Origin of the sequence: Shewanella sp. SM87 (assembly GCF_025653705.1) — a bacterium.
Lineage (GTDB): Bacteria > Pseudomonadota > Gammaproteobacteria > Enterobacterales > Shewanellaceae > Shewanella > Shewanella oncorhynchi.
This window is the reverse complement of sequence record NZ_JAKKSC010000005.1, coordinates 1-57671: the sequence shown is the minus strand read 5'-3', so window position 1 is coordinate 57671 and position 57671 is coordinate 1. Positions and strand designations below refer to the sequence as shown.

The window sequence follows — 57671 nt, the reverse complement described above, 5'->3', positions numbered from 1 at the left end:
CGATTTCGCGACCTATGGCAAAATCAATTACCAAGAAAATGCCGCGATTTGGGGTGGAACACCGACCAAATTTTCGGTACAACTTTTTGCTCCAGGCTTTCTCTATAAAAACCTTGTCGATATCGACGTGGTCGAAAACAGCAAAGCTATTCCAATTGAGCTAACAGAAGCTTCGTTCGATGTCCCTAACGACACCATTGAAAAACTCATCACTCAAGTGGGCCAATACGCGGGTGTGCGTTTACATTACCCTATCAATGATGATGAAATAAAAGATGAATTCATCATGTTTCAAGGTGCAAGCTATTTTCGCGTGCTCTCTAAAGGGCAAACCTATGGCTTATCTAATCGTGGTTTAGCGATTGATGTCGCCCAGCCAAAAGGTGAAGAATATCCCCTGTTTAAGCGTTTCTGGGTTGAGCGCCCATCTAAATATCAGACGGCAATCGTGGTTCATGCTCTGCTAGATAGCCAAAGTGTCACTGGCGCCTATCGTTTTGGTATTTATCCCGGTTCACCATCACGTGTCGAAGTGGATGTAACCTTATTCCCACGCAAAGATATCCAGCATGTGGGTCTTGCACCGCTGACCTCTATGTTCCTCTTTGGCGGACTCGATAACTCAGATAAACCCGATTACCGCCCACAAGTACATAACTCCGATGGCCTACAAATCGATCGCGGTAATGGCGAACGCCTATGGCGCCCATTAAATAATCCTAACAAACTGCAGATCAGTGCTTTTGGCGATGAAGATATAAAAGGGTTTGGTCTTATCCAGCGCCATCGTAAATTTGAAGACTATCAAGATCTGAGTGCAAACTATCAACTTCGACCTTCTGCATGGATTGAACCCCTCAATGATTGGGGCAAAGGCCAACTAGTGTTGCTTGAAATTCCCTCTAATGCTGAAACCAACGACAACATAGTTGCCTATTGGGAGCCGCAAGGCGGACTAAAAAAGGATCAGCCCTATAAATACTCCTATCGCATAACAGCCTCAAACGACAGCCCTTCTACGGCGTCAAAAGCACGTGTTGTCCGCAGTACTAAGGGGCAAGTATTAGCAAAAGGCAAAGAATTACTTATCGATTTCAGTAACATCAAGCCGCAAGACATTGATAAAATTATCATCGATGCCAGCATCAGCAAAGGTAAAATCCTGTCGTCTCGGATTGTCGCCCACCCAGACATCAATGGCGCTCGAGTATTTATCAGCTTCGAACCAGAAAGTACCAATGTAGCCGAACTGAGAATACAGCTTAAGAAAGACGATAAACCACTTGCAGCGACTTGGCTGTACCGCTGGAATAGCGATGATTGGCAGTAAACTGATATTCACCAGTATCACTGTCTAACAAACATAAACTGACCGAGTAAGTGAATAAAAAGCGCCAGTATTTACTGGCGCTTTTTTATGCCTAGGGTTTTATTTATAGGCTTACTATTTATAGGTTTTATCTCTAGCATAAATAGAACAAGCCAAGGCTAAAAACTCATGACCTGCTTTTCAGCAAACATAATCCCATACCTTATCGCTCGACTTCTCTGCCAGCATAACTACTGGCTTACTTCAAAATGACACTATCAGCTTAAAACGTAGCACTATTATGTGAGTTTAGGGTTATTAGCCTCTCCTGATGTGCGTCGCCGCAAGGACCTCTGCGAACTAAAGTAAGCAGTACGTTAAGTGCGTCAGTCAAGTTTGACCTTAAACCCCTCACAAAGAATGCCGACTAAAAGTAGAAATCTAAATGCAAAAAAGCCTCGATATAAATATCGAGGCTTTTTCTTTTTTGGTACCCGAGGCCAGACTTGAACTGGCACGCTGTTACCAGCGAGGGATTTTAAATCCCTTGTGTCTACCGATTCCACCACTCGGGCAAACTCTGAATATTCATGACGGGAATCATGTCAAAAATATTATTAACTCTATGTAGCTAACGCTTAGTACAACAATCAAATCTTTAATAAAAGCCGATTTAAAATTCTGACTTTATTTTTACCATCACTATCAAAATAATGGTACCCGAGGCCAGACTTGAACTGGCACGCTGTTACCAGCGAGGGATTTTAAATCCCTTGTGTCTACCGATTCCACCACTCGGGCAAACTCATTATATTAACGACGGGAATCGTGTCATTAATACTTTAATCTATGGAGGCGCGACCCGGAGTCGAACCGAGATCGACGGATTTGCAATCCGCAGCATAGCCATTCTGCCATCGCGCCATAGTTGCTAACTCATGTTGAGTAGAATTAGACTTTAAAAATATTGGAGCGACATATCGGGTTCGAACCGATGACCTATACCTTGGCAAGGTATCGCTCTACCAACTGAGCTAATGTCGCATCTTGTTTTACTAGTCACTCAGATAAACAAAGCATTTCACTTTATTACCTAGCTAATATCAAACATCAATATTTGGTAACGTTAAGACTTTGTTTGCACATTGCCTCTTGTCTACGGGGTGGCATTCTACCGATTTACCACCCAGTGTCAACCGCTGTTTTATCGATAACTTACTGCTTGCACACTAAATAATCTCTTTGATTTTTTATTGCACTATTCAGCGGTAAGATCTTTCCAAGCGGCTAAAATGTAACTCATCATTGACCAAAACGTTAATACAGCGGCGATATATAACAGTACAAATGCGGCATTCGTCATTAAAGGATTGTATTGCCAAATCAGCCCAATAATTGCCACCATTTGCGCAGCCGTCTTATATTTACCAATCCAAGACACGGCGACAGTACCACGTTTACCAATTTCAGCCATCCATTCCCTCAACGCTGAAATGACAATCTCACGACCTATCATAAACAGGGCGGGTAATGTCAGCCAGATATTCGCGTATTGATCGACCAACAAAACTAAAGCTGTAATCACCATCAACTTATCAGCGACTGGGTCAAGAAAAGCGCCAAAACGAGTTAATTGTTTCAATTTACGGGCAGCATAACCATCTAATGCATCCGTTAACGCCGCGAGCCAAAAGGTAAATGCGGCAACAAAAGGGGTCCAGTCATAGGGTAAATAAAACAGCACCACAAAAATGGGCAGTAAAAAAAGCCTGAAAAGAGTTAATGCTATAGGTAAGTTAAACGGCATGATCAAACCAGTTAGTCAAAAGCAGCGCCAATCTTGCCTTAATTTTATCACCCTCGCAATGCATCATGAATGGTTTGTGCCATTTCTATGCTGATCCCTGGTACTTTGACTAATTCCGCCACACTTGCACCTTTCACTTCCTGCAAGCCTCCTAAATGCTGTAACAAAGCTTTACGGCGTTTAGGACCAATACCTGGAATCGATTCCAGTGTTGAAGTATTACGGGTTTTCTGGCGACGGTTACGGTGGCCAGTGATTGCAAATCGATGGGATTCATCACGAATATGTTGGATAAGGTGCAGTGCTGGCGAATCCCCTTCGAGGGAAAAGCTGGTTTCGGTATCCCCTAAGATCAAGGTTTCAAGCCCAGGTTTACGGCCCTCACCTTTTGCCACCCCAATAAGCTGCGGTGCTTTATCCAAATGAACAAACTTTTCATCCACTATCTTTTGAGCAATACGCAACTGCCCTAGCCCACCATCAATAAACAAAATGTCAGGGATTTTACCGCCTACCTCAATCTTATCGAAACGGCGGCTTACCGCTTGCTTCATTGCCGCGTAATCATCGCCCGGCGTAATACCCTCGATATTATAACGACGATATTCGCCTTTATGCGGCCCTTCGCGATTAAACACCACACAGGAGGCAACGGTGCTTTCCCCCATGGTATGACTGATATCGAAACATTCCATCCGCTGGATAGGCCCACTCAACTCTAAGATTTCTTCGAGTAACACAAAACGCTGTTCGACGGTGTTCTTATGGGATAGGCGCGTAACCACTGCATTCGTCGCATTGGTCACGGCTAAACGTAAGAAGCTCGCCCTGTCGGCGCGAACATTGGTCTTAATCGAAAACTTTTTATCTAGCGCCTCTGAAATTGCCGCTTCAAGTTCATGTAATTCTTCAAAATTATGGCTAATCACCACTTCTTTTGGAATAGTGCGTTGAATATCTGCATTTAAATAAAACTGTAGGATAAAGGAGCGTAGCACCTCATCCATATCAGTTTGGGCTGGCACTGAAGGATAATAACTACGACTGCCAAAAATTTTACCTTCGCGGATAAATAGCAGGTGGAAACAGGCGATGCCTGACGCATAATGCACCCCAATAACATCCATATCGCCTTTATTATTAGAGACTTCCTGTTGCTCGGCAACTTTACGCAGCGCCATGATCTGATCGCGAAATCGTGCAGCCTGTTCATAGGCTTGCTGCTCAGCCGCAAGTTCCATTTTATCAACCAAGGCGCTGATCACTTGCTGATCTTTCCCCTTTAAAAACAGGCTGGCTAATTTCACTTGCTCATCATAATCAGCGTTACTGACTTTGCCCACGCAGGGCGCGCTACAGCGAGACAGTTGATATTGCAAACAAGGGCGTGAGCGCGATTTGTAGTAAAGATCGTCACATTGACGAATAGGAAACAGCTTCTGCATCAAATGCAGGCTTTCACGCACAGCACCGCCATTGGGATAAGGACCAAAATAGTGGCCTTTTTCCCGCTGCGGACCACGATGATAGGCAAGCCTTGGGTGCTCATGCTGGCTTAATAAGATGTAAGGGTAAGATTTGTCATCACGCAACAACACATTGTATTTTGGCATGTATTGCTTGATGTAATCATTCTCAAGCAACAGAGCATCCGTTTCACTGTGGGTCAGCGTCACATCAATATGGTGAATATGTGAAACTAAGGCTTGGGTCTTAACATTACCGAGGTTTTTACGAAAATACGAGGTGAGCCGTTTTTTAAGATCTTTGGCTTTACCCACATAAATGACGTCATTTTTGACGTCATACATGCGATAAACCCCAGCGGAGGATGAAACAGTACGTAAGAAACTTTGGGCGTTAAATTCATTAGACATCATTCACACCCACAGTTTTGGAGACTTAACACAAACAACATAGGAACATATAACCCAAGAACTCGCTAGATTAAAGTCATCGACCAACGCAATCCACTTCCCATTAAAAATGGCCAGCATCCAACATCTTATAGCGAATAGCTAACCGCGTTAGTTCGACATCACCACTGATCCCCAGCTTAGCAAATAAACGATAACGGTAACTGTTAACGGTTTTAGGACTTAAGTTCAGTTGCTCAGAAATATCGTTAACCTTCTCGCCATTGGTGATCATCAACATGATCTGTAACTCGCGCTCGGACAAAGACTTAAACGGGTTTTCATCGGCAGGATTAAACTGACTCAGCGCCATCTGTTGGGCAATTTCTGGGGACAAATAACGTTGTCCGCGAGAGACCTGACGTATCGCTTGCAATACTTCCGGCGGCGTCGCTCCTTTTGTTAAATAGCCCGAAGCACCAGCCTGCATCACCTTACTTGGGAACGGATCTTCCGTGTGTACAGTTAATACAATAATTTTTGCATGGGGTTGATATCGTAAAATTTTTCGAGTGGCTTCCAATCCGCCCATCCCAGGCATATTCATATCCATTAAGATCACATCCGCTTCATTTTGGCGAGCCCACTGCACAGCAGTCTCACCATCAGGGGCTTCGCCCACGACTTTGATCCCACGTTCATCTTCCAAGATGCGGCGGATCCCAGTTCTCACAAGCTCATGATCGTCAACCAAATATATCGAAATCAACTTAACCCACCTTTTACAATTTACAGCTCGATCCGTGTGTTAGAAAAAGCAACATGGCAAACGGATAACGAGTTCATAGGGCTAATTTAGCCCAACAACCCCATTTCGCAAAGCATAAATTCAACATTGTTAACTAGATGATATTTAAAGGAAGGATTCCAGAATAGCATACCAATAAAAAGCGTTTAAAAACGAAGCAATAACCCCAGAATGACCAGCCTAAAATCCCTGTTAAATCGATATCAAAATATCCAGCAAATATAGACAATTTTTCAGTTCAAGAAAAACAAAAGGCCATCATTACTGATAGCCTTTCACGTGAAAATAGCAGAAGAGATACGCTTAGAATGGAGAACCCTAGTTCAAATTTCACATACAAAAAAGGCCATGAATAAACATGGCCTTTTTTGTAAAAATATGGCGGAGGAGCAGGGATTTGAACCCTGGGTGGGCTATAAACCCACGCCGGTTTTCAAGACCGGTGCATTAAACCACTCTGCCACCCCTCCGAACGAGCGAGATAATAGCTATCTCTGTCGCCACTGTAAACTTAAATTTATGGTTAATAGTGTTGATTGACTATTTCATATTCACTTAAATCGAAAGCCGTGAACAACAAAGGGCTTAGGATGAGAAAACTGAAATGAAAATTGCACAAACAAGAAAGGCCATCATTACTGATGGCCTTTCCCGTGAATATGGCACAGAAGCTGCGCTTCAAATCAGGAACCCAAGGGTTCAAACGGTATGAATACAAAATATGTCGCAGGAGCTGAACTTAGAATGAGGAACCTTGGTTCAAATTGCACGAACAAAAAAGGCCATCATTACTGATGACCTTTCCCGTGAATATGGCGGAGGAGCTGCGCTTCAAATCAAGAACCCAAGAGTTCAAACATATTTAGTCAAAATGCCGCTAATTGCTTAGCGGCATTTTGACTAAATATGTCGCAGGAGCTGAACTTAGAATGAGGAACCTTAGTTCAAATTAAACAAACAAAAAAGGCCATCATTACTGATGACCTTTCCCGTGAATATAGCGGAGGAGCTGCGCTTCAAATCAAGAACCCAAGGGTTCAAACGGTATGAATGCAAAATGCCGCTAATTGCTTAGCAACATTTTGACTAAATATGCCGCAGGAGCTGAACTTAGAATGAGGAACCTTGGTTCAAATTGCACAAACAAAAAAGGCCATCATTACTGATGGCCTTTCTCGTAAATATGGCGGAGGAGCAGGGATTTGAACCCTGGGTGGGCTATAAACCCACGCCGGTTTTCAAGACCGGTGCATTAAACCACTCTGCCACCCCTCCGAACGAGCGAGATAATAGCTATCTACTACTCTGCTGTAAACCCTTAATTTAAAGAAACAATCTACATGGTCAATCTACATCCAATCCGCTTAAAAATATCGCGTTATTCAACTTATCTTTGAATCCCTTATCAGTTGAAGCGCCATTTTAAGGTGGCACACTTCACACTATATTAAGACTAAGCTCGATTGATATTGATTAAACGGTCAGATAGTTTCTGCATCTCAAGGCTTAACACATCAAGCGCCGTTGCATCGAGGGAGTTATCTTCACTAATGCTATTTATTCGCACTGCCAACTCATTAATCTCTTGAGTGACTTGGCTTTGCTGCTGAGCAGCTAACGCGATTTGTTGGGCACGCTGTGAAATATCATCGAAACTTTGTACGGTACTCGATAGAGAATTGGCAGCGCCCTCGGCCTCCGCAACCGCATGGACAGTGCGGGACTCCCCAGCTTGCATTGCTTGCACAGCGAGGCGCGAAGCCGATTGCAAAGCGTTAATCATGGTACTAATTTCATTGGCGGAATCTTGAGTTCGCCCCGCAAGGGTTCGAACTTCATCAGCAACGACTGCAAAACCACGACCCTGATCGCCCGCTCTAGCTGCCTCAATTGCCGCATTGAGAGCGAGCAAATTAGTCTGCTCAGAAATCGCCTTAATCACATCTAATACAGCACCCACCTTTTGACTGTCTTGGGCCAATTGGGATATAACCTTAGTTGCGTTGGCAATTTCTCCTGATAATGCCTCAATAGAAGTATTGCTGGCTGCAACACGGGTTTGCCCTTCTCGCACTACAATCAAAGACGATTGCGCAGTTGCAGCACAATCATTGGTATTATTCGCGACTTCCATGGCGCTTGAAGACATTTGCGTTATCGCAGCGGCTAATTGTGCACTCTCCAGCCGCTGTTGCTCTGCGCGCTGAGCTAACTTACGGCTAAGTCCGCTTAATTGCGTTGCCTCAAATTGAATTTTCTTCGCTTCTTGAGTGATCAGATCTAACATTGCCCTTAACGTCCCTGCATAGGTGTTTACGGCTCGGCGCAAAGCGCCAATCTCATCATCCCGCTGAATTTGCAGCTCAACATTCGCCCCCAAACTACCGCTCCCAAGGGAAGCAATTTGATCTGTGGTTTCCTCAAGTTGCGCCAACAGTTTTTTACCCGATAACCAAGCCAGAGAAAGTAAAATGGTGAGCAATGGTAATAAAAACAATAAAATATCAAAGGTTAGCTCACGGGCAAGCCCTGTAACTCGCGTTTTAGGCGTCACAAGGCCAATCACCCATCCGGTATCAGGCATCACAAAAAGGCTCACTTCACTCGCCTGATTAAGTCTTCCATCCTTATTTAAGCTTACAGACACCACTTTGTTGATTGAGGTTTGCTTAAGTGCAGTTTCAACGGGGGCAAGCCAAGGTAACTGCGCGACGATATCCGTAAAACGTAACATAGTGTCGGACTTATTCGTTTCAGGAAAATGTAAGATATTACCCGCTTGGTCTAAAGCGAAAGCATAACCGTCAGTTACATTGCCATGTTCTGTTAAAAATTTGGCTAAATCATCAAGTTTTAAATCTATCGTTGCGACCCCAGCAAATGTCCCCGTGAGACGATATGGCACACTGCATGTCACCATAGCCACCTTTGTAACCGGATCTTGATAAGCCTCTGACCATAAACATTGAGATACTGAGCTAGTCCGCGCGCCCGTATACCAAGGATCATTATGATACCCAGGGCCAGATGGCGCATTATAGTCATCCGAATAAGCCAGTAGATTATCGCTACCACGGGCCCAGAAAAAACTGTGGCGGACACTCCCAGCGACGAATTTATCTGGCTCAGGCCAGATCCCACCCCCAGCAATAGTGAGATCGCCATTGTTATCAATTAGATTAGGTAAAGAATTAAGATAAAGAGCTTGCTCGTGGGGCAACACTTCGGCGAGGTGTGCAAGGCTTAAAGTAATCCCCTCAATGCTTGCCAACTTAAGGGCGAGTTGCCTTACGATACTGCTACCCGTTTGCTCAATTAACTCTTGACTCGCCGCCACCACTCGAGGCTGCCCTCGAAGTGACATAACACCAAAAACCGCGAGCCCGGTCAGTAGAAGCAGCACTACACTGCCCATTGTGAGCCGCTGCGAAATACGTGTAGGTAACAACATAGCTTTCTCTACTTAAAATAAGTCACCCAGATGGGAGAATTGCTCGGCCGTATGATCCAAGACTGTCGAGAATCATACGTCGCACCATCCTAGTGCAAATTTTAAAGGCCATAAAAACCATTAACTTGGCCACAAACTTAGTGTAGACCATAAATGAGAAGCGCGGATAAAAAAGCCCATCATTACTGATGGCCTTTCTCGTGAATATGGCGGAGGAGCTCCGCTTCAAATCAGGAACCCAAGGGTTCAAATTGCACAAACAAAAAGGCCATCATTACTGATGGCCTTTCTAGTGAATATGGCGCAGGAGCTGCACTTCAAATCAGGAACCCAAGGGTTCAAACTGTATAAATGCAAAAAGCCGCTAATTGCTTAGCGGCTTTTTGACTAAATATGGCGGAGGAGCAGGGATTTGAACCCTGGGTGGGCTATAAACCCACGCCGGTTTTCAAGACCGGTGCATTAAACCACTCTGCCACCCCTCCGAACGCCGAAAATAGTATAAGTATACCGCTAACTTGTAAACCTCAATTTTTAAATATCGAGTCAAATGCTCAACTTATGTTCACCCCGATGTTTTTTACAACAAATACATGACCAGTTTCAACGAATAATCGAGTAAACAGACGTAAAAACACCTATACAGTGAGAGACTTGTCGTCTTGGTATGGTAAAATCACTGCAACTTTTCACGGTAAATGCTTATATGAATTCACTCTTGATACCCACGTCTTCACTCGCACCTGAATTTAGCCTGCCAACCCTTCCCGAAACGGCTGACAATCTAAGCGCATTACTCTTAGGACAAGAGCGTGCTGTGGATGCGTTTAAACTCCACCAAGCTATTGTCGATCAGCACTTGTATCTAGCTGATTTCCCGAGCATTGACCGCCAATTAATGATCCAAGCCTGTATTGATAGCCTAGCGCCGTTATCTCCAGCTTATTTAGTGGCAACACGCCCGACTGATAAAGCGGTAACATTTCAGTGGCAATCAGAGAAACCACTAGAAAATCAGGTCAGTATTGCCGAAAAAACGACTCGCTATCGCTACCTCAGTGGTAATATTCGCCGTGTAGACCTCATTGGCCGTATGGCACAAACAGGAACAACAAGCCAGTATCAAGCTGGTGCTCTGGCCGAATGTCATTATGTATTTATTTGCGCCGAGTCACTTTGGAAACGTGAAGGTTTATGGGAATTAGTGATGCAAATCCTAACCCATAAAGCGTATCAGATTAGCAATAACTTAAGTCCTATCCCGCTCAATTGTAAAATTGTCCTTATCGGTGCAGGAATGATTTATAGCCAAGTCAGAACTGAGGATTGGCAATTTCAACGTCACTTTACCCTACTAGCAGAACTCGCTAGCGAAATCGACTTGGTCCGCTATACAGAGTCACAATACGTCGCATGGTTGCAAGCGGTTGCACAAAGTGTCGAGGTCACTCTAGAACAATCAAGCCTAGCGCCACTTTTTCGTTATAGTGCACGGTTAACCGAACATCAGCGCCGCCTCAGTTTGTCTATGCTCGAGTTTGCCCAACTGATGGTACAAGCTAAAGCCTATTGTGGTAAACCGAGTATCAATGCGAGCAGTATTGAGCTCGCGTTAGCCCAAGCCAACTATCGTCATAACAGCTCGGAAGAGTATTCAGGTCAAAGCTTCGATGACAACTTCATAAATCTGCCAACTTCGGGTGCTATGGTAGGTCAGATCAATGGCTTAACTGTCATTGATGCCATCGATTACAGTTATGGTGAGCCTGCGCGGATCACGGCATCTGTTCACTATGGTGATGGTGAAGTCGCCGATATCGAAAGAAAATCTGAACTTGGTGGCAATATACATGCCAAAGGAATGATGATCCTTTCTGCCTGCTTGTACCGTATCTTTGGGCGAGATGCACCATTACACCTAAATGCCAATATCGTTTTCGAGCAATCCTATCAAGAAATTGATGGTGATAGCGCATCACTCGCCGAATACTGCTGTTTGATGTCAGCGATTGCCGAACAACCCATTATTCAGTCACTGGCAATAACTGGTGCATTGGATCAATTTGGTAATGTGCAAGCGATTGGTGGCATCAACGAGAAAATTGAAGGCTTTTTTAATCTGTGTGAACGTCGTGGTCTCACGGGAGAACAAGGCGTCATCATGCCCAAATCGAACGTGTTACAGCTTAACCTCAATCCCAAAGTGATTACAGCTGTAGGCAAAGGCTTATTTCACCTCTATGCAATCGAGCATATGGACCAAGCTGTTGAGCTATTAATGCAAATGCCTGCGGGTGTAGCCGATGAAGATAATGATTTTCCACATGATTCATTATACGGCCTTGTGCAGGAACGATTAGACAAGCTCGCAGGAAATGGCGAGGAGGAAATCGGCATAATCACGAGATTACTCGCAAAATTGGGATTTTTTCGCCGCTAATTAGCTGATCGGAGTTGTTTAGCTTACACGTGTTCGCTAATCTTGGCGACTCTTATTGCTGGAGTAGTAAAACAATGAACAAAGCAAACAGTTTCAATAAAGAAGAACTCATCGCCTGTGGCCATGGGAAATTATTTGGTCCAAACTCACCTCGTCTGCCTGTCGATAACATGCTGATGATAGATAGAATCGTTACTATCAATGATAATGGCGGTGAGTTTGGCAAAGGTGAAATTGTCGCTGAACTCGATATTAATCCAGACTTATGGTTTTTTGACTGCCACTTTATTACCGACCCGGTAATGCCTGGCTGTTTAGGGCTTGATGCCATGTGGCAACTCGTTGGCTTCTATTTAGGCTGGGAAGGCGCAGAAGGCAAAGGACGTGCTCTGGGTGTAGGTGAAGTAAAGTTTACTGGTCAAGTATTACCAGGCGCTAAGAAAGTCACTTATAAACTCAATATCAAGCGTACTATTCACCGTAAACTGGTGATGGGTATTGCCGATGCAATCCTTGAAGTTGATGGCCGTCAAATCTACAGTGCAACCGATCTTAAAGTCGGTGTCTTTAGCGATACGTCTACATTCTGATCAGTCTTACTCCAATACACTGAAGATATCAGTACTGCAGATATAAAAATGCCCTCATCTGAGGGCAATATGCTGCATTACTTTGCTTGTTCTGGGCTATTTAATTAATGAGTAAAACTCAATTATTTATTAAATAACCCATTAACTCGGCCATCCACACCTTCACGCCAACCGCCTAACCACTGCGATCGCGAATCAAGATTTGCATATGGACAGAGCTCCTTAGAGCGTCCACCAACCCCAGCTTGGAATCCTTTTGAAAAAGCTCTGTCTAAACGATCTCGTTTTTGTCTTTTCATGCAAGCGTCCTCTGTTCTACATAAAATAGAAGCAAAAGCTTCACCCATAGAAATAGTGCTTTTTGACGCCAAGATCAATCAAAAAATCGGCTATTATACTGACTATTTATTAAACTATTGAGATCTTAGCTAAAAAAAATCGAGGCATTTCGCCTCAATTTTTCTAGTCTGAATTGAAGCTTAAAACTTAACGAATTCGACGACGGAACCACACCAATGGCAAGGCAAATAACCAAGCTAACGTTGCCGCACCAGAACGCTCAAAATTACCGGTATCGGTGCTATCTTCAACAGTACAAGCTTCACCACTGGTAGCCGGTTTAAGTACAACCATACGTGGAACATAAGCCGTTACAGGCTCGCCACTACCACTCAGCTCAAATAGCGGTAAGCCATTTTCACCAATAACTATGTTGCCATCTTTATCAAATTGATAAGAAGGTTTACGAATAAAAGCCGTACCTACGATAGTGCCATCTTCGTTGATACTCGTACCTTCAACCACTAAAATATCAGCGTTATATTGAAGAATTTTACCCGAGCCATCTTGAACTTCGACCTGATGACGTGCCCAGCTACCGTCGTTTGATTTTTCATAACCCTTAGACTCGCAGGTCAGCAATTTATTGATATTGCTAAACTCACCCGTCGACTTCTCATACAGGAAACCCGCTTTGGGGCGTGGCTTCTCTTTATCGTAAGTCGTTTCAACGTAACCAACTACTTGACCTTTATTATTAATATCCTTGGGTTTACTCGAAAGATCCGTTGCCGTTGAGGCAAAATCATTAGGGGTTACATAGCCAACATCGGGTGTATTAGTATCAAAATAGAAAAACTTGTCGCGCAAATAACCTTGAATATAGCTACGATAACTACCAACAAGAATACCACTATCATTGATGTCATAGGCAATGGAACTTGAAATCGATTCGCCCATTGGGATCCAGTGGTATTTATAATTACCTTCGGCATCCTTAGCCCAATAAGCCGCATCTTGGTGCAACTTATCTGTATTGTTATTACGATAAACGTGCGAACGACCAACAACCACGCCGTTATCATTCACGCCGAGCGCCTGAGCAGTAAAGGTTAAAGTGTTATCAGCTTTAGGCGTTAACCCTAAAGGCAACTCAATTCCCGTAGCGATATTATTGTCGATTTGCCATACATAGGCACGGGTCTGGTACTGAATGTTACGCGTACCCGTTGTATTCGGATATTGCTCACGTTGTACACAAATATCCAACGGCAAAGTATTATCCGAGCCTAAACAATAATTAACACGATCACTACCATATTTACTGATAGCAGTACTGGCATAACCAGCCACTAAGTTATTATTATTAATAGCTGTAGCAGCAGACCATCCACCTAACTCTGCGGTTTTAGTCTTATCAGCATTAACAAATTGCGTGTAAGGAGGAACTAATGGAATTTCAGTGCTACCCACTTTTACAACACCGCGGAACTCATAGTCGCGGTAATACCAATAATCATCGGTAACATCAGTAGTGGCAGTGTTCTGTGTTTTCTTTTCAGGCGCAGTCATGCTGCCCACTTTAATACCGGCATCATTAATACCGTAATAAAAGGTATCAACAGAGTTAATCACAGCAGTATCATTTGGCGGTGTAGTACCATTAATGCTGTCGAATGTCGGTAACCAAGCCCCAGCTGCACCATTTTCTGCAGCAATAAAAGCAAAGTTATTTGCAACAATAGCAGCGGTAATAGAATAAGTAATGGTTTCTTCTGGTGCGATACCGTCGGCAACATCAATCACACCGCCTTCGACATCTGAACTGCTGAGTTTTTTCTTACCCTTTGAAATACCGACTAATTCACCACTAGCATTTACACCTAAAGCATAACCGTTACGAGTGCCTTCAAGCGTGCCCTGCAGGTCATAATTATCGATATTAACGATTTCATAGACAGGTGCAGCATGGGCACTGTTTAATACACCAAGGACACCTAAGGCAACCAAGGAAAGGGCTTTATCCAACTTTGACTTCATTAATTCTATTCCCATTTTTATTATTGGTTTACTTCAGTGACTCAAGCTCTTCCCAACGCTCGAAGCAAACTTCCAATTGCTTTTCTTTATCAGCCAACTGACTCAATACCTGATTGACTTTATCCTGCGCCTGACTATAAAAGTCTGAATGTCCAATAGTGGTCTGCAATGCGAGAATTTCTGCCTCCAATTGCTCCATCACATTAGGTAGCGACTCTAACTCACGCTGTAGCTTATACGACAGTTTTTTTACCGCTTTCACAGGTTCTGCAGTTTTAACTTCAACGGGTTTAGTTTCAACCGCAGGAGCTTCGACCGCCTTTTGTGAACTAGGTTCCTCAGAATAAAACTTTGCCCCTTGGTTCACGGCATCTTGATAACCACCTACATACTCGCTCCAATGGCCATTACCCGCATACCACCAGCTACTGGTCACAGTATTGTCGATAAATGCCCTATCATGGCTCACTAGCAACAACGTACCTTGGTATTCAGTGAGCAACGACTCTAGCAATTCTAAGGTCTCAATATCAAGATCGTTAGTTGGCTCATCGAGAATGATTAAGTTTGCAGGGCGAATTAATAACTTAGCCAATAACAAACGGTTCTTCTCACCACCCGACAGCGCTTTCACTGGCGTTCTGGCACGCATAGGCGAGAACAAGAAGTCCTGCAAATAACTTAAAATGTGGCGGTCTTGACCATTGATCGTGATGGTCTTTTTACCTTCACCAACGTTATCTTCAACGGTTTGCTCAGGATCTAACGCTTCACGATATTGGTCGAAATAAGCGATTTCTAACTTAGTACCGACTTTAATTTCGCCCGATTGCGGTTGCAGCTTCTCGATTAACAGCTTGATCAAGGTTGATTTACCACAACCGTTTGGCCCAATCAGCGCAATACGGTCACCGCGGATAACCGTCGTATTAAAGTTTTTAACCAGATTTTTATCGGGCAGATTGAAGTTAAGATCGGTCACATCAAAGACTAACTTACCAGAACGTTCAGTATCCGATACTGCCATTTTAGCATTGCCTTGACGATTCAGACGTTCACTTCGCTCTTCACGTAACGCCTTAAGTGCGCGAACTCGACCTTCGTTACGGGTACGTCTGGCTTTCACGCCTTGACGGATCCACACTTCTTCATCGGCGAGACGCTTGTCAAACAAGGCATTTTTCTCGGCTTCGACGCGCAGCCATTCTTGCTTACCATCAAGATACATTTGATAGTTGCCCGGCCATGAGGTCACCACACCACGGTCTAAATCGACAATCCGCGTCGCCATACGGGCAATAAAGCCCCTATCGTGGCTGATAAAGACGATAGCGCCTTGATAATCGAGTAAAAACTTTTCAAGCCACTCGATAGTGTCTATGTCTAAGTGGTTGGTCGGTTCATCAAGTAACAACAGATCTGGCTCGCTCACCAGTGCTCTGGCTAACGCCACTTTACGCTGCCAACCACCCGATAACTCGCTCAAGGATTTGTCAGGATCGAGTCCTAATAATTCGCAGTTTTGTTGGATACGAGAATCTAGCTGCCATCCATTATAGTGGTCTAAGGTTTCTTGCAGACCTTGCATTTCATTCAGCATACGATCCATTTGCTCGGGATCGGCATGGGCCACATCGTGGGACAATTGATGATAACGCTCAAGCGCCTCGCCCACTTCCTTTAATCCCGCAGCAATATAAGCGTATACCGTGCCTTGCTCAGCCTTTGGCGGATCTTGTTGTAGACGGCTAACGGTCACATTACCAGCGATGTTGAATTCGCCTTCATCCAGCAGTACATCACCAGATAACACTTTTAATAAACTCGACTTGCCAGCACCATTACGGCCAACAATACACACGCGCTCGCCGCGTTGAATAGTAAAATCCGCTTTTTGTAACAACGGAGTGTAACCATAGGCTAAAGAGCCACTATTGATACGAACCAGACTCAAACTAAGCTCCTGTAAACTCTTGTAATTGCGTTGCGTTAAATGGCCAATGTAATTCTCTACCATCCCAAGCTTTAAGCACAGGGATCGATACGCCATAACGCTGCGCGAGGTATTCATCGTCACAAATATCTATGGCCCGATAGCCAATGTCGGCCGCAGCCAATAAGGCTGCGGCCAGTTCACACAGATGACATCCCTCGGTGTGATATAGCAGATAATGCCTGTTATCTAATTCTGCTTGAGTCAACTCAGGCATGGGTGATAAGCCAAGTATTATGAATATGTGGATTACGTTTGTAGTCCATAGGCAAAGTCACGTCATCAATGTTCTTCACATTAATGTTCATCTTTGTCAGTGCCTCTATGTCCATCTTAAACTTACGTTTATTGTTAGAGAACACTAGCTCGCCTGTTGGGCTGAGCAGTTTCACTAAGGATGCCAGTAAGTTCACATGGTCTCTCTGCACATCGAATGAATCTTCCATACGCTTAGAATTTGAGAAGGTCGGCGGATCGATAAAAATCAGATCGTACTGTTCACGGCAATCCCGGATCCACTGCATGCAGTCAGATTGAACAAACTCATACTGCTTACCTTGCAGTCCATTGAGTGCAAAGTTGTCCTTCGCCCAAGCAATATAGGTATTTGACATATCCACCGTCGTCACCGATTTAGCCCCACCAAGCGCCGCATGCACAGAAGCAGAACCTGTGTAAGAGAACAGGTTAAGTACACGGCGTCCCTTAGATTTTTGACCGACTAAACGGCGTGTCAATCTGTGATCGAGGAATAAACCTGTATCCAAATAACCGGTTAAGTTCAGTTTGAACTTAGCGCCATATTCGGTAGTGATAAGCTCTAACTTACGCTCATCCAGCTTTTGATACTGACTCGTGCCCTTTTGACGCTCACGGGTCTTCATGATCATCTTGTTCGGATTGATACCAATGGCCGACGGCAGTGCTAACAAAACATCGCTTAAACGACGCTTGGTTACGGCTTCAGGTATAGTTGCTGGCGCCATATATTCTTGAATAATCACGTAATCTAAGTATTTATCTACTGCGACGTTATATTCAGGAATGTCGGCATCATAAATACGATAGCTGTCGATGCCTTCTTTCTTCGCCCATTTCTCTAATAACTTGGCATTTTTCTTAATGCGGTTAGCAAATGCAGGGGCGATATCGGCAATGTCGACGCCGTCTGGCAGCACTGGTGTATCACGACGCGTACTGGTCGCATGCAAGGTATAAATGTTAAAGGCACATTCTAGGGCACCGTTGAACATCTTCATCTGTTTGTCGGCTTTAAGCTTAAGTGATGATACAAGCTCGATATCACTACACAGCATGGCCACTTTCCAGCCGCCAAACTCTTTCTTAAACTTGTCACCTAGCTGATAGTAAAGCTGCAATAACTCAGACACATTGCCTAAACGTTCACCATAAGGTGGGTTAGTGATCAAATATCCACTTTCTGCAGGCGGCGTTATCGTCAACGCATCTGCAACTTGAAACTCGATTAACTCGAGTACACCGGCATTTTCGGCGTTACGTTTGGCTAACGCGACTAAGCGCGAATCGATATCTGAGCCGTAAAATTTAATCTCACAACGTTTCACGCCTAGTGAGGCACGCGCTTTTGCTTCTTCAACAATTTCTTGCCACACAGCTTTATCATGACGACGCCAATGTTCAAACCCAAAACGGCTACGCTGTAAGCCTGGTGCAATATCGGCCGCCATTAAAGCCGCTTCAATCAGCACAGTTCCACTACCACAGAAAGGATCGAGCAAGGTCGAAGGCGCTGCTTGCCAGCCACTGCGTACTAACATGTTGGCGGCTAAGTTTTCCTTCAGAGGCGCTTCACCAGTAGTAGAACGATAGCCACGTTGATGCAATGATGGACCAGAGAAGTTCATCGCAATCGTGATTACGCCATTACGAAAATGGGCATCAACTTTAAAGTCAGCATCGACGCGTGACACATTTGGGCGCTCAACGTCATCGTCCCGAAATCTATCCACAACCGCGTCTTTAATCTTGAGTGCGCCGAACTGTGTGTTATTAATAAAACCACCCGTACCATGAAAATCGATACTAAAAGTGCTTTTATTGGAAAAATGCGCCGGCCAATCGACGCAATAGGCGGCATTATAAAGTTGCTCTGCCGACTCGCAGCTGCCTTTATAGATAACCAACACGATACGGCTGGCTAAACGTGTCCATAAAGTAATCCGATACGCTAAAGCTAAGGGGGCAGTGAAATACACACCAGCAACACTCTCTTTTACTTCAGTCGCACCAAATTCTGTCAGCTCTTGGGCTAAGCTATATTCAAAGCCCTTAGGGGCGGCGGCAAAAAAATTAAGCATGGGATAATCAGTACGCAGTCAAAATCAAAGCGACATTATACCTGCTCGAATACATAAAAGATAAACAGTTATTAGCCGAAACCTCATTTAGTCTCATCCTCGACCTAAGATAATCAACGAAAAATCCCTAACTTATGTTTAAATTGTATGAAAGCCCCCCACTCCGCTTTATATTTAAGCGTTCACCACCTTTTTCGATCTTCGTCCTTGCAATGCCAAGGCGCTGCCGTTATAGTCTGCCCCGCTTTGAAGACGGACGCGGGATGGAGCAGCATGGTAGCTCGTCGGGCTCATAACCCGAAGGTCGTAGGTTCAAATCCTGCTCCCGCAACCATTTAAAAGCAAAATAGTAAAGTAATACAGATAGATATCGGACGCGGGATGGAGCAGCATGGTAGCTCGTCGGGCTCATAACCCGAAGGTCGTCGGTTCAAATCCGGCTCCCGCAACCACTTTCTATATGTGTTTATAACGAGAAACAGCTTATCGGGCTCAACTCCTTATAAACAACAGGCGAAGGTAGTCAGTTAAAATACGACTCCAGCAACCAATTCTTAGATGACAGAATTAAAATAGTTATTAACAGCAACAATCGGACGCGGGATGGAGCAGCATGGTAGCTCGTCGGGCTCATAACCCGAAGGTCGTCGGTTCAAATCCGGCTCCCGCAACCACTTTATATATGTGCTTATAACGAGAAACAGCTTATCGGGCTCAACTCCTTATAAACAACAGGCGAAGGTAGCCAGTTCAAATCAGGCTACTGCAACCAATTCTTAGATGACAGAATTAAAACAGTTATTAACAGCAATAATCGGACGCGGGATGGAGCAGCATGGTAGCTCGTCGGGCTCATAACCCGAAGGTCGTCGGTTCAAATCCGGCTCCCGCAACCAATTTCTATATGTGTTTATAATGAGAAACAGCTTATCGGGCTCAACTCCTTATAAACAACAGGCGAAGGTAGTCAGTTCAAATCCGGCTCACGCAACCAATTCTTAGATGACAGAATTAAAACAGTTATTAACAGCAACAATCGGACGCGGGATGGAGCAGCATGGTAGCTCGTCGGGCTCATAACCCGAAGGTCGTCGGTTCAAATCCGGCTCCCGCAACCAATTCTCTTTAATAAAAGAGAAAAACAACCAGCACAAGCTGGTTTTTTGTATCTAAAATTCGTAATAACTCTCTGTAAAATCCTAACCAGATCACCATGGTAGCTCATCGGATTCAACGACCTATAAACAACCGATGAAAGCCATCAATTCAAATCATCTTCAACAACAGCGTCCAAAATAAGATTTAAACTGATCAGCTGACATCAATGCATTTTTTGGATGTCAAATTTCGCCATAAAAGTGTCGGACAATATGACTCCTGCCATAGCACCAAAGGAAACGGTGAAAATCATTATGAAAGGTAGAGGTTTCAAATAAGCAGAAATGAGAACACCTTGACCGAACCAGTGCAGTATTAGACCAAGCATCATGATGCCAAAAGCAAACTTATTCGCAGCAAAAAACATCGATATTTCGAATGCCCACAACTCTTTATTTTCCTTAAATTGAGCGAAACCGAAATAGAGATAAAGCAGTAATGCCACTAAGGCGAGAGTGCAAACATTGAGTGCATAGCTTAATTGAGAAGCCCCAGCCAATACTTGATAGCCGATACGTATGGCATAAATACCAACACCCAACCAAAGTATCAGCAGCGGCAATAAAATGAGTCCCATTTTTATCCTTAAAAGTTAGGATAGACATACACTTAGCACCTAAAGCGAGCTCTGAAAATGAGCGCTTAATGCTATTCCAATACCTCGGTTCGTAAAGTGACCTCTTGATGTAAGTTCTTAAATTGAGCGCTTAGAGCAAATTCTTAAAGTTAGTGCTTAGAGTGAGAGCCTTAAGTAACAGCTAAAATAGCATAGATATCAGCACATTAATTTAACCGCGCCATATGATACACACTAACAAACTCACCATTTCTAAAAGCAAAATCCTTCTACTCACCTTCCATTACAAAGCCAAACTTTTTATATAGACCAATGGCGGCATAATTATCGGTATAAACCGTTAATTCAATTCGTTTTATATTCATCCATTTATCGGTAAGCTCAAGCATCGCGTTAATCAAGGCACAGCCTATACCGCGGCCTTGCCAACTGTCTTTTACACCCATACCAAAGGAGGCAACATGCCTACGGCGAGGTTGCTCATACACTTCAAAACCCAACTCACCGACAATTTCACCTTCAATCTCTGCAACATAACGATGAACATGATTCGATGTTGCAGCAAGACGCGCCTCCCATTTATCGGTCGATGGCAAAGGTAATTGCAAGGTACCGGCATAGGCATTTGGGCAGGCATATACTGCTTGAATGGCTGCAGCGTCACACTTCTCTGCATGCCTAATCGTAATATTTCCCAATGAGTCCCCTCCCTAGTTTTCAAATAAAAAAGACGTGGCCAATTCAACGTACACAGAACTAAGCACACAGATCTAAGCCCAACGAATTGACTAGACATACTGTGGATCACTGTGATTAAGCAACTCAACCCGATTATTATCAAACCTACTTTACGGATGAAGCTCGCATAAGACAAGTATGAAATTTAAAAAACTATTGATAAACATGGATTTTATATAGATAGATATCAATCAATATAGGAATTGAATCAACCACCGCCCTGTCTCCATAACCCAGCCTCAACACCTAGGTTGAAACTCTGGGTAAATAAAAACCCGCTCAAGATAGGATCTTGGCGGGTTTATAAGATTCAGGCACTAAAGTGATAATTGAGTTGAATACTTCAATCTTAAATTAATCCAATACAATCAATAGCATGGACCAATAGAAACTGTTTAATTAAAGTGGTAAACGACCATTAAAGGACAGCGCTAACGTAGTGCTATCCACGTATTCCAACTCGCCACCTACGGGTACGCCATGGGCAATGCGACTTATCATCACTTTGTGACGTCTGGCCATATCGGCAATAAAATGTGCTGTAGCCTCACCTTCTACTGTTGGATTTGTCGCTAAAATCAGTTCGTTGACATCACCCGATGCCAAATGGCGCTCGAGTAACGCTAAGCCTAACTCTTCTGGCCCCACACCATCGAGGGGCGATAAATGGCCTAAAAGTACAAAGTAACGGCCAGTGAAATGTCCACCCGCTTCAATGGCTAACACATCAGCCGGCGTTTCCACCACACAAATGGTGGAGGAGGTTCCGCGTTTATGGCTAGCACAGATCGGACAGAGGGTTTCTTCAGTGTAGGTTCGGCAAGACTGACAATGACCGACGTCACTCATCGCACTGGACAGCGCACTGGCTAACTTAAGCCCTGCTTTTCGGTCGCGTTCAAGTAACTGAAACGCCATACGTTGCGCCGATTTAGGCCCAACCCCAGGTAAACAACGCAGGGACTGAATTAACTCATCTAACAATGGACTAAATTTCATCGGCTATCTCAATTAAAATGGCATTTTCATGCCTGGTGGTAATTGCATGCCACCAGTAACTTCAGCCATTTTAGTTTTTTGGTTTTCTTCGATTCGACGGGCTGCGTCATTACAAGCCGCAGCAATCAAATCTTCCAGCATTTCTTTGTCGTCTTCCATCAGGCTTGGGTCGATTTCGACTTTACGCACTGTGTGCGCGCCAGTCATGGTGACTTTCACCAAACCTGCACCAGATTCCCCCACCATTTCCATACGGGCGATTTCTTCCTGCATTTTGGCCATTTTTTCTTGCATCATCTGGGCCTGTTTCATCAAATTGCCCATACCGCCTTTTCCAAACATAGTCATTTCTCTTCTATTAGGGTTAGTCGCAAGCATTAACGCGGCTAATCTTACTTAAATAAATGGGATTGGCAATCAATGCCGTTATCTTGTTAATAAACTTATGATCTCGATGCAGAGTTTCTCAGCAGCATCACTATAGATATGCACTCGAAGCCTAAATTTAAACCACAGCGTTACAAATTAACGATGAAAATTTTACCCAAAGACTCGCCAATAATGGCTAACTCGCAGCCTCAGTTAACTCAGGTAACGCTTGTATTTGCTGACTGCGTAAATTCAACAACTCTGGCGGATATACTAGACTATCGGCATCGAGTTCGGCGCCCATACGTTGGATCAACCATTGCACATTGTCATCATGAATCAATGATTGATGCGCTTGTTGCAGCAACTCTTGGTGGAAACGCTTACGTAACTCTAAGGGCGTTTCCCGCTGTTCATCGATTCCTATGACCACTTGTACCCGTCTTGGGTTCCCGAGCGCGGTAGTTAAGGCTTGCTCAAGCTGCACTATGGCAACATCGGCCGCTAAATGCTTCTGGTTTGGTTTAAGCAGCAACGGCAAAGGATCGCTCAAGGTTTGGCAGACAGAATTAACCGCCAGTTGCCGCACTCGCCCGCCGATCTCTAAGCTCGCCATCAACTTGTACCAATGTAAATCTAATGGATGACCGCTAATAGGTTGAGTCGAACTGAGCGCGACTTGTGTCTCCTGCGTGTGTTCCACTGTATTTGACGCATTTGTCAGTGCTGTTGTGCTAGCCAAAGCAAACTCTGAGGCGGGTATTTCTTCTTGACGTACAGCCTGATTTTGAAGTATTTCCGACTTCAAACTTGATGCTGCGACCTGCCCGTCACTCAGGGATAGAGTGTCATCTTGTGCATGATTAGGTGTGTAACTCTCGCCTAAAAGCTCTTGAGCATGACTGGTTTGAACATTATTTATATCAGTAGCTTGCGCGCTCACAGGCTGAACACTGTCAGTCTTATTGCTATCGACTTGCGTCACTTCGATAGATTCAGCTTCAGGCGCTGCCTCCCAAGGCGGACGATCATCTGCAGTTGACGGTTTGACAGGCTTCTCAGAGACAATTCCAGTTGAAATGACGACTGAAGATACTGCTTGGTGCAGATCGATAGGCTCAAGATCTAAGTCGAAGTCATCATCAAAATCTATCGCTAAATCAGGGTCTAAATCAGATGCTGGATCAACAGAAAATGCCACACTTGGCTGACTCGCTTCAATTTTAGTAACCGATTTAGGTAAGGTTACACCATGTGATTTAGTGTTTGGCGTCTTAAGTTTTGAGTCCAATGACGACTTTTTTTCATCACCGTCCTTAGCACTTAAGGCGTCAAGATCCGATAGCAGTGAATCCCGAGCCGCCAACACCGCCGAGAGAATATCATCATCGGCTAAGGATACAGAAGCGGCTTGTTGTAGCGCTTGCTCTTGTATTGAATCTGATACTGAGGTCTGTGATTGAGTGAAGACTTGAGCCACAGGTGCTAACTGACGATCAGCAGAAGCTTGCATGCCTGCAGCGTTTGAAACACCTACAGAACTTTGAACATCAACAGAATTTATAGCCTCTTGCGAATCAAAGCCATGGTTAAAGTTATCATCATTATAAGCGCCAGAGGAGAAATCAGCATAAACGTCTTGATAGGAATCAAGCGGAGCTGACTCTAGGGCATAATCCCCTATCGCTGGATATGAATGCTCAGCTTCATTTCCATCAAGACTATTGGCATCATGCCCTAGCTCAAAAGTGTTGTTATCGAAGATGTTCTCTGCAGCAGGGTCTTTATCAGAAAGAGCTTTATCTACACTGTCACCACACTCAACAGCTGTTGAATTGACAGCAGTTTCAGGCTCTGCCGTATTCACTAGACTCAGCTCGGAAGCTGTTGTGACTAATTCAATTCCTTGAATATTATGAGTATCAATACTAACAACCGATGCCTCGATACCAGTAACGGATTCTGAAGTGTGTATAAGAGACGCTTGAACGGTTGATACTGTTTGAGTTTGTGGCTCGACCTCAGCATTCACTATCTCAACGTTTAAGCTGCCAGCGTTAAATCCCTGACTCTGCGCCTGACTTAGAATCACCGCCTGTTCGGCAATTAATGCCGCATCCGCTTGGAGCTCAGCATCAAGTGCCTGCTCTGCGGTATCGGCAGGCTCAATTAATGCTGTTTTTTTTTCAGCAGGCAGTTGTTCCGCAGTATGTGGCTCAGCAAACTGTTGTTCTTTTACATCATGAGCTTGCGCTGTCGCAACTGGCGTTTGCCCTTCGGATAAACTGATCTCAGCGACCGCATCAGGCTGCCAGCGCTTTACTGGCTTTTCCGGCACAAACGCCACAGCGCGTAATAGCGCCATCTCAAGACCCGATTTAGGATCCGGTGCATGGGGTAAGTCTTTGCGGCCTGTTAATAAAATCTGATAATAAAGCTGCACCTGTTCCGGCTTAAGCTGTTCGGCAAAGGCGCGAATCTGTGCGCTATACAAGGATTGCTGCGCGCACGCGGGGGCAAATTGGGTCAAGGTAATTTGATGTAACAACTCAAGTAAACTGCGTAGCACTTCTTGGGCATCTGCGCCGTACGCAAGCACTTGGGCACAGGTATGCATTAACACACCAATATCGGCATCGGTTAAGGCATTAAGCAAGGCAACTACATGCTGCTCATCAATACTGCCAAGCATGGTTTGCACTTGGCCAAGCATCACATTACCGCCACCAAAGGCGATGGCTTGATCTGTCAAACTCAAGGCATCACGCATACTGCCATTGGCAGCTTTAGCCAGCAATTTTAGGGCTTCTACATCAAAGGGAAACTGCTCTTGGGTCAAGATATGATTGAGCTGAGTGCCAATTTCAGCTTGGGTCAGGCTTTTTAAATTGAACTGCAAACAACGAGATAACACAGTCACTGGCAGTTTCTGCGGATCGGTGGTCGCCAGAAGAAATTTAACGTGCTCGGGGGGTTCTTCTAAGGTTTTTAGCAGTGCGTTAAAACTGCTGCGCGACAGCATATGCACTTCGTCGATGAGATAAACCTTAAAGCGGCCACGGGTTGGACGATACTGCACATTGTCTAACAGCTCACGGGTATCATCGACCTTAGTGCGAGATGCGGCATCGACTTCAATCAAATCGACAAAACGGCCTTGGGCGATTTCCACACAACTGCCGCAAACACCACAGGGAGTGGCTGTCACGCCTTGTTCGCAATTTAAGCCTTTGGCAAAGAGTCGCGCCAAGCTGGTTTTACCGACACCGCGCGTTCCCGTAAACAGGTAAGCATGGTGTAAGCGCTGCTGGCTTAACGCATTGGTCAAGGCATGCAAAACATGGCTTTGGCCAACCATTTGATCAAATGTGGCAGGGCGCCATTTTCTGGCTAACACCTGATATGACATGGAACTCCCCAGAGTATGTGATACAAAAGCGGGAGCATGCGCCCCGAGAACTTTGAAAGATAACATGCCATGATTTGACATGCCATCAAACTATCCCAAGGCGCCTTTAGCTGCAGATTTATTCGCCTTCAAACTCACAAAGTTTAACCAACTCAAGCCCTAATGCGGTTAAACGGGCTTCACCGCCTAAATCAGGTAATGAGATCACAAAGGCCGCATGTTTAACTTCACCGCCGAGTTGGCGAATGAGTTTAACGGTTGCTTCGATAGTACCGCCAGTGGCGAGTAAATCGTCAACAACGAGCACTTTGTCATTTGCGCTAATCGCATCAGTATGAATTTCTAGGCTATCGTGACCGTATTCCAGTTCATAGCTTTGGCTGATGGTTGCACGCGGCAATTTGCCGGGTTTACGCACAGGTACAAAACCGATACCCAATTCTAAAGCCAACGGTGCACCAAATAAGAAACCACGGGCTTCAGTACCCACAATTTTGGTAAAGCCTTGACCACGATAATGTTCAACTAACAAGTCGATGGTCGCTTTATAGGCTGCTGCATTCTCAAGCAAACTGGTGACATCTCGAAATAAAATCCCTTCCTTAGGATAATTAGGAATCGTTTTAATGCTTTGCTTTATCAAGGATAAGGTTTCTGTATTCATAGCCATCATATTTGCTTAATAAGTTACTTAATCAATTCACCAACCTAGCGGTGGCGGTATAAAACAAAACGTCCACACTGGGTGGACGCATTGTCGAAAGTCGAACAAAGCTTATGCCGCTTTAGTTTTAGTTGCAACAATCACAATGCACAAGTGATGGAAAGGTTATCAATTTGTGCCTTAGATCAAACCCTGTCGGCACTGTGTTAAATATCCTCAACAAGAACACGACTAAACTTTCAGTCACAGCGCCTGAGCCCATTCAATCACTCAATCATCCCTCTATTTCAGGTATACCTTTAAGATACCCAAGTAAGACCAACGCCATGACAAACAGCAGACCTTTTACCCAAAGGATAGGGACCACAATAATGCTGACACTAAAACTGAGTGCGCTAACTATCATGGCTTTGCGTTTCAATCCCTTACGCATTGCTCGCTGCTCTTGCCACTGGGTTAAGGCGTCGGCAAACCAGGGATGTGTCATCAACCAATGGTGTAAACGTTCACTCGAGCGGGCAAAGCAGAAGGCAGCAAGCAAGATAAAAGGCACGGTCGGCAATATCGGTAGCACGATACCGACTAAACCTAAGACTAAAGCGGTTAAGCCTAACAGTAAAAATAATCCGCGCTTTAATACCATAGGTTTAAATGCCCTTTATCGGAAAAACAAAAGCCACTCGAAGAGTGGCCAATAGGCTACGCGCTAGAGATTAACGCTCGCTTAAATTAAACCTAAATGCTTTAACCAAGACAGACTTGCTGGCAGAGTCGGCAACAGTAAAACTAAAATAAAACCAATAAAATACAAAAAATTAAATGGGTCTTTGAACGGCTGACTACTCATTACAGCTCCTCTAGTATGTGCAAGTATAAGTGCGCAGGAATCGTACAGTGATTGAGATCACAAAACGGCCGACATTGTAGCGGTTTGTCAAATTAATAAAAACCCTCTAAATGTAGGGTTATTGCATTTATTTCGGCAATAATCCCAACCTTAAGACTGACGTCCGCGCACTATCCCTTTGGCCGCTAATTGCTCGAGTAACTGCATACAACCTTGCTCAATAATCTCTGGCGCCATTTGAGGATATGTAATTGTTAACCAATCAACTATCTCTTTAAAACCCGCTTGGCCTTGGGCTTGAAGAAATGCCAGCACCTGTGCGCTTAAGGGATTTAACTGTAAGAAGCACACTTCACAATCGGCATCTTGATAGAGACAAAAAAACACTGGCGTATCGAGTCGTTGCTGCGGACGATAATCCTGACGAATGTGCTGCACTTCAAAGTGATACTGCGCTACCCTCGCCGTCTGCGACAAACATAAAGCCTGCGTCGACATTTGCGCTGGGCTAAGTTGAGATTCATCCTCACTCGCCTGTGCGACCGCAACGGCCAACTCTAGCCATTCATAGTGCGCTAATTCGAGCATAAAAACAGGATCATTTGCCGTGGGCTGATATTCCTGCTGTAAAAAATCTAAAAACTCACCCGCGATATCGATAAAGATGGGCGATTGACAATCATGTTGACTGAAAAAACGCTGCACCAAAGTCAGCCAATCCTCCTCAGAATACAAACTTTTCAGCACGGGGAAGCCGTTCGACACAAATCCCAGCACATTATTAAAAAATAACTCGCGGTAAACCTGCATACGCCGGAAATCAGTATCCACGGGCAATGGCGAAGAGGGATCGCGGATATAATCGATAAAGGATTGCTGCACTTGCTTAAAATCCATTAGGCGCTCCTCTTTACGGCATGAGCGCTATTTTGGATGTGAGAGCTGGGCGCCGCCGCTTGATAAGCGTGGATTTGATTTAGCTCGAGCAACAATTCAGCAGTTGTCGGCACATTAAAGTCACGCTCCAGCAAAGTCGGCTTTACCCCATGCAAGGCATAACAGCGCTGCAATAATGTCCAGACGGGATCGTTAATGGCTGCGCCATGGGTATCAATGAGCAGATCTTCAGCTTGTTTGTAGTGCCCAGCAATATGCAGATAAGCGATGCGCTGCGTCGGCATGGCATGTAAAAAGGCATCGGCATCGTATTGATGGTTTATCGAGTTCACATAGATGTTGTTCACATCCAGTAGCAGTTTACAATCGGCTTCTTGCAGCACGGCATTAACGAATTCAAGTTCTGTCATTTGCGCACCTGGAGCGGCATAAAAAGACACATTTTCTAAAATAAGCGGCCGCTCTAGAATATCTTCTACTTGCTTGACCCGCGCCGCCACATGCTTCACCGCAGCGTAGGTAAAAGGGATAGGCATTAAATCATATAAGTGACCTTGCCCTGAGCAATAACTTAAATGTTCGGAATAGACTTGGATTTGATGTAAATCCATAAAGGTTTTGATATTTTTTACAAACGCGAGATCTAAAGGTTCAGGGCTACCAATAGATAAACTCAAACCGTGGCAGTAGAAAGTATGTTGCTCAGTCAACTCACGAAATTGGCGGCCAAATTTACCACCTAAGGTCATCCAATTCTCAGGCGCCACTTCAAAAAAATTAATAGCATCAGGCACCTGTAAACAAAATTCACTGAGCATTTCTCGTCTTAATCCCAGCCCTACCTGTGCCGTATTTTTTTGATCATTCATAGAACCTCACGAACGCTAACCTGTAATCGCTTAAGAATAAAACACAAGAGACCAGCGCTGGCTGGCCTCTTTAGGCTCAATTATCCCAATAACTGCAGGGATAAAACTAACCCACTTTACTTCACTTCTTTTTTAACGGCTTCGACTTTAGCATCCACTTTTTCGGCGGTTTTCTTCATGTCAGCACCGCATTTCGCTTCGCCACATTTCCCCTCATGAGCTTTATCTGCAGCCGCTTTTTTCATCTCAGCACCGCATTTAGCCTCACCACACTTGCCTTCTTTGGCTTTTTCAGCGGCGGCTTTCTTCATGTCTGCGCCGCATTTGGCTTCACCACATTTGCCTTCTGAACCGACAATTTGATAGCCCGCATCCATAGCTTCAAAACCAAATGGGTTAGTTTGTGCATTGACAGCAAAAGCTGAACTCATCACAACTGAACCTAACGCTACTGCAACTGCTGTTTTTTTAACTGAATTCATAAATAATCCCTTCTTGTTTATTGAGTAATAATGACCAACAACAGTTTAAGTAGCTGGCTTATAACAAAAGACCTGCCTTATTTCGATTCTATTGCAAAAAATATCACTAAGTCACAGAAATGGTCAAAATATCCTGCTAGGACAATCAGTTTAGCTTGGATTTTATTTATTGGCGTACCTATTCATCCTCCTTCACTAGGCCACTTTGTAACTTAGGGCTGATAAGGTAGAATGCTCGCCCTTTGCAACAGATATGGGTTTACTGCAGTGCGTGTGATTTTGGCTCCAATGGAAGGTGTAGTAGACGCTTTGATGCGTGACATCCTATCGACCATCAATCCCTACGATTTGCTCGTCACCGAATTTGTGCGAGTGGTAGACCAACTGCTGCCTGAAAAGGTCTTTCTCAAACTGTGTCCTGAACTGCTCAACAACGGCAACACCCCTTCAGGTACGCCAGTACGAGTACAATTGCTTGGTCAAGAACCCCAATGTATGGGCGAAAATGCCCTGCGTGCCATTGAGCTAGGCTCACACGGTGTTGATGCAAACTTTGGCTGTCCAGCAAAAATTGTTAACCGCAGTAAAGGTGGCGCCGTATTATTGCAATATCCTGAGAGTGTGCACGATATTGTCAAAGCCATGCGTCAAGCAGTACCAAAAGAGCATGCCGTAACGGCCAAAATACGTTTGGGCTATGAAGATAAGTCACTGTTTATGGAAAACGCCATTGCTGTGTATGAAGCCGGTGCAACTGAACTTGCCATCCATGCGCGCAGCAAAGTCGACGGTTACAGACCGCCAGCCTACTGGGAATACATCACCGAAGTGCGCAAACGTTTGCCGATCCCAGTGATCGCCAACGGTGAAATTTGGAACAGTGACGATGCTAAGCGTTGTATCGAGGTCACGGGCTGCGACAGTATCATGATCGGCCGCGGGGCAATTTCATTGCCGAACTTGGCAGATACTATCAAGACAGGAGCTACTCCTTATACTTGGGCGCAAACCTTAGGGCTCATGCTCAGTTATACCCAAAGGGAACTCAATGGCCGTAAGAGTGACTATTATCCAGCCCGGATCAAACAGTGGTTCACCTATCTCAGCCGTCAATATCCCGAAGCCGATACCTTGTTTAGGGAACTGCGAGTCTTTAAAACAACGGAAGAAATTGTCCGCGTATTAGAAACGGCGCAACGGAACTTATGCGACGAATAATCGCGACGATATTTATGATAAAAGGGCTTTTGCCGTAGCACATATAATGCGATAAGAATGAAGTACTTTTTCGATTTTTAACGGCTAAAAAACCGAAAATGTGGCAGATACTTGATCTTTATCATAGTCGTTGATAGTGGAACTATTAGACTGGACGCCTAGAGTCAAATGAAATAGGCGATTTTACGTGAGCACCACCCATATCAGACATGAATTGTCAGAGCTTGAAGCTAATCTAAGGAAAGAAATAGGCGCGCTCCCTCTGTTCCTCGAAGCCATAGGGGAGCATTACGCTAGCCTGAGTCTGGCAGAATTAATTGATAAATTGGCTCAGACACCACTGGCTGAACACCCACTATTTTGCCGATTAAATAAACTTGATGCCGCCTTTTGCCAGCTCGACTTAGGTCTCTACGGTCTTTGCTCGGATTGTGAGGCAGAAATTGAAACCGAACGCTTAAGCCAAGATCCCACCGAACAACGCTGCACCTCCTGCGCCGAGCATTATCAGCATGAACACCGCCACGAACTGCGCCTCACGCATTGATAGCGCTCATTCGACATCCAGTAAACTGCCTTATAAGCAAAAAAACCTCCGCAAGCGGAGGTTTGAGTTATCCAGGGAGGGCGGACAACCTAAAACTTCTGGTTTATTCTCAGGTAATACGTTCTACCTAACACATCATATAAACCCACATTCACATCGCGATAATCGGCATAGGTGTAATAGTTTGGTGTTTCAGCATCAAACACATTATTCACCCCTACTGTGATAGAGCCGTTATAAGCATGGGTATAACCAAACTGAATGTTATGTTTAAAGTAATTATCGTAATCAACATAACGGTCGGTTTCTTCTAACTCGTTGAAATAACTTGCTGATTGATTACCAATATAAACAACTGTCCATGCGGCAGAGAAATCATCGTATTTCCAACTGGTCGCAAAGTTACCGCGCCAATCGGGCGAGTCAGTCGACCCTGCGTAGTCGATCATGTCTGCTTCAGCGTTATCCTGCTTTTTAAAATCAAGCACATGAGTTAAATCCAGTTTGAAATTGAAATCCCCAAAGCCTGTTTCTAAGTTATAAGCCGTAACAAAATCGATACCTGAGGTCTCAACTGTAGCTAAGTTACGAACTCCGGCTTCAATATATTCAATCTTGCCATCAGGACCGCGCGTCACATAGGGAGAAGAACCATTCTTGATTTCATCACGCAGGATATCATCCACATCAATTGACTCAATTTTGTTGTCATAGGTGATTGAGTAATAAGATAACTCCAAGTTCCATGCGTCAGTGACATTCCAAACGCCGCCAAAGGTTAACGAGTTACCCTCTTCAGCCTCTAGATCAGGATTCCCTCCATACCAGGTTTTATGTTGATTATTAGTCGCGCAATATATGGCATCCACGTTACCAGGTTCATTACACCATAAAGAATCAACACCCTTCTCAAAACTCAAGGATTGAGACGAGAACATTTCGCTCATATTCGGCGCACGGAATGAGTCACCATAGCTAGCACGCAGTAATAACGTGTCTATAGGACGCCAGCTTAAACCAAACTTAGGCACCACGGCATCGAAGGTCGATGAATTAACAACTTCCCCCTGAGGCCCTGTGAGAGTTCCTTCCTGCTCATAGCGCTCATAACGTACTGCGGCAGAAAACTCAACATTGGCAGGTAAGCCAACTTGGAGTTCCAAATAAGCGGCACTACGGTCACGCGTGGCATCCACATCATCACCACCCGAACCGCCGGAGATAATACCCGCGGCCGATTCTGGATCACTGGTTTGCTTAAACTTGATCATTTCATATTCAAGACCGCCGACCATAGCGACCGAAAGATCACCGTCATCGAGCAGTAAGGTCGAAGCAAGACCATCCAATTGAGTACTTTCAAATTTGCCCTGATAAACCCCAGTATGCGCAGCTTTACGATACAGATCTGTCATCTGTTGATCCCACTGCTCATAACTCATGCCAGAGGTATTGAAAATATCATATTGCTCTGAATCAATTTCTTGCTGAATAATATCGTCGTTCAGTAAATTATAATTAAAACTATTTGTCGTCGATGTTGCGTGCTGGGCATTTAATTCCCAGTCGATACCATTCCCTGAATCTATTGTACCAACAAAGCCACCTAGAATATCAAAGTTGTTGGTTTCAGTTAATGTATCTCGCTCGCCAAGTTGCGCGCCTCGCATAGAAATCACTAATTCTTCGCCAACTGGATTATACTTATTATCGGCACTCATCACAGGGGTATTCGTTGATACTGGCGTACCCGCATAACGGGTTTCAGTTTCTGCTAATGAAGCAGAAGCACGACCTCGGAATTTTATATTCTCAGAAATCTCATAGGAGAAATTAGATAACAGCGAATTACGAGTTTGATCGCCAAATAACTTAGTGACATTACCATGATTATATAAACAACGACCATCACCTGAGTCTATGGTATTTTCCGTTTTTTCACATATATCTGAATTACTATACCAGCTACCGTTGCCAGGTCCATATTTACCGTTTGGTACTGAGCTATATCCACTATATGCGTTATAACTTGAATCGTCCATTCGCCAAATATCACGATCCATTACCGCTTTAGTATCATAATATTCATAGGTTAGCGTGATATTGCCTTTATCAGTATTAAAGCCCGTTGCAAGTGATAAACGGTTGGCATCGCCTCCTTCTACGCTTGGTTGCTCAGTACTGTAATCAAGCTGAAACCCTTCAAACTCTTTCTTAGTGATAATGTTTATCACACCCGCAACCGCATCGGAACCATATACTGCCGAGGCGCCATCACGCAGGATTTCAATACGCTCCACGATAGCCATAGGGATAGAAGATGTATCGGCCACAGAGCCAGAGCTTGAACTCGTGCCAGGCATACGGCGTCCATCTAATAACACTAATGTCGCAGACGATCCTAAACCGCGTAAATTGACATCACTGGTTGAGCTTGCTCCTGATCCATAGCCAGAAATACCACGCCAAGAACCAAAGCTGTTTATCGCGGAGTTATTCAATACGTCAGCAACGGTTTTTTCACCCGTCATGGCAATATCCGCAGCATTAATGACAGTCACGGGTGAAACAGTTTCCATATCAACTTGTTTAATACGAGAACCCGTCACTTCAATGCGTTCAACTTTCGCATTTTCTTCTGCTGCATTTACCGCCGCAGAAAAGCCTATTCCAGAAAAAACCACACTGCTTGTCGCCACTGTAATTAAACTAGTACGAACGGCTTTGGCCGTTAAACTTAAATAGCGCATTAATCTCTCCTTGAGGTAAATAAAACCCTATGTTTGTTATTTTTATATTTGGCATGCGAACTCTATTTCGCTGTAGGGATAATGTTAATGCGCAACATCTAAGTCAACCATTAAAAACAATTAATCTCAAATTAAAACAAATTGACACAAAATAAATCAACTTGAATATAAGATATCCGGATATACATCATGGGGTTAAGCAATACAGACCTGTTGAATATATTAAATATTTAATTTGATACAATAAATCTTAATTGTTAACTAAAAGAATACCGAGAAACTCACACCACAAATGAATCAAAGTGTATCTAAAATAAAACGCTGAATATTAATTTACACTTAGTTCAATATTAATTAACCATAAAAAATGCCACTCATTTGAGTGGCATTAATATTGAAACACTGAGTAATGATTGATTACTTAAAGTTGGCAACCTTCAACACTTTTTGAGTTCTCATAAACAATATCGCCTACAGGATTGTAGTCAGCAGCTTTAATCACTTGTTTCTCTTTCAAGAAAGAATAGAGTAAATCAGCATCAACAAAACCCGTTTGAATTGGGCTGGTTAGTTTAGGATAACCGTCACCACCCGCAGCATTAAAGCTAGGTACAGTGAACTTATAAGTGGCTGTTGGGCTAAAATCCTTGCCACCGATGTCGCTGATGTTGGCTGTTTTAGCCACACAGTCAATGGTCATTTTAACACCAGTGATTTGTGCATAACCACCAGAACCAACTTGAAGACTGCCGACTGCGCCTAAATAAGCCGCAACTTCAGTACCCGTCATTTCGTTAAGGGTAACCATATTACCAAATGGCTGAACAGTCAGCACGTCACGGTAACTAATGTTGCCTGGTTGGATAGATGCACGTACACCGCCTGAGTTCATTACACCAAAATCAGCAGTCACTTTAGCACTTTGTGCCATCGCTAACATACGGCCTAAGTTAGTTTGCTTATTACGCACGTTTGCACGCTCACCATCTAACAGGGCATCCGTTGTCGCAATGACTTCGTCTAACTTAGCTTGACCTTTCTCTTGATAGTAAGAAAGCAGCTCTTTTAACTCTGAATCCGGTTCAATTTTAGTGCCAGCTAAGTCAGCAGTTTTCTTACCAGCATCATCCAGTTTGCGCATATTCACAGGGACAAGCTTGTAGCTCGCTAGATGGAGTTCACCGTTAAAGTATTCAAAATCTGCACGGCCAACATATTTACCCCATTCATGGGCTTGCATGATCCAAGTGCCATTTTGTTTATCAGGTGCACATGCATCACCAGGCTTAAAGGCTGCATAAGCTTTGTTGTCAGTTCCCGGTTCCATACACACTGGATTCTGTGAATGACCACCGATAACAACTTGTAAATCCCCTTCTTTCAATGCGCGAGCCATAGCCACATCGCCAGGGGCATTACTACCATTTTTACCATCTGCGTAATGACCCATGTGCGTGGTAGCGAAAATGATATCTGCTGCTTTGGCATCTTTAATTTCTTTAATCACTTTAGCAACTTCCACCTTGGGATCGGTGAATGTTAGATCGCTAATGTATTCTGGATTACCAATCTTAGCAGTGTCTTCTGTCGTTAAACCAATAACAGCAACTTTAAGACCATTAATGTCAAATACTTTATAGGCATCAAAATAACGTTCGCCAGGTTTGCCTTCGGCATTTTTACGGTAAATGTTCGCCGCTAACATAGGGAATTCAGCAAGGCGACGCTGCATATCAAGTACTGATAACGGATTGTCAAACTCATGGTTACCAACAGCCATGGCGTCATAACCGATTTTATTCATGCCCGTAAAGTCTGGTATGGCATCTTGAAGATCAGATTCTGGTACACCCGTATTAATATCACCACCAGATAATAATAAGGTTTGACTGCCATTCTTACTCACTTCTGCACGAATTTGATCAACCAGAGTTTTCTGAGCGGCTAAACCATATTCACCATCACTGTTTTCCCAGAAACGGCCATGGTTGTCATTGGTATGTAAAACGGTAAAGGTTTTACAAGCACTTCCCGCTTCAGCACACGTTGTTGGAACTTTATCGTCATCACTATTATTACAACCCGCAAGTGCAGCGAGAACAGCAGTTGCAACTAATCCTTTAATAAGCATATGTCTCATTACATCAACCCCTTGATTTTAATTATTTTATCATAGAAAGATTGCCGTGAACTCCATCAAGTTCAGCGTCACGGATAATAGCAAATAATAAAGATAAATTGTGTCATTTTTATTAAAAACTTGACATTTATATGAAATTTGGCGGGCATTTTAAGAAGGATTTGTTTCATATAAAAAATAAGCTGAATGACTGATTTTTATATATTTAGAGAATACAAAATAAAAATGGAATAAATGGATTTTAATCGTTTGTTATAAATAACTTAGGAAATATGAAAAAACATCGCGATTGTTCCTTTAAAAAAACAAGCATGAGTAAATTTCAACTTACCGCATGATGTTTTTATAAGCAATTAGACTTATCTACATTTCAAATCGCTGTAATAACCAATTAGAAATCGCTTTCAATTGTTCAGGAATGACAGAATGAGGCATTGGATAAGTCTGCCACGTAACATGATAGCCGCCCGCCGTTAAGGCTTCTTTTGCTAACATTCCAGCGGATAATGGTACAACATCATCCTGTAGACCGTGTTGCTGTAATATGGGTGTATTGCGATTCGCCGCACTTAATTCAGCGGGTAACACATCGCCCGTCGGCAAATAGCAAGACAACGCCATAATCCCTGCAAGTGGCTCAGGGAAACGCAGTCCAGAGAATAAACTCATTACTCCACCCTGACTGAATCCCGCTAATACGATACGTTGGCTCGCAATACCCGCCGCGATTTGTTCATTAATTAATGCGGCAACCATTTTCTCCGACTCAAGCACGCCTTGCATATCGGCTCTGTCATGCAAATCCATGCTTTTAATATCGTACCAAGCGCGCATAACGTAGCCACCATTAATGGTCACGGCTTGCTCTGGTGCATGGGGAAAAATAAATCGAATAGCATGATCTACAGGTAAGCCTAATGCAGGCACTACGGGAGCAAATCCTGCCCCCGAATCCCCTAATCCATGTAACCAAATAACCACAGCCGTAGCAGGCGTCTTAGGTTCGACAACAATACGCTCAAGAGAAACTGACATACTAAAAATTCCCAATTCGATATTAAACACTCATCAACTAAAAAATGATGATAAATCTATACGTTAAACACTCATCACCACTCGGGCACAGGTTATTCAGCATCCATGCCCAGCACATCTTGAATCGCACGTAACTGAGTATTTGAGTCCAATACTAAGCTCCAACGTACACCGCCACCATCGGCGATCAGCATAGGAGGCTGACGTCTCAAGCCGATATCCTCAGCACTCGCTTGCAGTACGATACTGGCAACGTTGAGGCGCACTTGAACCTCGAACTCAGTAACGATTAACTTACCCTGCGAAAAATCTAACACCATTTTGATAACCGCCCTATGTGAAAACGCCGTCATCATAGCAAACTTGTGCTCTTTTACCGATGGCATTTCCTGACCAGCATCCAAGCCATTAAAGTTTGATTACATTTGAGCTAACAGTGAGATAACAAATCCAGTGAATTATCAGGTAAACTTTTGCGCTAATAGAGTGGGTTAACAGAAAACCAAGCTGAATTGATGGTCTTATCTCCCCAAACTCGAACTAACATACTTCATCATTAGGCTACTATAAATAATGCTTTCACTTCGCCGAACAGTCCTTTGCAGCACCCTAGTCTTTGCCCTGCAACTACTTCCCTGCGCTTATGCCAATAGCACTCCAAATACCTTAACCACTGAGCCTACTGCAACTGTTGTACAAGCTGATACGCAGCAGAACCAAGATGCACTGACCTACGCCAATTACACTGAAGTCAGCGTGAGTCATTTGGAACTAACTCTTACCGTCGATTTTAAGCAAAACCGCTTATCCGGTGAAGCCACCCTCGATTTAGCTTGGCATAAGGCGGGGACAGAACTCATCTTAGATACCCGAGGTCTGACGATTAACAGCGTAAGAGCTTTAAATACAGCTGGGGAATGGCAAAGCGTGCCATTCACGTTAGCCAAAGTGGACGCTGTAAAAGGCGCCGCGCTAACCATCAAACTTGCTGATGAAAATAGTCAAAAGGTCAAAATCAATTATCACACATCGAATAATCCGTCTGGTATTCAATGGTTAACTCCTGAGCAAACCCAAGGTAAACAGTTGCCTTTTATGTTCAGTCAAAGTCAGGCTATTCACGCCCGCAGTTGGATCCCACTGCAAGATACGCCAGCCGTTCGCCAAACCTATAGCGCAACGATTACGGCCGATAAAGCCATAACTGTGGTCATGAGTGCCGATCGTAAAACCCTGTCGAGCACTCAAACCCAATTCACTATGCCGCAGGCTATTCCAGCTTATTTGATTGCTATTGCGGCAGGACATTTAAAGTTTGCTCCCTTAGATAACATCTCGGGCATTTGGGCTGAGCCAGAGATCCTCGACAAAGCGAGCAAAGAATTTGCCGACACGCCAGAAATGATCAAAATCGCGGCTAAACGTTATGGCGATTACCCTTGGGGACGTTATGACTTGCTTATCTTGCCACCAAGTTTCCCCTTTGGCGGCATGGAAAACCCGCGTTTGTCTTTTATTACACCCACAGTAATCGCGGGTGATAAAAGCTTAGTGAGCCTCATCGCCCACGAACTTGCGCACTCGTGGTCGGGTAATTTAGTGACCAACGCCACTTGGCGCGATCTCTGGCTTAATGAAGGTTTTACGACCTATGTTGAGAACCGCATCATGGAAGATCTCTATGGTCGTGACCGAGCGCTGATGGAGCAAACCATCGGCTACTCTGAATTGCTTGCCGAGCTTGCAGAACTTACTCCTGCCGATTCAGTGCTACATCTCAATCTCGGTAAACGTTCGCCCGACGAAGCCTTCAGCGGTGTCCCTTATGTAAAAGGCCAGTTGTTCTTAATATTTTTAGAGCAAAAATTTGGCCGTGAACGCTTCGACACTTTTGTAAAAAGCTACTTCGATCATTTTGCATTTCAGAGTATTACTACGGCGCAATTCCGTGAATATTTATCTTTGAATCTATTAAACAAATATCCCCATCTTGTCAGTGAAGGCGAAGTGGATACTTGGATTGAAGGTCAAGGTTTACCGTCATTTCTTGTGCCGCCTAATTCCCATGCCTTCGATGATATTGATGCTCAAAGACAAACTTGGCTCGAGGGTAAACTCAGTGCAAGCGAGTTGAAAACCAGCACTTGGACAGTCCACCAGTGGTTAAGATTCATCAATGAAATGCCAAGGATCAATCTAGATCAAACCAAACTTGCCGAGCTAGATAAGGCGTTCCATTTTACGGGCACTGGCAACAGTGAAATTGCTTTCGCATGGTATTCACTCGCCCTAGACAACGGCTATTACGCAGTACTACCCGCATTAAAACAACACTTAACCCATATTGGCCGCATGCGCTTAATCGTGCCTTTATATCAAAAGCTAGCAAGCTCTGATAAATACGACTGGGCCAAAAGCGTCTATATCAGAGCTCACAGCGGCTACCATCCCCAAACCCAAGCAAGCCTAGATATGATGTTTGCCGACAAACCACTCGAGCATGAACATAGCCATTAGCGAGATAAGGAGCCATTAGCGAGATAAGGAGCCATTAGCGGTTGCGACAATCATTAAGCCATTAGCACCATAAAAACAAAAAGCCCAAACCTAGGTTTGGGCTTTTGCTATTCAGTCTTAAGACTCGATTCATTCAACTCATACTGAACTTATACTCCACTCACATTGAGTCAAATAGAAGCCAAATTCGAAGACGAGTCCGAAGCCTAAAGATTAGTGGTGATGACCACCTGCACCATGGGCATGACCGTGGGCGATTTCTTCATCACTCGCATCACGGGCACCTACGACTTCAATATCAAATGTCAGTTCGCGGCCGGCTAATGGATGGTTTACATCCACAGTCGCCATAAACTTACCCATTTTAACGATAGTCACTTGGCGCTGACCTTGGTCGGTATTAACCACAGCTGTCATGCCTGGTTTCCACATAGTCGCACCCAGTAAATGCTTAACTGACACACGTTGGTGTGCGTCAGCATCAGCTACACGCTCACCGTAGGTTTCAGCGGCAGGCAAGGTTACAGTGAACTTTTCACCTATGGCTTTACCGTTTATCGCGTTTTCTACACCAGGCATCATGTTGTCATGACCGTGTAAATAGGCAATAGGATCGCGACCTTCGTTCGTCTCGATCACTTCACCTTTCTCGTCGCGCAGTGTGTAGTTAAACTGCACAACCATATCGTCTTTAATGCTCATCGAATATCCTTTGATTTTCTTCGATTTCAATTGTGGGCCGAGCTTAACAAAACTGTGCTTTTCACTCCACTTTTTTATCCGGCCTCAAAGCACTCAAAACCCACAGCGAGCGCTCTTTGGCTACAGTAACTAAAGTGATAGTCCTAAAGCAGTAAACACCTCTGGGCTTGGGAAGCCATCGGCAATCATCTGTTTGCTACGTTGAAAGGCTTGCAACCCTGCCATAGAGTTACGTCCCAACACACCATCAGGCTTACCAACATCAAATCCAGCCTCGTTCAGTTTTGTTTGCAGTTGCTTTACTTGCTCGCGGCTTAAGCGTGGTTGCTCAGGCGGACTGACTGTCAAGGGTTGTCCACCATTAATACGATCGGCCAAGTGCCCTACCGTAATGGCATAAAATTCGGAGCGATTCCAACGCATGATCACATTAAAATTCTCATAACCTAAAAAGGCTGGGCCTGTGTGTCCCGCAGGCAAATACAGCGCAGCTTGAATATCGACGGCAGGCAAAGGTTGCCCATTCGACTGCGTTACATTGAGCGCAGCCCATTCAGATAACGACAAGGGCTGTTTCGCACCTAAATGACTGTAACTAAAATCCTTTGGCAACAAGACTTCACGCCCCCAACGCTGATTACGCTGCCAACCTAAGTGCTGCAAAAAATTCGCGGCAGAAGTGAGCGCATCTGTAGTGCTATTCCATAAATCGGCCTTACCATCGCCATCGCCATCGACCGCATATTTGGCATACGCAGAAGGCATAAATTGCGTATGTCCCATAGCACCTGCCCATGATCCCACCATAGTGTCATCATCGAACTGATACTTTTCTTTCAGTTTTAAGGCTTGCATCAGCTCTATGGTGAAATAATTGCTACGGCGTGGCTCACAGGCCAAAGTCGCCAGCGAATTCAATACCGACATTTTGCCTTTATAGGAACCGTAGTTCGTTTCCAGCCCCCAAAAAGACAAGATATATTGCGGCGGAACGCCGTATTTTTGCGCTAATTGATTGAGTAGAACACTGTGCTTTTGCAATAAGCGGCGGCCTTCATTGACCCGCCATTCGGTCGCGCGCTTACTGAAATAATTATCAAATGTCTGGCTGAATTCGGGTTGCTGTTGGTCCAGCTCAATCACTCGAGGGACAAATTTCAAGTTCGCAATGGTAGAGTTTATCGTCGCCTCTGACAGGCCTTCTGCACGTGCCCGCGCTTGCAGTCCAGTCAAGCACATTGGAAACGCCTCAGCATTAGATTGTACACTAACACTGATATCGGGCATTTGATTGACTTCAGCAGCTATGCCACTTGCTTTAGAGCTGGTTGCATTAGCACTCGCCGTTGGCGCACTTGAACAGGCACTCAGACTGACACAGGCGGCAATACTCGCAAACAGATAAGTTAACCCTTTAATTTTAATCAAATCAACAACTCCAATATTTGATCTCACAACAATGACACAGTAATCACACTGCTGTGGCTAAACACGACAATATTCCGTCTTCAAGAGGGAATTGCCCTAGAGAGATATTCGCCTTGGCATAACGAGTTAAAGGTTAGAATCCAAAACACCTTTAACGGCCAAAAGCATAGAAGACACGTTTCTCAGCTACGTAAAGCCCCTATCTAAGCCACATTTAGTCAGTAAAACAGCCTGTACCAAGGCGACTCATTATCGATAATCCTGACCCATAGTGACACGTAACACAATCCTTATCGCCATAAATACCTTGCGGCATAGGCTTATTGCTCAGTTATCCAACACAAAAAAATTCTTAACAAAGAATCCCTTGGTATCGCAGCACGTTACCGTATAATGGATAAGTTAACAGCACACATCAAAGAGACCTATCATGACTGAAATCAATGCGGCTTTGGCTGGCTTTATCAAAAATGTAAAACAACATCAGACGCTTTGGGGTCTAATGGATGAAACTGGCGAAGGCTGGGTCGTTTGTGATTCTTCAGAATTTGAAGACACAGATGTGATGCCATTATGGTCAAATGAAGCTACTGCAAAATCCCATTGCAGCGACGAATGGCACGACTATCAACCCGTTTCTATTTCATTAGAAGAATTTCTAGAATATTGGGTCTCAGATCTAAACGACGATGGTGTATTGATCGGTGTTGATTGGCAAACCGATGAAGATTGTCTTGAACTTGATCCAATTGTTTTAGCAAAAGATTTGGTTGATGTTGAAGAAGTTTAATCGCTTCAGTATGCCATTGATGATATCAAGGACTGAGGTGCTCATTCCTTGATGTCTGCTATTCCGCTTATCGATATTCCCTTCGACAAACGCCATACCTGCTGGTTTTGTGGCGAACCGAGCCATCAACACTTCGAATATATTGCACACACACATACACCACATTCTTCATTAGCTGTGCCCGCCTGCAGCGAATGTTTGCGATTAGCCAAACAACATACTCTTAGCTCCATTTGGGATTGTCGTATGGCCGTCAAAGATGCACTGATGCGTATTTATGCGAAACACCTCGCCATTGGGATTAATTGGACCGAAGAAGAGCTTGCTGAGTCCGAATTCTCCTGCAAAGTGTTTGAAGGTTTTAAAAAAAGTGCTTGGATGATGTACCAAATTGCCCGCGACCGTATCAATGCACCCGGTTGGCCACTGGTATTAGAGGGCGAAGAAATTGACGACCAAGGTTATAGCGCAGGTTTTGAATTCGATGGCGTGACTTTTAATTCAGTCAATGCCGCTATCCAATACTATTCGACGCAATTCACTTTAGATCCACAGTTTTTTGCCGAACTTGTGCGCCTCGTCGGTCGAGCAAGATTCAACTATGCCTTAAGGCTCGCCCGTATCCATATCGCCGCCGCCAAAGAAATGAAGCGCCAAGTATTAGACGATGTAGCAGCCGAATTAGCGTTATAATCGAGCGAGTTATAGGTAGTGGGTTGGCAGATGTTTGCAGAAAAGCAGTTGAAAAGGTAGCAGTTAAAAGAATGTGATTCAAAGACCGTATTAAAAACTGTTATTAAAGCGTTCCTTAAAAACACTAAACCTACCGATGATCGACTCAAGGTCAATCACCGATAGTTCGAATCTCAAAATGCGATCAGTGATTGATCACTTGTCTTAATCTTTCTTGCACCACTTCCACCAGCAAATCCGGTTGGAACTTAGAAATAAACTTATCACAGCCCACTTTTTCAACCATGGCATGGTTAAAACTGCCACTCAACGAAGTATTTAAGGTGATGAATAAATCCGACATAGCTTTATCGCTACGCACTTCAGAAGTGAGCTTGTAACCGTCCATTTCGGGCATTTCGGCATCGGTAATCATCATCAATAATTCTTTAGCAACTTGTTTACCTTCATCACGCCATTTCTGCAATAACGTCAGCGCTTGTAGGCCATCAGATGCCTCAATAATTTCGATACCCAGTTGGCCTAACGTTTCACGCACTTGACGTCTGGCGGTCGATGAATCATCCACTATCAGGATTTTTCTACCTGGCATTTCATGGACTAAGGTTTCGTCGAGTACACCTTCAGATAAACGGATATCGTAGTGAATGATCTCCGCCAAGACTTTTTCTACGTCGATAATAGACACTAACTGCGACTGACCTTGATGCTCTATGCGAGTAATTGCCGTTAGATAATTATTACGCCCAGCCGTTTTCGGCGGCGGCATAATATCGCTCCAAGTCATGTTGATAATGTGTTCAACCTTACCGACTAAGAAACCCTGCACACTGCGGTTATATTCTGTGATGATCATATTGGCATCTTCGTTAGGCGGCACGGGCTTAAACCCTATGGCCGAACGTAAATCAATCACGGGGATAGAAATCCCACGAATATTAGCAACACCAGAAATATGCGGATGACTACCCGGCATCGCATTCAAGGGAGGAAGCTTGACGACTTCTTTGACTTTAAAGACGTTAATGGCAAATAACTGCGTGGAATTAATGCTAAAGAGCAACAACTCAAGTCGGTTCTCACCAACGAGTTTGGTACGCTGATCTACGGTTGCAAGTACGTTTGCCATAATGCTGCTTCTCTACTCTTGAGGAAAATCCTTTCCCCACATGCGACGGATTAGCTCAAATTATAGCGGTAAACTCCCATGAAGAACCATGCCGAGAGTCTATTTTATCTAAAAATTACAACCACTCTCGCAAAGTTCGGCCATAAACTTCGTTTAGCGCATCGCAGATATCTATATCCCTAAGCTGATATCTTCAGATAATACGCGGCATTGCTAATATTTGGTCTTAGTGTTAACGCGATCATTTAATCCTAACGATTCAATTTAGGTTAATCATCAACTCTAACGCCTAACGCAATATTTTCTGGGCGAGCACCATACCCGCAAGATTAAAGGCATTTCTATCGCGGACAATCTCAAATCCCAGCTGGCGCAATACCGTTAACAACTCACTATGATTAAAGCGATTCTGCTGTGGATGCTCAAATAAGCGCCGGCTCAATGGATTACAAATTGCGGCACGATATAAATCCTCTATCACAAAGTATCCGTTCGGTTTTAGCACCCTTGCAACTTCCTTAATGGCCGCTTGCCACTCTGGAATATGGTGGAATACGGCAAAATCAAACACCATATCAAACTCGCCATCGCCAAAGGGTAAACATGTTGCATCAGCAACCGAGAAACTCAACCCTTTTAACCCTTGCGGCCGAGATTGCCAACGGGATTGTGCGGAGGCAACCATTTCAGGATCGATATCCACGGCCGTGATATGTCCCGCGCCAAAATGTTCGCGGATCAACTGAATGCCGTTACCAAACCCACAACCTATTTCTAATGCGCGTTCGCACAAAGCCATAGGTTTTGGCATCATAGACGTTAGTAAAGGCGCTTCGAGATGATTTTGTAGCCAAAAACGTAATGGATGCTGAACGATCTTTTTCTCAAATGGATTTAATTTCATGCCATCCTCTCACTATGGGTAAACTACTGTTGAATAATTTTACTGATCGAACTGCCATTATGGTACGTAATGATAAGAACATAAGTTCACCAGAGGCCACGATGAAATTACCTCTTTTTCCATTACCTATTTGTTTATTGCCCGAAGGTTACACGCAACTGCGGGTATTTGAACCTAGATATAAGCGCTTGGTCGCCGAATCATTAAAGTCAGGCCAAGGCTTTGGCTTATGTATGCTTGAAGAGGATGGTAAAACCATTCAGCCCATAGGCACCTTAGTGCATATTATTGATTTTGAAACCTTACCAGACGGACTATTAGGGATCAGTATTCAAGGTTCAAAACGCTTTAAACTTGATAAAATCAGTGTCGAAGCTGATGGTTTAAAGCGCGGAGACGTCAGTTTAATCGACAATTGGCCTGCTGTACGTATTGCGACCGATGAACGTTACTTGAGTCAAATGTTACAAAACATTCTTAAGGAATATCCGCAACATCTCAAGCACTACCAAACAGAACAGTTCGATGATATCGCTTGGGTCTGCCAGCGCTGGCTAGAAATATTACCCGTACAAGCATCCGAAAAGTACACCTGCATTAATGCCTTAGATCATATTATGACCCGAGATCTATTGCGGGCCGTCATTAAATAATACTGTGAATGATCCTTTATTTAAGCCACTTCGTATTGATTGAAAGTTTGACAGCAAAACTGGGCTCAGAAGTACAACACACTTCTCAATTTTGTCGTTACTGATATCACACTCAGCACTCACGACTGGGATAAGAGCGAAAATAATGGAAAATATTCAATCACAAAGCAGGCAAACTCGGTATCATGTCCCAATCACGTCTCTGACTAATTCGGCTATGGATAACGAAATTCCAGCTTCCCAAACCTGCGAGCCTCAAGCGGATGCTTTAATCACGTTTATGCTACAAGTAGCAGACAACCGAGACAGAGCCGCCTTTGGTCACTTATTTCAGCATTTCATGCCCAAGATCCGAGCCTTTGGTTTACAAAGACTGAATCAACAAGGATTGGCGATGGATTTAGTACAAGAAACCATGACCAGCGTTTGGACTAAGGCTCATCTATATAATGCAGAAAAAGGGTCAGTGACAACTTGGGTGTTTACCATCATGCGTAATCAATGTTTCGATATGCTTAGACGGGTACAACACAATAGAGAAGATACTTTCGGTGATGATATTTGGCCGCTGTGTGATGCGACCATGGCTCAAGACACACTCACTGATCACAAGTTGACGGCTAAATTACTCCAACATCTTGATGCCCTTCCCATAGCACAAAGACAAGTTGTGCAAGGCATTTACATGCAAGAACTCACTCAACAAGAGCTAGCCGATGCCCTAAAGGTACCAATAGGGACCATAAAGTCCCGTTTAAGATTAGGGCTAGAAAAGTTGAAAAGCTTCTTGGAGACACACAATGATTAAGCATCATCCCCAACAAGAATTACTCGTCAGCCATGCCAATGGGAACTTACCTTTATCAATGGCGATAGCAATATCCGCACACTGCGACCTATGTGAGACTTGTCGAGAGCAGCTTGCCCTATTCACAGAACAAGCTGCAAATTTAGCATTAAATCCTGATGGCGGTCATGCTGCAAATGATACGGGCGAAGAGTTGATGCACAGAGAGTATGTTGAGGTGCAACACTCTGGCGACAATCAAGAATCGGCATTGGACATTGACGCTATGATGGCGCAAATCATGGCTCAACCGGCAGCGACAAATGTGCCTAATAACGCCCCTATCGATGTCGACATAAAGCAACAGCATTACACTGTGCCCTCGGTGTTTCGTCAGCATTTGGCCCGTCCATGGCAAATATTAGGCAAAGTCAGTCGCATGCGTTTTGATGTCGACGAAACGAACACCCGCGCTAGCCTATTGCATATAGATGCCCAAGGTGAAATCCCCCAACATACCCATAAAGGTTATGAACTAACACTATTGCTAGCCGGAGAGTTTTCCGATCTTAATGGTGTCTATGTGCCAGGTGATTTTATCGTGCTTGACGGCCAACATCATCACTCACCGAAAACCATTAACGGTTGCTTATGCTACACAGTATTAGATGCACCGCTGCATTTTACCAAAGGTCTGAGTAAGCTACTCAATCCCATAGGTGAACTGATTTATTAAACCTTTTGACTGAGTTTTTAAACAACAGCAAACGCATAGATTCATTTATAAATTCAGTTTAATGAGTCCATTACATAACTGACTACGATTAATCCCATTAAAATGACCTATTTTAGTGGGATTTTTTATAACATTTACCTATAAAACGGCAATATTAACCTTAGTCAATTACCACAAAAATAAAAAACAACCCATAAACAGACCTAACTATACCTCTTTAAATCAAGTAAATAGCCACGAAAAATACACTTTAATTCAACATTAGCAAATAAATAATGACATCGAATAAAAATTAAACTTGCATAAGCCATTTTTATTGATATACTGCACGTCGTTTTGAGATACACCTTGTTGTTTACCTTTTTAACCCAGCCTGATATTTAGCAATCAGAGTTCGGTCCTCATAAAGAAAGCCTACTACAAGCAAAACCCCATAAGCTCAATCATTCGATATCACTAAAATCATGTGGTTATGTCTGTGAACTTACCGTTCTCCTTGTTGTCATAGTATTGTCATTAAGCTATGGTCAACTGGTTGAATCGAGTTATTCCATTGACGTAATCGACAACATGAAATATTTATCGATTAAGCATCTCTTGATTAATGAATCAAAGATGGGGTAACCTCGATACTCAATAGAACGAATCTTTCGCACAATTGCTAAGGATATTTTATAGTTACAACTATCTCACCTATGGGTGAATTAACAAAAAGGAGTGTGGCATATGTCATACAAAATTAATGGACATGAAATTACAGTGAACTTCCCTGTAGATTCAATCTCAGTAAATAAAACCTCAATTGCTTTTACCGATCGTCAAGGTAAAAACAGACAGACTTTTTCTAAACGTACAGAAGCCATCAGCTTTATGAAATGGTTATTGTCCGCGAACAAATAAGTCAAAAAGTAAGTAAAACGATAAGTTAAAAATTAATACCGCAGTACCCGTTTACTCAAGTGTATTTAATCGGTTTCCATTATCTTCGCAGTACCGAGCACTTAAGTAGACTGATAGCCGAATGTCACGAACACGCTATCCTTTTTTACGTCATTATGACGAGCACATTTGGTTCAGGCTGTATCTCTCTCACACAGATACCTGCCGAACCAAATGAGTCAAATCCAGCGTTAGATCACCTCTTTCCATTGCAGCATCCGCTAATATTCATACACATGAATACTGTTCAGCACATCATCTATGCCAAAACCCAATACTCAAATTGCCATGCAAACCTTGATAAACCAGATCAAAGAGACTATTCCATTCAATTTAGAAGAAGCACAACTGTGCCAGGGACAATGTTTAGGTTGTTCGAAGAAAATGCTGGAAATGTTAGATGCCGAAATCAGTTATTGGCAATTTAGTGAGGTGGCGCCTAGCCTAAAAGATTTAAAAAACCTCGAAAACATTGGCCGTCGTACCTATAAAATTCTTAAACGGAACCAGTTACTGTCTTAATCGCTTGTATTTGCATTTGACTATTTATGGGGCGCTTTACTTACACGACGTAAAATAAATTCAAAACTTAACTGACAATATGACCCTAATAGAAATCACATTGCCAGTTTTATCTTCGCTATTGTCGATAGCCGTTAAAAATCACAAATCGATAAGCTCAACTTCTAGACTCTGCCAACCTTGCGCGAATATCTGCCAAAGAATATTCCGTTAATAGTTCACCATCGGCAAATACGGGAACAAACTCGCAATTGTTGACATCTTGCCAGCTGGCTTGATCTTTAAGATAAAATTGACCCTGCTCATCTTTAAATACCGCTACTAAACCCTTAGCGGATTTTTTAGTGCCATCATCTGTTTTAGGATCTTTAAATATTTCTCTATCTTTACCATCAACTTTCGCAAAGGTCGCTTTCACGGCATAACCGTCAGTATCTCGGGTCACGTGTTGATAGGTAAAACTGCCAATCCCAAACACAATATTGGTTGACGCAAAACCTTTGGCCTTTAAACCAGCACAAATGGCTTCAGCACGTTCTATGGTGATTGAATCGCCATAGATCAGTCCAACATGGCTATTCAGCGCTTTGTAACCTTTGGCAGTTGTGCTACCCCCAAAGACGTCCCACAGACACTCAATAGCGCCTTTATATTCAGGACTCCCGATTGGTGCTTGTGGATCGCCACAAATGATCTTCACAGGGCAACCGGTATCAGGCCTAAACACCACTTTGCCATCGCGGGCAAGAATGCGGTCTTTTAACGCTAAGGTGAATTCTGTCATCACCTGCCAAAAATCCCAAGAATCTGAAACAATGCTGACAATGCCCGTAGGATAAATATCTTCAATCAGACGGCGGAACGTCTCTAATTCATTCTCCATGCCACCTGCACACATCACACTGTGCTCCGTTGCGGCCACACTGCCGCCAACGAGTTCATTATCACTATCGGCACGGTAATATTGCTCAAGAAAATCAATCGCGGGAATGGTATCTGTACCCATAAAACTGAGTAAATGGGCGGCGCCGCTCATTACCGCAGCCTCTGCACCATACATGCCGCGGAAACTAAAATCATGGCCCTGCCAATCAACAAATGCGATGTCACCATCGGTTTCTAGCGCGTAAGTCTCAAATATTTTGCGGTATTGCAGCGCGGTAGTAGCACTGGTACACATACCCCACACATTAGCGGAAAGGATGGTTTCGAGATAATTGGTCAACCAAAAGAACCGCTCATCGGTATTGTACAAAATCAAGCAAGGCACTTTTAATGGATACACTGAGCCTTCAGGTAATGCCATAATTTTAATTGGTAAATAACCTAAATCATGCAACTCCTCAATATGCTGAGTGCCAACATTATTCGGCCCGAGATAGTTATTGATACGGCGGGAGAATTGACGAATGACCTGATCTTTAGGTTGTTGAAAGAAATCACGGTTCCAACTGTCGATCAAGAAATGCTTGATAAAATACTGCAAGCCAAAAAACACCATTTGGTCTGTATAACCACGACGGGATTTACGGGCGGTCAAGTTACTAAAAATCACTTGAGTATTATCGGGATATTGACGACGGTGGTCGACTTTATAGCCATCAATGGCGGTAACGGGATTCAAGTACATAATATTTTCCTTAATGATTCATATAACTCAAAACAGCATGGCAATCACAGAACTCGCTCGAAATATGTGCAGGGACACCTAAACTATCGGTACAAAATAATCTGTCGATGCCCACCTCGCGCAGAGCCGATTCGCTGGCCTTATCTTCATAATGTGACACGATCAAAATGACGCTTTGGGCCCCCTTTTGCTTTAACTTGATGGCAAGTTCGATAAAAGTTCTACCACCAGCACAAATGTCATCGACGATTAAGCAGGTTTTACCCGATAAATCATCACAGAACACTTCGGTAGCGATAATATGACCATTGACCACATCGCGATGTTTATCGGCCCTGATCACCGGCATTCCCTGTAACGCTTTAGCTAAGCCGAATACTTTTTTATTCGCCCCCGCATCGGGCGAGACTAACACTAGCTCACCCGATAATTGGGCAGTGATAGCGGCGACAAAGCTGTGATTGTCTATAACCTGAACTCGGTCTAACAATGCGGCGGTGACATCGCTGTGAGGGTCAAATACAGTGACCGAAGCATATTGCTGCTGATTAATTAGGCTAGCATAGACTTTTACCGACAAGGCCTCACCGGCATTACACACCCTATCTTGGCGAGCGCCCGGCATATAAGGCAGTAACAGCTCAATTTGCTCTGCACCACTACGACGCAATGCATCAGTTAACAACAAGAGCTGCATGATGGAATGATCGCCACGATAACCGAAGAAAACTGTGACGCGTTTCGCTGGAGGAACCAGTAGTTGAACATGGTTTTCCCCCGCACCAAATTGAAATAAACGGTAGTGAGTCTCATCGCTAGCTGCGGGTAACCGATAAAAATCGGCTTGCGAACGTTGAGCGTGAGAAGCATCTTGAGACGTTTGAATACGTTGAGACGCTTGAATACGTTGAGACATAGTAACCTCCTGTCTGTGGCAAGATTGCCGAAATTGACGGCGCCCTTGTTGTCTACATGAACAATAGTGTCTTAAAGACATTATTGTGTAAAGTTGATTTTTAGACTATTTCAAACGGAGCAACCTGAAATGTTATGCTTAAATGGCATATAGTGTCTTTTAGACACTATTAGTGGGAAAGACAACTAAGAAGCTACAATATGGGTATCAAGTGATACAAGAACCGGAGACATTAAGGCAAAATCAGTAATTAAACAGCCTTTACTGATTCAAAGTCACCATGAATAAGGCATAAGCAGTCGCCGTTACTCATATTGAGCAAGGCGAATATCTTGCTTAAATCCATATTCACTGTGATCAACATTCTAAATTTCTTAAGAAGCGATACGATGCGGTATTGGGTTTCAAGCGGTATAAATTAGCAGGACGACCACGTTCGGTGCGCTTTAATCCCGTATCGATCAATAAATCAGCCTGTTCAACCCGCCGACGAAAAGATTTACCTTGGATAGGCTTGCCCAGTAAAACCTCATGTACATGCTGCAATTCTGGCAAGGTAAAAGGTTCAGACAGTGCAAATCCTGGCACTAAAGAATATAAGGCTTTTTGTGTTAAGCGTTCCCGCGCTTGCTCGATTAACTGCAAATGATCAAACGCCAAGGGCATCTGCAACACATCCGCTAATGGCCACCACTTAACATCACTCACTGAATCAATCTGAATTTGGCAAGCTTGATAACTCATCAAGGCGGTATAACACACAGTCACCGACCAGCCTCTGACATCGCGACGACTATTACCCACAGTGCAAAGCTGCTCAATATAAGGTGGCACTACTGCGGTTTTCTCATGCAGTTTACGTAATACAGTTTGCTCAAGGGATTGATCGCAATTTTCATCGATAAACCCTCCAGGTAATCCCCATAAACCTAAAAATGGATGATTTGAGCGTTGTACTAAGAGTACTTTAAGTTGCTGATCGTGATAGGTAAACAATACGGCATCCACTGTCAGTAGCTGAGCCTTAAAAACCTTAGGATTGTAATTGGCGAGATATTCCGCTTCAGTCATTGATATTCCCCATCGTTCCAAATCATCAGCTTAACTTAGCATTACACAGCTTCAAACATATTATGTCTTAGTGTCACTAAGTCAATGATCTGAGGCACAGGATTAGCCACTTTGGCCAAATTTACGCTGATAACGCGGCAACATGGTCTCGTTCCCCAATAATCCGCCTTGATGCAAATACATCACATGACCTGGTTCACTACGTTGTAAATAATCTTCAAGCACAATAAAACCTAAGGGATCGTAGAGTAATTCAAACTGCACGCCTGAGGCGCAGACCCGCTGCCACATGGCATAAAATTCGGGGTAAAGTTTACCAAAATGATATTTCTTGCCGACATTAACAATCTGTGGATGCTCACTGGTATTGGAATTAAGTAAGGAAAATTGCAAGCGCAAATAATCATCGCCACCGACAACAGCACAAGTCACGACGCGAATATCCGTTTGCTGACGGATAAAATACTGATTTAAAAATAACGCAGTCGTTCCCGTCCCCGATGGTAAAAACACCGTTAAATCAACCAATCCATTCGCATTCGCAAACAGTACTATCTCTTGCGCCAATCTATTAACCCCGTATTCGGCGTAAGCACAGCGACCACCCTCTGGGATAAAAAGCGCCGTCGGCTCATTCACGAGTACTTGAGCCTCGATATAATCTGGGCAACTCAGTCGCACATCGCCCACTTGCGCAGTAGGGTCAGGCCTAGCATTAAGATTTGACAAAACGTGAGGCTCAGATTGCGACTGAGTGCACGCCTGCTTTTGTGCTATTAACACACTTAAATCGATAATATTAGCGCCATTCGCTAAAGCGGCAGCGTAATTGCCCGTAGGATGTTTAACCACTTGACTGGCAATATGATCTACATAAAAATCACATTGCCAGCCTTTCATCTTCGCTAATGTTGACAATGAATACAGTGAGTTAGCCAATGGCGAGCCGTGACCTATCACCTTGCTGATGCCTGCAAATTCATGATCTAAAAAATAGCCGAATTTGCGAGCTTTATTGCCACTAAACGCCGGATGCAGTAAATCATCACGTTTTAGGAATATGTCTCTGCCAGCAAAGGCAAATGTATCGACAGGGGAATTTGCAAACATCAAGCTACTCAAACGATTAAATTCTCTGGTTTTTAAACCAGTTAAGGGAAGGCTAGTGTAACTCCGCCCTTCCTGTTACGCCCTTAAGAAATTATCAATTTGGCGAAAAACTAGTGAAAATGACACATGAATCTCGAATACATATAATTAACCAATTGATTATGAACAATTTAAATAGTTGGCATAGTTATCGCTTAGACATTGACATATATTCAATTTATCGAAGCTAACGATAAAGGCTAACAGGGTAAACATAAGGAGCTTTCAATGGCTGTATTACGCTTAATATTCAACATAGCTTGGTTTGTACTCGGCGGATTTGTGATGGGACTCGCTTGGTGGCTCGCAGGTATCCTGTGTTTTATCAGTATCATTGGTATTCCCTTCGGCCGCGCCTGTTTTGTTATCGGCGAAATGACCTTTTGGCCCTTCGGCCAAGAACAAATGAACCGTCGCCACTTAACTGGACGTGAAGACTTGGGCACAGGTGCATTAGGCATGGTAGGAAATATCATTTGGTTCTTACTGTTTGGGATCTGGTTAGCCATAGGGCATTTGGTCCACGCCTTAGCTTGTTTTGTGACGATTATCGGTATTCCCTTTGGGATACAACATCTTAAGTTAGCTTTAATCAGCCTCACACCGATAGGCCAAACCGTAGTGGCTAAAGCTTAATAAGACAATGTGTTAACTGCGCTATTCACTCTCGATTATTTGGTTTCAAGAGTGGATAGCGCTTTGTCATCCCATACAGCAAATATCGCTTCGTTTAAGGCTATTTCTTCCTCCAATAAATCGTTGCAATCATATTGAGTATTGGCAGGCTCACTATCCACAGAAAACTGCACTTGCGGCTTAGTCGCCCCCACAATTTCCAACAGATAATGCGCCAGTTTTGCGGGTGTATCTATAGCGGCATCGTGACCACAATACGCGAGTACAATCAAATCGGTGTAAAAATGCCGTGCTAACGCCTTACTCGATGCCATACTCACCAGCGCATCACGGTCACCGCAGAGCACAGTTATCGGTACTTCCACTGTCAATGGACATTGGTATTGAAAAGCCGCCCAAAGTTGTCGCCATACATTACGTCTACTTGGTGTGGTATCGCGGCGAAACTCACTCCACTTGACAATTAACTCTCGGTCTCGCCGATGACGAAAACTGGTTAAACGCACTATAGTCGACTCGATTGGATGTAAAGCGTTACCCCGAGCACGCATGAAAAAAGCCTTCAATGCATTCAGCGGATTAAATCTTTGATACCAATACGATAAATTCGCCGCACTGCTGTTTAATACAAAGGCATGCCTTATCTGCCAAGGTCGCTGGCATGCCATTTCCAACGCCAACATACCGCCCATAGACAAGCCGAGGAGATAAATAGTCTCCCCTTCCTGTACCTGCTCATCTAATTGCTGCCACACGGCATGGGCATAATCAGCAATCTTAAGCGGACTTAATTCGTGGGATAGCGTCCCATTGCCCGGAAGATCCGGTGTCAGCACTCGCAATCCCTTTTGTCGCAGACGCTGATCGAAACCATTCCAATGGCGCTGATCACGCATTAATCCCCTTAATAACACCCAAGTTGTCATGACTGAGACTCCCGATACCAATAATGCCGCGCACGCTCTGTCAGCTCAGTCAAACGTTCAGGTGTTAACTGCTCTAACGATTGGGCATAGGCCGCTTCCATCATAAATTGCATGAGTACTGTATGCCTGCGTAAAATCCTATGGTGACGATGTGTTTTTTGTGGATTAAAAAAGCCAGCAAAATTAAATATTTGTCTAGGATTCTTCTTTATCCATGCCCAAGATCCCATCTCTAATGTCAAAGGTAAAAATGGCACCTGAGCAGAAGGATCAGCCACTTGGTGCTGGCGATAGAGATAATCCCAAATATCACCATGAGTGCGATAAAACTGGCTCTGCGGCGCCAACCGATAATGGCCGTGATGGGGATAACTCTGTTCAAATAATTGTTTTAGATGAAAAATATAATTGGCATTTTCGAAGGCGGTACGGGTATGGGCGTAGGGGAACCAGATATGATCACTCAAGCCAAATCCCGAGTGGGCATCGAGCGAAATCAAACTTGTGCTGCGACTCAACAGTTGTTGTACATAGGCAACTAAACCCGCAGTTTCCAGCTCCATTCCCCCAATACCGCGATACCAGGGCAGCCGTGACGATATACGCTGTCCTCCCACCATAAAGGACACTTTTTCACGGGATTCTATCGGAGCGTTACGCATCAAATCCACTTGATTACCATTGCCCCGCGTTCCCATGAATAACCCAACAGGATTCACTACAGGTACAAAAGCTAACCGCAGGCCCGTTAACATCTGTTGTAGGTGTTTATCCCAAACAAGCCGCTGCAATAAACTGTTTAACAATGCCAAAATAACTTGAGATCCAATACGCTCAACCCCATGCACGCCCCCCACAAAGAGTACTGTCGGACAAGGCGTATCTGTACCACCTAACTCAACACTGTAAAGGGGGAAATGCTCTTGGCGGAATGGAATGTCGGCAAGGATCTGATAATCTAACTTAAGATGATGAGTATCAATGAGTTGCTGCAGCGTATCTAACTCAAATGGAAGCTCAAAAGGAAGTTTCTTCATGTCACCTTAATCAATAAAATGAGAGAACAACTCATGCCGTTAAAGTGATACTAATAGTGAACAAAGACAAAATGATGACAAACTGCATATCAGAAGTGACTGTACGGGGAAATAAGCAGAAAAATAACGAGTAAAACAAAGAATAAACTATCCTAAAACCCTACATTAGTCTTCACGATAAAGTAGCTCTCCAATGATGGTTTCTACGTCAACCTGCGCTAAACCTTGGTCAACAATATCTCGCCAACGCCGTCCCTCTTCTGTATTACGAAACGCGATATAGAGCTGCTTATTCGCCAGAATTTGCCGATTGATTTGCAACTTTGTCGCCAGCGGCTGTAAGGGCTTTTGCTTGAGTAAATAGTGCAGAACGTTGACATCAATCACCGCGGCATCAATCCGACCTGCGGCAACTTTTTTGACATTATGCTCATCCGAAGTCACAGCTTCAGTCCGCTGTACACCGGAAACGATCATGCGATCTAAGGCCTGAGTATTCACATAATCTTTCACCACACCTAAGGTATAGCGATTAAGATCTTCAATATAATTCCAACTTACTGGATGGGACTTTTGCTCCACCAGCCCCAATGGACTTTCGCCAATCGGTTTTGAAAAGATAAACTTTTCTGTCTCTACATAGTATTCAGGAAAATAATGTAGTGGCACACTAATTTTGGCCACCTAAATAGAGGTGATATTATTACCTCGTAGATGACTTTAGGTGAACACATGAGATCGACAACCAGAAAAACATTTAGTGCTGAATTCAAACTTGAAGCAGCCCAATTAGTCCTCGATAAAAACCATAGCATCATCGAAGCTGCAAAGGCGATGAACGTAGGTAAGTCCACTATGGATAAATGGGTGAGACAGTTAAAGTGAGACAGTTAAA

47 protein-coding genes, 12 tRNA genes and 3 pseudogenes (1 of these 62 running past the window's edge) are annotated in these 57671 nt (G+C 43.9%); 20 read left to right on the top strand and 42 right to left on the bottom strand.

The features are described from left to right. Positions 1-1330, top strand: partial view of a glucan biosynthesis protein G gene (locus tag L5M11_RS05540; RefSeq protein WP_242068355.1) — the 3' portion only. It extends 254 nt beyond the left edge of the window; only the last 1330 of its 1584 coding nucleotides appear in the window; the start codon falls outside the window, past its left edge; it ends in the stop codon at positions 1328-1330. A 467-nt stretch (positions 1331-1797) separates the two neighbouring features. On the opposite strand, the gene L5M11_RS05535 is transcribed toward L5M11_RS05540, so the two are convergent. From L5M11_RS05535 to L5M11_RS05485, 11 genes are all read right to left on the bottom strand, one after another. Further along, positions 1798-1884: transfer RNA gene (locus L5M11_RS05535), tRNA-Leu, on the bottom strand. 139 nt (positions 1885-2023) lie between these two features. Beyond that, a tRNA-Leu gene (locus L5M11_RS05530) sits at positions 2024-2110 on the bottom strand. 49 nt (positions 2111-2159) lie between these two features. After that, positions 2160-2233: transfer RNA gene (locus tag L5M11_RS05525), tRNA-Cys, on the bottom strand. Between the two features lie 44 nt (positions 2234-2277). Beyond that, positions 2278-2353 (bottom strand) — tRNA-Gly (locus tag L5M11_RS05520). A 214-nt stretch (positions 2354-2567) separates the two neighbouring features. Beyond that, entirely contained in the window at positions 2568-3116 is a 549-nt protein-coding gene (gene pgsA / locus L5M11_RS05515; protein WP_028759642.1) for a CDP-diacylglycerol--glycerol-3-phosphate 3-phosphatidyltransferase, read from the bottom strand. Between the two features lie 47 nt (positions 3117-3163). Beyond that, positions 3164-4993 carry an excinuclease ABC subunit UvrC gene (gene uvrC, locus L5M11_RS05510; RefSeq protein WP_263191580.1) on the bottom strand — a complete coding sequence of 610 codons (1830 nt, stop codon included), beginning with the start codon at positions 4991-4993 and terminating at the stop codon, positions 3164-3166. A 103-nt stretch (positions 4994-5096) separates the two neighbouring features. Beyond that, positions 5097-5741 (bottom strand): UvrY/SirA/GacA family response regulator transcription factor, encoded by a 645-nt coding sequence (gene uvrY, locus L5M11_RS05505; protein WP_006082070.1) that lies wholly within the window; start codon positions 5739-5741, stop codon positions 5097-5099. Positions 5742-6159: 418 nt separating this feature from the next. Beyond that, positions 6160-6250, bottom strand: a tRNA-Ser gene (locus L5M11_RS05500). Between the two features lie 714 nt (positions 6251-6964). Next, positions 6965-7055 (bottom strand) — tRNA-Ser (locus L5M11_RS05495). A 178-nt stretch (positions 7056-7233) separates the two neighbouring features. Next, the gene (locus L5M11_RS05490; protein ID WP_263185790.1) at positions 7234-9231 is read right to left on the bottom strand and encodes a methyl-accepting chemotaxis protein; all 1998 of its coding nucleotides are present in this window, start codon (positions 9229-9231) and stop codon (positions 7234-7236) included. A gap of 394 nt (positions 9232-9625) precedes the next feature. Next, positions 9626-9716, bottom strand: a tRNA-Ser gene (locus L5M11_RS05485). A gap of 221 nt (positions 9717-9937) precedes the next feature. On the opposite strand from L5M11_RS05485, the gene L5M11_RS05480 reads away from it, so the two are divergent. Next, a complete protein-coding gene (locus L5M11_RS05480) occupies positions 9938-11671 on the top strand; it encodes an AAA family ATPase (protein ID WP_263185788.1) in 1734 nt (577 codons plus the stop codon). Positions 11672-11745: 74 nt separating this feature from the next. After that, the gene (gene fabA / locus L5M11_RS05475; protein ID WP_028759638.1) at positions 11746-12261 is read left to right on the top strand and encodes a bifunctional 3-hydroxydecanoyl-ACP dehydratase/trans-2-decenoyl-ACP isomerase; all 516 of its coding nucleotides are present in this window, start codon (positions 11746-11748) and stop codon (positions 12259-12261) included. Positions 12262-12383: 122 nt separating this feature from the next. Here fabA and rmf read toward each other — a convergent pair whose 3' ends face one another. The 5 genes from rmf to rlmKL all read right to left on the bottom strand — a co-directional run bounded on the left by rmf (position 12384) and on the right by rlmKL (position 18912). After that, complete coding sequence (gene rmf, locus L5M11_RS05470; protein ID WP_006082074.1) at positions 12384-12560, bottom strand: ribosome modulation factor; 177 nt, start codon at positions 12558-12560, stop codon at positions 12384-12386. A 187-nt stretch (positions 12561-12747) separates the two neighbouring features. Next, entirely contained in the window at positions 12748-14580 is a 1833-nt protein-coding gene (locus L5M11_RS05465; RefSeq protein ID WP_263191579.1) for a DUF3466 family protein, read from the bottom strand. A 28-nt stretch (positions 14581-14608) separates the two neighbouring features. After that, positions 14609-16534, bottom strand: coding sequence for an ABC transporter ATP-binding protein (locus L5M11_RS05460; RefSeq protein ID WP_173497384.1), 1926 nt, complete (start codon positions 16532-16534; stop codon positions 14609-14611). Between the two features lies 1 nt (position 16535). Beyond that, complete coding sequence (locus tag L5M11_RS05455; protein ID WP_113940891.1) at positions 16536-16790, bottom strand: glutaredoxin family protein; 255 nt, start codon at positions 16788-16790, stop codon at positions 16536-16538. Then, positions 16783-18912 (bottom strand): bifunctional 23S rRNA (guanine(2069)-N(7))-methyltransferase RlmK/23S rRNA (guanine(2445)-N(2))-methyltransferase RlmL, encoded by a 2130-nt coding sequence (rlmKL, locus tag L5M11_RS05450; protein WP_168827462.1) that lies wholly within the window; start codon positions 18910-18912, stop codon positions 16783-16785. Before rlmKL ends, L5M11_RS05455 begins: the two co-directional genes overlap by 8 nt. A gap of 257 nt (positions 18913-19169) precedes the next feature. Between rlmKL and L5M11_RS05445 the strand changes: the two genes are divergently transcribed. The 5 genes from L5M11_RS05445 to L5M11_RS05425 all read left to right on the top strand — a co-directional run bounded on the left by L5M11_RS05445 (position 19170) and on the right by L5M11_RS05425 (position 20030). Next, positions 19170-19246: transfer RNA gene (locus tag L5M11_RS05445), tRNA-Met, on the top strand. Positions 19247-19287: 41 nt separating this feature from the next. Further along, positions 19288-19364, top strand: a tRNA-Met gene (locus L5M11_RS05440). Between the two features lie 145 nt (positions 19365-19509). Further along, positions 19510-19586, top strand: a tRNA-Met gene (locus L5M11_RS05435). Positions 19587-19731: 145 nt separating this feature from the next. Then, positions 19732-19808, top strand: a tRNA-Met gene (locus L5M11_RS05430). Between the two features lie 145 nt (positions 19809-19953). Continuing rightward, a tRNA-Met gene (locus L5M11_RS05425) sits at positions 19954-20030 on the top strand. Positions 20031-20233: 203 nt separating this feature from the next. On the opposite strand, the gene L5M11_RS05420 is transcribed toward L5M11_RS05425, so the two are convergent. From L5M11_RS05420 to L5M11_RS05370, 11 genes and pseudogenes are all read right to left on the bottom strand, one after another. Next, on the bottom strand, positions 20234-20647 hold the full coding sequence (locus L5M11_RS05420) for a hypothetical protein (RefSeq protein WP_131523277.1): 414 nt from the start codon (positions 20645-20647) through the stop codon (positions 20234-20236). Positions 20648-20919: 272 nt separating this feature from the next. Next, positions 20920-21345, bottom strand: a pseudogene (locus tag L5M11_RS05415) (GNAT family N-acetyltransferase); the annotation flags it as partial. 439 nt (positions 21346-21784) lie between these two features. Then, complete coding sequence (gene recR / locus L5M11_RS05410) at positions 21785-22384, bottom strand: recombination mediator RecR (RefSeq protein WP_131525000.1); 600 nt, start codon at positions 22382-22384, stop codon at positions 21785-21787. Positions 22385-22396: 12 nt separating this feature from the next. Beyond that, entirely contained in the window at positions 22397-22726 is a 330-nt protein-coding gene (locus tag L5M11_RS05405) for a YbaB/EbfC family nucleoid-associated protein (RefSeq protein WP_028759630.1), read from the bottom strand. Between the two features lie 223 nt (positions 22727-22949). Beyond that, positions 22950-26243, bottom strand: coding sequence for a DNA polymerase III subunit gamma/tau (gene dnaX / locus L5M11_RS05400; protein WP_219251648.1), 3294 nt, complete (start codon positions 26241-26243; stop codon positions 22950-22952). Between the two features lie 37 nt (positions 26244-26280). Then, complete coding sequence (apt, locus tag L5M11_RS05395; protein WP_105252212.1) at positions 26281-26832, bottom strand: adenine phosphoribosyltransferase; 552 nt, start codon at positions 26830-26832, stop codon at positions 26281-26283. A gap of 268 nt (positions 26833-27100) precedes the next feature. Beyond that, positions 27101-27469: a YbaN family protein gene (locus L5M11_RS05390; protein WP_131525002.1), complete on the bottom strand. Its 369-nt coding sequence runs from the start codon at positions 27467-27469 to the stop codon at positions 27101-27103. Positions 27470-27550: 81 nt separating this feature from the next. Further along, positions 27551-27673 carry a hypothetical protein gene (locus L5M11_RS05385; RefSeq protein ID WP_006082086.1) on the bottom strand — a complete coding sequence of 41 codons (123 nt, stop codon included), beginning with the start codon at positions 27671-27673 and terminating at the stop codon, positions 27551-27553. A gap of 150 nt (positions 27674-27823) precedes the next feature. Next, complete coding sequence (locus tag L5M11_RS05380) at positions 27824-28570, bottom strand: DUF2063 domain-containing protein (RefSeq protein ID WP_263191576.1); 747 nt, start codon at positions 28568-28570, stop codon at positions 27824-27826. Then, positions 28570-29439 carry a DUF692 domain-containing protein gene (locus L5M11_RS05375; protein ID WP_131525004.1) on the bottom strand — a complete coding sequence of 290 codons (870 nt, stop codon included), beginning with the start codon at positions 29437-29439 and terminating at the stop codon, positions 28570-28572. The genes L5M11_RS05380 and L5M11_RS05375 overlap by 1 nt, the downstream gene beginning before the upstream one ends. Before the next feature lie 116 nt (positions 29440-29555). Beyond that, a complete protein-coding gene (locus L5M11_RS05370) occupies positions 29556-29921 on the bottom strand; it encodes a hypothetical protein (RefSeq protein WP_263185777.1) in 366 nt (121 codons plus the stop codon). A gap of 267 nt (positions 29922-30188) precedes the next feature. On the opposite strand from L5M11_RS05370, the gene L5M11_RS05365 reads away from it, so the two are divergent. Continuing rightward, on the top strand, positions 30189-31139 hold the full coding sequence (locus L5M11_RS05365; RefSeq protein ID WP_219251650.1) for a tRNA-dihydrouridine synthase: 951 nt from the start codon (positions 30189-30191) through the stop codon (positions 31137-31139). A gap of 187 nt (positions 31140-31326) precedes the next feature. Beyond that, positions 31327-31686 (top strand): TraR/DksA C4-type zinc finger protein, encoded by a 360-nt coding sequence (locus L5M11_RS05360; RefSeq protein WP_105252207.1) that lies wholly within the window; start codon positions 31327-31329, stop codon positions 31684-31686. An 89-nt stretch (positions 31687-31775) separates the two neighbouring features. Here L5M11_RS05360 and L5M11_RS05355 read toward each other — a convergent pair whose 3' ends face one another. From L5M11_RS05355 to L5M11_RS05340, 4 genes are all read right to left on the bottom strand, one after another. After that, positions 31776-34436: a TonB-dependent receptor gene (locus L5M11_RS05355; RefSeq protein WP_263191575.1), complete on the bottom strand. Its 2661-nt coding sequence runs from the start codon at positions 34434-34436 to the stop codon at positions 31776-31778. 421 nt (positions 34437-34857) lie between these two features. After that, entirely contained in the window at positions 34858-36576 is a 1719-nt protein-coding gene (gene ushA, locus L5M11_RS05350; protein WP_131525008.1) for a bifunctional UDP-sugar hydrolase/5'-nucleotidase UshA, read from the bottom strand. A gap of 363 nt (positions 36577-36939) precedes the next feature. Then, positions 36940-37611, bottom strand: a complete 672-nt coding sequence (locus L5M11_RS05345) for an alpha/beta hydrolase (protein ID WP_131525009.1) — start codon at positions 37609-37611, stop codon at positions 36940-36942. Positions 37612-37703: 92 nt separating this feature from the next. Continuing rightward, positions 37704-37931, bottom strand: coding sequence for a DUF3389 family protein (locus tag L5M11_RS05340; protein WP_106651841.1), 228 nt, complete (start codon positions 37929-37931; stop codon positions 37704-37706). A 253-nt stretch (positions 37932-38184) separates the two neighbouring features. Here L5M11_RS05340 and L5M11_RS05335 point away from each other — a divergent pair, with 253 nt between their 5' ends. Then, complete coding sequence (locus tag L5M11_RS05335; RefSeq protein WP_263191572.1) at positions 38185-40128, top strand: M1 family metallopeptidase; 1944 nt, start codon at positions 38185-38187, stop codon at positions 40126-40128. A gap of 213 nt (positions 40129-40341) precedes the next feature. Here the strand turns inward: L5M11_RS05335 and L5M11_RS05330 are convergent, their stop codons facing one another. Both L5M11_RS05330 and L5M11_RS05325 read right to left on the bottom strand, forming a co-directional pair. Continuing rightward, positions 40342-40830, bottom strand: a complete 489-nt coding sequence (locus L5M11_RS05330; protein ID WP_263191571.1) for a peptidylprolyl isomerase — start codon at positions 40828-40830, stop codon at positions 40342-40344. Positions 40831-40959: 129 nt separating this feature from the next. Beyond that, entirely contained in the window at positions 40960-42258 is a 1299-nt protein-coding gene (locus L5M11_RS05325) for a lytic murein transglycosylase (RefSeq protein WP_168827435.1), read from the bottom strand. A 430-nt stretch (positions 42259-42688) separates the two neighbouring features. Between L5M11_RS05325 and L5M11_RS05320 the strand changes: the two genes are divergently transcribed. Both L5M11_RS05320 and L5M11_RS05315 read left to right on the top strand, forming a co-directional pair. Beyond that, the gene (locus L5M11_RS05320; protein ID WP_028759614.1) at positions 42689-43048 is read left to right on the top strand and encodes a DUF2750 domain-containing protein; all 360 of its coding nucleotides are present in this window, start codon (positions 42689-42691) and stop codon (positions 43046-43048) included. Between the two features lie 51 nt (positions 43049-43099). Next, positions 43100-43741 carry a hypothetical protein gene (locus L5M11_RS05315; RefSeq protein WP_131525011.1) on the top strand — a complete coding sequence of 214 codons (642 nt, stop codon included), beginning with the start codon at positions 43100-43102 and terminating at the stop codon, positions 43739-43741. Between the two features lie 184 nt (positions 43742-43925). Here L5M11_RS05315 and L5M11_RS05310 read toward each other — a convergent pair whose 3' ends face one another. Together L5M11_RS05310 and L5M11_RS05305 are read right to left on the bottom strand one after the other, a co-directional pair. Beyond that, on the bottom strand, positions 43926-44870 hold the full coding sequence (locus L5M11_RS05310) for a chemotaxis protein CheV (RefSeq protein WP_105252200.1): 945 nt from the start codon (positions 44868-44870) through the stop codon (positions 43926-43928). 289 nt (positions 44871-45159) lie between these two features. Then, on the bottom strand, positions 45160-45774 hold the full coding sequence (locus L5M11_RS05305) for a class I SAM-dependent methyltransferase (RefSeq protein WP_131525012.1): 615 nt from the start codon (positions 45772-45774) through the stop codon (positions 45160-45162). Between the two features lie 101 nt (positions 45775-45875). On the opposite strand from L5M11_RS05305, the gene L5M11_RS05300 reads away from it, so the two are divergent. The 5 genes from L5M11_RS05300 to L5M11_RS05280 all read left to right on the top strand — a co-directional run bounded on the left by L5M11_RS05300 (position 45876) and on the right by L5M11_RS05280 (position 49411). Beyond that, entirely contained in the window at positions 45876-46427 is a 552-nt protein-coding gene (locus L5M11_RS05300; protein ID WP_028759610.1) for an LON peptidase substrate-binding domain-containing protein, read from the top strand. A gap of 145 nt (positions 46428-46572) precedes the next feature. Further along, entirely contained in the window at positions 46573-47235 is a 663-nt protein-coding gene (locus tag L5M11_RS05295; RefSeq protein WP_028759609.1) for a sigma-70 family RNA polymerase sigma factor, read from the top strand. Next, positions 47228-47950, top strand: coding sequence for a ChrR family anti-sigma-E factor (locus tag L5M11_RS05290; protein WP_263163017.1), 723 nt, complete (start codon positions 47228-47230; stop codon positions 47948-47950). The genes L5M11_RS05295 and L5M11_RS05290 overlap by 8 nt, the downstream gene beginning before the upstream one ends. Before the next feature lie 726 nt (positions 47951-48676). After that, positions 48677-48850: a hypothetical protein gene (locus L5M11_RS05285; protein ID WP_006082106.1), complete on the top strand. Its 174-nt coding sequence runs from the start codon at positions 48677-48679 to the stop codon at positions 48848-48850. A 300-nt stretch (positions 48851-49150) separates the two neighbouring features. Next, positions 49151-49411, top strand: coding sequence for a hypothetical protein (locus L5M11_RS05280; RefSeq protein ID WP_263142482.1), 261 nt, complete (start codon positions 49151-49153; stop codon positions 49409-49411). Positions 49412-49568: 157 nt separating this feature from the next. Here the strand turns inward: L5M11_RS05280 and L5M11_RS05275 are convergent, their stop codons facing one another. The 4 genes from L5M11_RS05275 to L5M11_RS05260 form a co-directional block, all read right to left on the bottom strand. Next, positions 49569-51041: a nicotinate phosphoribosyltransferase gene (locus tag L5M11_RS05275; RefSeq protein ID WP_263163018.1), complete on the bottom strand. Its 1473-nt coding sequence runs from the start codon at positions 51039-51041 to the stop codon at positions 49569-49571. Between the two features lie 10 nt (positions 51042-51051). Continuing rightward, positions 51052-51957: a ribose-phosphate diphosphokinase gene (gene prs, locus L5M11_RS05270; protein ID WP_263148923.1), complete on the bottom strand. Its 906-nt coding sequence runs from the start codon at positions 51955-51957 to the stop codon at positions 51052-51054. Between the two features lie 357 nt (positions 51958-52314). Further along, complete coding sequence (locus tag L5M11_RS05265) at positions 52315-53028, bottom strand: NUDIX hydrolase (protein ID WP_263171919.1); 714 nt, start codon at positions 53026-53028, stop codon at positions 52315-52317. 102 nt (positions 53029-53130) lie between these two features. Continuing rightward, complete coding sequence (locus L5M11_RS05260) at positions 53131-54138, bottom strand: pyridoxal-phosphate dependent enzyme (RefSeq protein ID WP_263148921.1); 1008 nt, start codon at positions 54136-54138, stop codon at positions 53131-53133. A gap of 267 nt (positions 54139-54405) precedes the next feature. Here L5M11_RS05260 and L5M11_RS05255 point away from each other — a divergent pair, with 267 nt between their 5' ends. Next, the gene (locus tag L5M11_RS05255; protein WP_263163022.1) at positions 54406-54813 is read left to right on the top strand and encodes a YccF domain-containing protein; all 408 of its coding nucleotides are present in this window, start codon (positions 54406-54408) and stop codon (positions 54811-54813) included. Positions 54814-54848: 35 nt separating this feature from the next. On the opposite strand, the gene L5M11_RS05250 is transcribed toward L5M11_RS05255, so the two are convergent. The 3 genes and pseudogenes from L5M11_RS05250 to L5M11_RS05240 form a co-directional block, all read right to left on the bottom strand. Continuing rightward, positions 54849-55739 carry an alpha/beta fold hydrolase gene (locus tag L5M11_RS05250; protein WP_263176605.1) on the bottom strand — a complete coding sequence of 297 codons (891 nt, stop codon included), beginning with the start codon at positions 55737-55739 and terminating at the stop codon, positions 54849-54851. After that, positions 55736-56776 carry a M14 family metallopeptidase gene (locus tag L5M11_RS05245; protein WP_168827414.1) on the bottom strand — a complete coding sequence of 347 codons (1041 nt, stop codon included), beginning with the start codon at positions 56774-56776 and terminating at the stop codon, positions 55736-55738. The genes L5M11_RS05250 and L5M11_RS05245 overlap by 4 nt, the downstream gene beginning before the upstream one ends. A 165-nt stretch (positions 56777-56941) precedes the next feature. Then, positions 56942-57439, bottom strand: a pseudogene (locus L5M11_RS05240) (substrate-binding periplasmic protein); the annotation flags it as partial. 69 nt (positions 57440-57508) lie between these two features. Between L5M11_RS05240 and L5M11_RS05235 the strand changes: the two are divergent. After that, a pseudogene (locus L5M11_RS05235) lies at positions 57509-57658 on the top strand (transposase); the annotation flags it as partial. Positions 57659-57671: the final 13 nt, after the last annotated feature.

Bases quoted from the DNA above. Each gene is read 5' to 3' on its own strand.
- pgsA (WP_028759642.1), bottom strand. From the start codon at position 3,116: ATGCCGTTTAACTTACCTATAGCATTAACTCTTTTCAGGCTTTTTTTA.
- uvrC (WP_263191580.1), bottom strand. From the start codon at position 4,993: ATGTCTAATGAATTTAACGCCCAAAGTTTCTTACGTACTGTTTCATCC.
- L5M11_RS05490 (WP_263185790.1), bottom strand. From the start codon at position 9,231: ATGTTGTTACCTACACGTATTTCGCAGCGGCTCACAATGGGCAGTGTA.
- L5M11_RS05480 (WP_263185788.1), top strand. From the start codon at position 9,938: ATGAATTCACTCTTGATACCCACGTCTTCACTCGCACCTGAATTTAGC.
- fabA (WP_028759638.1), top strand. From the start codon at position 11,746: ATGAACAAAGCAAACAGTTTCAATAAAGAAGAACTCATCGCCTGTGGC.
- rmf (WP_006082074.1), bottom strand. From the start codon at position 12,560: ATGAAAAGACAAAAACGAGATCGTTTAGACAGAGCTTTTTCAAAAGGA.
- L5M11_RS05465 (WP_263191579.1), bottom strand. From the start codon at position 14,580: ATGAAGTCAAAGTTGGATAAAGCCCTTTCCTTGGTTGCCTTAGGTGTC.
- L5M11_RS05455 (WP_113940891.1), bottom strand. From the start codon at position 16,790: ATGCCTGAGTTGACTCAAGCAGAATTAGATAACAGGCATTATCTGCTA.
- rlmKL (WP_168827462.1), bottom strand. From the start codon at position 18,912: ATGCTTAATTTTTTTGCCGCCGCCCCTAAGGGCTTTGAATATAGCTTA.
- L5M11_RS05420 (WP_131523277.1), bottom strand. From the start codon at position 20,647: ATGGGACTCATTTTATTGCCGCTGCTGATACTTTGGTTGGGTGTTGGT.
- recR (WP_131525000.1), bottom strand. From the start codon at position 22,384: ATGAAATTTAGTCCATTGTTAGATGAGTTAATTCAGTCCCTGCGTTGT.
- L5M11_RS05405 (WP_028759630.1), bottom strand. From the start codon at position 22,726: ATGTTTGGAAAAGGCGGTATGGGCAATTTGATGAAACAGGCCCAGATG.
- dnaX (WP_219251648.1), bottom strand. From the start codon at position 26,243: ATGTCAAATCATGGCATGTTATCTTTCAAAGTTCTCGGGGCGCATGCT.
- apt (WP_105252212.1), bottom strand. From the start codon at position 26,832: ATGGCTATGAATACAGAAACCTTATCCTTGATAAAGCAAAGCATTAAA.
- L5M11_RS05390 (WP_131525002.1), bottom strand. From the start codon at position 27,469: ATGGTATTAAAGCGCGGATTATTTTTACTGTTAGGCTTAACCGCTTTA.
- L5M11_RS05385 (WP_006082086.1), bottom strand. From the start codon at position 27,673: ATGAGTAGTCAGCCGTTCAAAGACCCATTTAATTTTTTGTATTTTATT.
- L5M11_RS05380 (WP_263191576.1), bottom strand. From the start codon at position 28,570: ATGGATTTTAAGCAAGTGCAGCAATCCTTTATCGATTATATCCGCGAT.
- L5M11_RS05375 (WP_131525004.1), bottom strand. From the start codon at position 29,439: ATGAATGATCAAAAAAATACGGCACAGGTAGGGCTGGGATTAAGACGA.
- L5M11_RS05370 (WP_263185777.1), bottom strand. From the start codon at position 29,921: ATGAATTCAGTTAAAAAAACAGCAGTTGCAGTAGCGTTAGGTTCAGTT.
- L5M11_RS05355 (WP_263191575.1), bottom strand. From the start codon at position 34,436: ATGCGCTATTTAAGTTTAACGGCCAAAGCCGTTCGTACTAGTTTAATT.
- ushA (WP_131525008.1), bottom strand. From the start codon at position 36,576: ATGAGACATATGCTTATTAAAGGATTAGTTGCAACTGCTGTTCTCGCT.
- L5M11_RS05345 (WP_131525009.1), bottom strand. From the start codon at position 37,611: ATGTCAGTTTCTCTTGAGCGTATTGTTGTCGAACCTAAGACGCCTGCT.
- L5M11_RS05340 (WP_106651841.1), bottom strand. From the start codon at position 37,931: ATGGTGTTAGATTTTTCGCAGGGTAAGTTAATCGTTACTGAGTTCGAG.
- L5M11_RS05335 (WP_263191572.1), top strand. From the start codon at position 38,185: ATGCTTTCACTTCGCCGAACAGTCCTTTGCAGCACCCTAGTCTTTGCC.
- L5M11_RS05330 (WP_263191571.1), bottom strand. From the start codon at position 40,830: ATGAGCATTAAAGACGATATGGTTGTGCAGTTTAACTACACACTGCGC.
- L5M11_RS05320 (WP_028759614.1), top strand. From the start codon at position 42,689: ATGACTGAAATCAATGCGGCTTTGGCTGGCTTTATCAAAAATGTAAAA.
- L5M11_RS05315 (WP_131525011.1), top strand. From the start codon at position 43,100: ATGTCTGCTATTCCGCTTATCGATATTCCCTTCGACAAACGCCATACC.
- L5M11_RS05310 (WP_105252200.1), bottom strand. From the start codon at position 44,870: ATGGCAAACGTACTTGCAACCGTAGATCAGCGTACCAAACTCGTTGGT.
- L5M11_RS05305 (WP_131525012.1), bottom strand. From the start codon at position 45,774: ATGAAATTAAATCCATTTGAGAAAAAGATCGTTCAGCATCCATTACGT.
- L5M11_RS05300 (WP_028759610.1), top strand. From the start codon at position 45,876: ATGAAATTACCTCTTTTTCCATTACCTATTTGTTTATTGCCCGAAGGT.
- L5M11_RS05295 (WP_028759609.1), top strand. From the start codon at position 46,573: ATGGAAAATATTCAATCACAAAGCAGGCAAACTCGGTATCATGTCCCA.
- L5M11_RS05290 (WP_263163017.1), top strand. From the start codon at position 47,228: ATGATTAAGCATCATCCCCAACAAGAATTACTCGTCAGCCATGCCAAT.
- L5M11_RS05285 (WP_006082106.1), top strand. From the start codon at position 48,677: ATGTCATACAAAATTAATGGACATGAAATTACAGTGAACTTCCCTGTA.
- L5M11_RS05280 (WP_263142482.1), top strand. From the start codon at position 49,151: ATGCCAAAACCCAATACTCAAATTGCCATGCAAACCTTGATAAACCAG.
- L5M11_RS05275 (WP_263163018.1), bottom strand. From the start codon at position 51,041: ATGTACTTGAATCCCGTTACCGCCATTGATGGCTATAAAGTCGACCAC.
- prs (WP_263148923.1), bottom strand. From the start codon at position 51,957: ATGTCTCAACGTATTCAAGCGTCTCAACGTATTCAAACGTCTCAAGAT.
- L5M11_RS05265 (WP_263171919.1), bottom strand. From the start codon at position 53,028: ATGACTGAAGCGGAATATCTCGCCAATTACAATCCTAAGGTTTTTAAG.
- L5M11_RS05260 (WP_263148921.1), bottom strand. From the start codon at position 54,138: ATGTTTGCAAATTCCCCTGTCGATACATTTGCCTTTGCTGGCAGAGAC.
- L5M11_RS05255 (WP_263163022.1), top strand. From the start codon at position 54,406: ATGGCTGTATTACGCTTAATATTCAACATAGCTTGGTTTGTACTCGGC.
- L5M11_RS05250 (WP_263176605.1), bottom strand. From the start codon at position 55,739: ATGACAACTTGGGTGTTATTAAGGGGATTAATGCGTGATCAGCGCCAT.
- L5M11_RS05245 (WP_168827414.1), bottom strand. From the start codon at position 56,776: ATGAAGAAACTTCCTTTTGAGCTTCCATTTGAGTTAGATACGCTGCAG.